We start from the raw sequence: 55,307 nt of genomic DNA on the forward strand, positions 1-55,307 counted from the left end.
CCGGCGCGTCCGGCCTTTATCGTGCCATTGTGAGACGCTTCGCGTCTCACAGGCTCCCAGGTCCTTCGGACGCTGGGAGAGGGCTTTGCGCCGAGCGGTGGCGCTTCGCGCCACCCGAGGCGGAAAACGGTGCTATTGGAAGGTTCTGCTGACCTGTTCGCGGTCCTCGGGCGACTCCCCGGAGTTGAACCGCTCTTCGATCTCGTCGTAGCGCTGGCGGGTCTCCTCGGTGACCGAGGCGCGCACCTCCTCCAGCGCCTGCTCGAAGTGGTCCATCGTGATGCGGACGTTGCCGACCGAACCCTCGATGTTCTCCTTGGTCGCGTCGTCCATCGATGTGATGAACTCGCGGGTGGCGACGAGCGCCGCCTCGCGGGCGACCGCCTCGATGTCCGCGCCGACGTACCCCTCGGTCTGACGAGCCAGCTTGTCGAGGTCGACGTCGTCTGCGAGCGGTTTCCGCTCGGTGTGGACCTGGAAGATGGCCCGGCGGGCGTCCTCGTCCGGGACGGGGACGTGGACGTGGCGGTCCAGTCGCCCGGGGCGCAGCAGCGCCGAGTCGATGAGGTCCGGCCGGTTCGTCGCGGCGACGACCACGACGTCCTCCAGCTCTTCGAGGCCGTCGAGTTCGGTCAGCAGTTGGGAGACGACGCGTTCGCCGACGCCCGAGTCGCTCATGTTGCGACCGCGCTGGCCGGCCATCGAGTCGATCTCGTCGAAGAACACCACGGTGGGTGCGTTCGAGCGAGCCTTCTCGAAGACGTCACGGACGCCCTTCTCGGACTCCCCGACGAACTTGTTGAGCAGTTCGGGCCCCTTGATGGAGATGAAGTTCGAGTTGGCCTCGTTGGCGACCGCTTTCGCGAGCAGCGTCTTCCCGGTCCCCGGCGGGCCGTACAGCAGGACGCCCTTCGCGGCCTCCATATCCATCGCCTCGAACACCTCGGGGAAGTCGAGCGGCCACTGGATGGTCTCGCGGAGGCGTTCTTTCGTGTCCTCCAGCCCACCGACGCGTTCCCAGGTGACGTCGGGCACCTCGACGAACACCTCCCGCAGCGCGCTGGGGGTGATGCCTTTCAGCGCCTCGCGGAAGTCGTTCTCGGTGACCCGTAACGATTCGAGGACTTCGGCGTCGATCTCGTCCTGTTCGAGGTCGAGGTCCGGGCGGATGCGCCGGAGCGCGTTCATCGCGGCCTCCTTGGTCAGCGATTCGAGGTCCGCACCGACGAACCCGTGGGTGTTCTCCGCGTAGGTGCCGAGGTCGATGTCGTCGGCGAGCGGCATGCCGCGGGTGTGGACCTGCATGATCTCCAGGCGACCCTCCTTGTCCGGGACGCCGATCTCGATCTCGCGGTCGAACCGACCGCCACGGCGCAGCGCCGGGTCGAGCGCGTCGACGCGGTTGGTCGCGCCGATGACGGTCACCTGCCCGCGCTCTTCGAGGCCGTCCATGAGCGAGAGGAGCTGGGCGACGACGCGGCGCTCGACGTCGCCGCTGGTCTCGCCACGTTTGGGCGCGATGGAGTCGAGTTCGTCGATGAAGACGATGGCCGGCGCGTTCTCTTCGGCCTCCTCGAACACCTCACGGAGCTGTTCTTCGGACTCGCCGTAGTACTTCGACATGATCTCTGGGCCGGAGATGTCGGTGAAGTACGCGTCTATCTCGTTGGCGACGGCCTTCGCCATGAGCGTCTTCCCGGTGCCGGGTGGGCCGTGGAGCAGGACGCCTTTCGGCGGTTCGATGCCGAGTTGGCGGAACAGTTCGGGGTGGCGCATCGGCAACTCGATCATCTCCCGGACCTGTTCGAGTTCGCCGTCGAGCCCGCCGATGTCCTCGTAGGTCACCGAGGGCGACCCGCTGGTGGCGGTTGCGCTCCCGCCCGTCGATATCTGTTCGGCGGGCTTCTCGCTGACGTTGACCTCGGTGGAGTCGGTGACGACGACCGTGCCGTCGGGATTCGTCTCGGCTATCTTCAGCGGGATGCGCTGGCCGCTCATCGAGGAGAGCGGACCGAGTCCCAGCGAGAAGGGGACGGTCTGCCCCTTCGTGACGGCCTGCCCGCTGAGTTTGTCGCGGATGTGGCTGCCGATGTTCCCGCGGATGCGGAGGTTCTGGGGGAGCGCGACGGTCACCTGCTTTGCGGGTTTGACGTCGGCCTTCTCCACCTCGACACGGTCGTCGATGCCGACGCCGGCCTCCTGGCGGAGGCGGCCGTCGATGCGGATGACGCCGTCGTCCTCGTCCTCGGGGTAGCCCGGCCAGACGCGCGCGACCGCACGCCCGTCGGAACCGCTAATGAGGATGTAGTCCCCGTTCTCGAGGTCGAGGTCGTCCATCGCGGCGCGGTCGATGGCCGCGAGGCCCCGTCCGGCGTCCTTCTGTTTCAGGGGTTTGACGGTGAGTTTCATTGGCTCACTTCGACGGTGACGACGCCGTTTTTGATAAACGCTTGCGCGCGGCCGGCCGGAACCGAGAACTCGTACTGGTCGTCGCCGACGACGACCATCACCGTCCCGTCGACCACGTCAACGTCCGCGTCGACCCCAGCACCCAGGTCCGCAGCGAACACGGTCCGGTCGCTGTAGTCGTACCGGCGAAGCGGTCCATCGCCCTCGGAGATGCGTTGCTGATTGGTCATGTACTAACCACAGGTTAGCGCGTTTAGTATTTAAGGCTGTCGCAGAAGAACCGACCGACGGCACTCGGACGCTCGCGAGCGGTCGTCTCGTGGTTCCGGTGACGACCGGGGGTACATTCAGGCTGGCGGTGGGGGTAACTGTCGCCGATTGGCTACGGAGGTCGCGCCGCGGGCGAGGCGAGTGCGCCACCTGGGTACCCGGGTCGTTCGACCGGGACGGCGTCGGAACGTCGGGGCTTTTCATGGCTCGCTCCCGTGGGGCCGCTATGGAACGGGTCGCCCACGACGGACGGACGACGGCGTATCGACAGACGGCCTTCGGCGAGGGGGTCCCCACGCTGTTCGTTCACGGCAGCGGCGGCGCACACTCGGTCTGGGTCCACCAGTACGGTCGGCAGGGCCCGGACGGCCCCTCCGTCGCCCTCGACCTGAGCGGCCACGGCGAGAGCGAGGACGTCGACACCGACCCGGGACCGGAGACGATGGCGGCGTACGCCGACGACGTGGTCGCCGTCGCCCGGGAGACCGGCGCACGAGTCCTCGTCGGAAACTCACTCGGCGGGGCGGTCGCGCTCACCGTCGCGCTGGACCGCGACCTGGACCTCGACGGACTCGTCGTGACCGGGAGCGGTGCGAAACTCGGCGTTGGCGAGGAGCTACTGGGGATGCTCGACGAGGACTTCGACGCGGCCGTCGAGACGCTCCACGGCCCGGACCTGCTGTTCCACGACGCCGACGAGGAGACGCGGGCCGCGTCGATAGCGTCGCTGGAGGCGAGCGGCCGGGCGGTCACCGAACGCGACTTCCGCACCTGCGACGCGTTCGACGTGCGGGACCGCCTCGACGAGGTGACGGTCCCCGCGCTGGCGCTGACGGGCGAACACGACCGGCTCACTCCGCCGTCGTTCCACGAGTACCTCGCCGCTGAACTCCCGGACTGTACCGCGGCGACGGTCCCCGACGCCGCCCACCTCTCGATGCTCGAACGACCCAGTGACTGGAACGACCTGGTCGGGCCGTTCCTCACGGACCGCTGACCGCTGCGGTCGGTGGCTCCGAACGGCGACGCCGCTCGACAGCTTCACACCGTGGCGTCGCTCGACGACTCGAAAGTGACGCACTCAGAGCGTGGGTGCTTCGTCCCGCCGCGCCGCCCACGTCGTGAGGTAGTGCGCCCAGTAGCCAGAACACCGGCCGTAGCGCTCGCCGAGGCGTTCGAGGTGGTCGTCGGAGGCTTCGGGGAGGCCGTACAGCTCTTCGACGGCCGCCCGCAGGCCGGGGTCGTGGAGCGGCGGGCGGTCCGTGCGGCCGAAACCGTGGACGGCGACGTACTCCGCGGCCCACGCGTCGAACCCCCAGATGGACTCCAGGCGGTCGAGCAGTTCGGGGGTGTCCAGGGTCGAGAGCGCGCTGGTGGCGAACGCCTCGGCCGTCGCGACCAGCGTCCGCGCTTTGTGCTCGGGAAACAGCCTCTCGACGACGGGTGCACCCGTCAACAGGAGTCGCGGCGTCGGGAACAGGAACAGTGAGTCGGTGTGCGTCGACCCACCGTCGGCAGCGACGTCGGAGCCGTCGTAGTCGGGCGGTGGCCGCTCGACGACGCGCCCGACCGACGTGACGAGTTCGCGGCGCTGCTCTCGGACGACGTCGGTCGGCGTGCCGCGCGCGAGCGCGGCCCAGCAGGCCGCCTCGAAGGGCGTGGGGAACCGGACCTGGTGGTAGCCGTCGAGCGTGTCGAGGACGCGACGGAACGGCGGGTCGTCGGCCGCCGCCGCGTACAGCGGTTCGAGGTCGTCCGAGAGCGAGAGGAACGCTCCCAGCCAGTCCGCGACCACGCGGTCGTCACCCGACTCCTCTATCCACTCGACCGTCGCGTCGAGGGTCGTCGTGTCCCGGCCCTCGCGGACCGTGGCGAGGAACGGTCGCTCCTCGGCGAACCCGCCGACGACGACGTCCTCGTCACTGCACACTCGCTCGTCCGCACAGGGGTCGAACCCCGATAATGTCCGCAACGACTGCTCGAAGTCGTACGGTTCGGTCGCGTGCAGTTCCATGGTGGGACCGACACGGGACAGTCAGATAAGTGTCGCCCCCAACCCCACACGATACGGCAACGTAGGTGGGGTGTCGACGGGTACTTTGCCGTGTTTACAGTTCAACGTCGCGGTGGGGTGCGGTCGGGGGCTCCCGCCGCGTTTCGACGGTGAGACGCTCGCCGTCGGGCGTCGGCGACCGGTCAGTAGATGTCGTCGAGTTCTGCCTGGGTGTGGCTGTGTTCGTCGGCGGGGAACTCCCCGGCCTCGACGGCGGCCTTGTAGTCCTCGACGGCGCGTTGCATCTCCCCGCGGACGTCGCCGAACGCCTTCCCGAACGGGGCGACGCGCTCGGAGAGGCCGACGACCTCGTCGACGACGAGCACCTGACCGTCGCAGTCCGGGCCAGCGCCGATGCCGATGGTGGGGATGTCGAGGCGTTCGGTGACGATGCGCCCGAGGTTTGCCGGGATGTGTTCGAGTACGAGCGAGAACGCGCCGGCCTCCTCGTGGGCCTCCGCGAGGTCGACGATGGCTCGGGCGCTCTCCTCGTCGGTCCCCTGGCGGAACAGACCGGTCTCGTTCTCACCCTGTGGCGTCAACCCGAGATGGGCCTGGACGGGGATGCCCAACTGCGTCAGTCGGCGGGTCAGCTCGACGGTGTGCTCGCCACACTCCAGTTTGACCGCGTCGGCGTCGGCCTCCTTCAGCATCCGCCCGCAGTTCTCGATGGAGGTGGCCTCGTCGACGCCGAACGAGAGGAACGGCATGTCGGCGACGACCAGCGCGTTCTCGGTGACGCGACTCACGGCGGCGGTCCTGCTCAGCACGTCCTCGACGGTGACCGGGAGCGTCGACTCGTGACCCAGTCGGAGGTTGCCCATCGAGTCGCCCACGAGGATCATGTCGATACCCGCCTCGTCGACGACGGCGGCGTCGGGCGCGTTGTACGCCGTCAGCATCGTGATAGGCTCCTCGCCGGCCTTCTCGCGGATGTCCTTTGCCCGCATACCTCGCGGTCGGTCGGGGGCCCTGATAAAGCCGGCCACTCCGGGTGGACAACGAACGGTTCATGTCCGCCCCACCGAAACGACGAGGCGTGCCACACGTCGAGCGTACCGACCCCGACGGCGTCGACTACGGGTGGGTGATGCAGACGACGTTCGTCGTCGCCATCGCCGTCGGCGCACCGCTCGTCGCGCTCGCCTCCCTGTTCGTCCCGTCGCTGGGGACGTGGGCGGCCCGCGCGGAGTTCGCCATCCGTGTCGGGGCCGTCCTCTGGGTCGTCATCGCCCTCTCCGTCTTCCTCTACGCCCGTTCGCGGGTCGACGCGACGACGGACTGACCGCCACGCGCTCTACTCCGTCTCGACCCACTCGAACGCCGTGCCAGCGCGCCGAGCGGTCCGCTCGTCCCGTTCGGAGTCGCCGACGAACAGCGTCCGTTCGGGGGTGGCGTCGAGCGCCCGTACCGTCGCCAACAGCGGTTCGGGGTCGGGTTTCTCCGTCGCTACCGAGTCGCGACCGACGACGACGCGGACGTGGTCGTCGAGGCCGTGAGTGTCGAGGGCGATGCGGCAGGCCGCCGCGCAGTTGAGCGAGCAGACGCCGACGGGCACCGAGAGCGGGAGGTCGTCCGCCCGCGGGAGTCGTTCGGAGCGCCGCGCGCCGTCGCGTTCGTGGTCGGCGATGACCGCCTCGACGGCGTCGTGGTGACCGGTCTCCTTGGCGTGCTGGAGCATCGCCCAGAGGTCGTCTGGCGGGGTCGCCCCGCGCTCGCGGAGCGTCGCCGCGACGTCCGTGGCGACGCGAGACCAGTCCACGAGGAGTCTCACGAGCGTCCCGTCGAGGTCGTAGACGACGGCGTCGTAGTGACCCGCCTCGTCCGGTGGAGTCGGGGTCACGAGTGGACGATGTCTTCGACGGCCTCGATGACGGCCGTCGCCGGCGCGTCGGGGGCGAGCGCGAGGAACAGTCCTTCGCCTTCGGCGACGACGCGGACCGCGATGAGGTTCTCCATGTACGTCGTCAGGGCGCGCGTCCGCCCCGAGTCGACGAACAGTTCCTCGAACAGTTCGCGTTCGGTGAAGTCGAGGTAGACGTAGGAGTGCACCCCCGAGAAGTGGTCGTGCATAGCTTCGTCGTCGGGGTACCGGTCGGCGACGACGTCAGCGCAGTACAGCACCTCGAACGCCGCCCGGTCGTACTCCACGACGAGCAGGAGGTCCGCACCGGCGACCGCCAGCGCGCCCTCCACCGCCCGCTTCGCGTCGAAGCTCACGACGGACGGGTCGTTCATCACGGGCATGCGTTCAGGTTCGACCGATTCACGATAAACGTTCTCGTCCGACGCATAGACCCGTCGAACGCGGGTACCGTCGCCGGCCGCTGACGGTCCTCAGTCGAGGAGACTGCGCGCGATGATGGTCTTCTGAATCTGGCTGGTGCCCTCGTAGATGGTGAGGATCTTCGCGTCGCGGTAGAGCCGTTCGACGTCGAACTCGCGAGTGTAGCCGTAGCCGCCGTGAATCTGGACGGCCTCGTTGGTCACGTCCATCGCGGTCTCGCTCGCGGTGTACTTCGCCATGCTCGCCGCCGTCGGGAAGCCGTCGGTCCCCTCGGCCTTCTGCCGGGCGGCGTCGTGGACGAGCAGGCGACTGGCCTGCGTGTTCGTGTGCATGTCGGCGAGTTTGTGGCGAATCGACTGGATGTCCGCGATGGGGCCGTCGAACTGCTCGCGTTCCTGCGCGTAGTCGACCGCCCGGTCGAGGGCGTCCTGTGCGAGACCGACCGACTGGGCGGCGATGCCGATGCGGCCGCCCGTGAGGATGGAGAGCGCCGACGACAGCCCCTCACCCTCCGGGGTGAGGCGGTTCTCCGCGGGGATTCGGACGTCGTCGAAGGTGAGACTCGTCGTGTCGCTCGCTCGCAACCCAAGTTTCTCCTCGGGTTCGCCGACCGAGAGGCCGTCGACGTCGCCGGGGACGACGAACTGGGTTATCTCGCCGGGAGCGGTCTTCGCGAAGACGATGTAGACGCCCGCGCGTCGGCCGTTCGTGATCCACTGCTTGTCGCCGTCGATGACGTACTCGTCGCCCGCGGGTCCGCTGACCCGTTCGGCCGTGGTGGTCATCTGGGCGGGGTTCGACCCCGCGCCGGGTTCGGAGAGACAGAACGCGCCGACGGGTCGGCCCGACACCATCTCGGGGAGCCAGCGCTCTTTCTGCGCTTCGTCGCCGAACTCCGCGATACACGACGTGGCGAGGCAGTGGACCGACAGCGCGGTCGCGACTGCGAGCGTCCCGTAGGCGACCGCCTCGTTGACGACGGCGTAGGTGACGGGGTCGGCGTCGAACCCGCCGTACTCCTCGGGGACGGTCAGGCCGGTCAGGTCTAACTCCGCTAGACCGTCCCACACCTCCTCGGGGAACTCCTCGTTCGCGTCGCACTCTTCGGCGACGGGTTGTATCTCCTCGACCGCGAACTCCCGGACCACGTTCCGGATGGCCTCCTGCTCGGCCGTCAGTTGCATACGAGGGGGTCCGACGGCGGTCCGCAAAAATCGCCCGTTCCGTGGTGGGGTGTATCGGTCGGGTCACGGACAGGACTGGACTCCAGTAACGGAGCCGAAACGCGGGAGAAAGTACATCACGGCGGCGGACTCGCCGTGTCGTATGGCCGACACGACCGACCCCATCGAGGCGTTCGAGGCGCTGAGCGACGAGACGCGACTCGCCATCGTCCGGACGCTCGCGGAACGCCGCCGCGAATCCCCCGACGCGCCGACGCTGTCGTTCTCCGCGCTCCGCGAACGCGTCGGCGTCCGCGACTCGGGGACGTTCAACTACCACCTCGACCGCCTCCAGCAGACGTTCGTTCGCAAACGCGGCGACGGCTACGAACTCGACGCCGACGGGATGCGCCTCATCGACGTGCGCGAGGGGCGAATCGGACCAGGGGTCGCTGACGACGACGCGACCTGCCCGGTCTGTGGCGAGGCCGACTGCGACCGTGTCCACGTCCAGTTCGGGGCGTTCTGAGCCGTCGCCCGTCGCCGACACTCACTCCCCACGCAGGAACGCGACGACCGCCTCGGGGTCCGCCGACAGGCCGCCCCCCTGTGCGGCGGTGGGGGAGCCACCGCCGCCACCGCCGAACTGGTCGGTCACCTCGCTCACGACCTCGTTGGCGTCGGTCCCGCCGCTCGTCGCGACCGCTAGCGAGGAGTCCGCGACGAGCGCGACGACGTCGAGGCCGTCGCCGACGGTCCCGCGAGCACGGTCGGCCAGTGCGTTCGCGTCCAGTCCCTCGACGGTGCCGACGAGCCACGTCTCGCCGTCGCGTTCGACGGTCCGCTCGCGGAGGTCGGCGAGGCGCGCGCCGACGAGTTCCTCCCGGAGCGCGTCGCGTTCGGCGGCCGCCTCGTCGCGAGCGGTCCGTAGTCGCTCGATACCCTCTGGAACGTCCGCGAGCGGGGTGCCGAGGTCCGTCGCCGCGTCGAGCAGGGCGCGTTTCTCCGTCGCCCGACGGTCGATGGCCGTCGGGCCGACCGCGAACTCGACGCGCGTCAACCCCTCACCGGGGTTCGACCGGTCGAGGACGGTCACGGGGCCGACCTCCCGCGTGTTCGAGACGTGCGTCCCGCCGCAGGCCGCGACGTCCCAGTCACCGTCCGTGGTGTCGACGCCCGTCGCGTCGTCGGTCGGCGACTCTCGGACGCTCGTCGTCGCCGGGCCGACGGTGACGACCCGGACCGTCTCGGCGTCGAGACCCTCCTCGGTCTTGGTGTTGAACGCGATGTCCGGGAGCGCGAGCGCCTCCTCTCGTGGTAGCTCCGACCAAGAGACGGGGTGGGCCCCCCAGACGACGCGGTTGACGTGGCGTTCGAGGTCGACGAGCGCCGCGTCGTCGATGTCGGTCGGCGTCGAGAAGTCGACGCGGACCTTCTCGGGCGTGATGCCGAACCCGCCGTAGCCGAGGTCGTCGAACAGTCGTCGGCCCGCCCCGTAGAGCACGTGGCTCGCGGTGTGAGCGCGCATGCAGTACGTCCGGAACGCCTCGTCGACGACACAGTCCACGACGTCGCCCGCAGTGACGTCCGTCCCCTCGGGGTCGACGAGTCGGTGGACGACCTCGTCGTCGCGCGACTCGACGTGTGCGAGGGGGACGCCGTCGAGCGTGCCGCGGTCTGCGGGCTGCCCGCCCCCTTCGGGGTAGAAGTACGTCTCGGAGAGCACCACCTCGTCGTCGTCGCGACGCTCGACGCGCGCCTCGAAGCGAGTCGTGGACGGCTCCGCCGCGGCGAGTGATGACATAGCAAGGGAACCGAACCGGGGCGCAATGGTCGTTGTGGTCGCCCGTCGTCGCCCGGGTCGTCGGTAGAAGTCCACGACCGACCCGTCCGACGACCGCCCGTCGCTCAGTCCTCGGCGAGGTCGACGCCGAGGCGTTCTTCGAGCGCTTCGATGACCGACCCGCCGATACCGGCGCTGGTCGCCCGGCCCTGTTCGACGGCGACGACGTCGGCCTCGCGGACGCCGATGTCGCCGGCCAGGTCCGCCGAGGAGAGCTCCTCGGCCTCCCGCGCCTCGACCACCTTCCGTCCGTACCCTTTCACGAGGTACGGGAGCGGGTCGTCCTCGTAGTCCGCGCCGCCCTCCCAGTGAGAGGCGTCGCCTTTGCGTTTGTCGTCCATCCGGGCCTGTGCGCGGACGGCCTTGAGCTTCCGGTCGCGGGGGTCGTCGCCCGACGACTGGTCGCTCCGCTGGCCACCGCCGCCACCGCTTCGTGATTCACTGCTACCGTGTCGCCGACAGTCCGGACAGACCTGGAGGACGGCCCCCTCGACGTTCACGGCTTCGAGCGACCGTCCTTCGGCACCGCAGAGTTCGCAGGAGTCGGACTCCCGCGACCCGACGCCGCCAGTCGAGTACTTCGCCATACCCTCGTTGTGTCCTGACAGTATTTCAAACGTGCGCCCAGCGACGCGGTTTTCGAGAGCGTCGTCGTCGGGGACATCCGCCCTACCGACCCCGAACGATGGCGTGGGTTGTCGTCCCACTGGCCGAGTCAAACGGAAGGGCTTTTAATACCTGACCGGATACGAGTAAACGCACGACGAAGCGTGCGTGGGTAGCCAAGCCAGGCCAACGGCGCAGCGTTGAGGGCGCTGTCCTGTAGAGGTCCGCCGGTTCAAATCCGGTCCCACGCACTGATGGGACTCACCGTCCCCAAAGTGCACGGTGCTCGTCACAGTGACAGCACCCACGCATCATCCTTACCGAAACCACGCTCACCAGCCGAGAGTGTGCGCTGTCCTGTAGAGGTCCGCCGGTGAGCAGTCGGCTCGCCGACTGCGAACGCTGTCACGAGTGAGCGAGGCGAGCGAGTGACTGACGTTCGAATCCGGTCTCACGCTCCGGGTGACTCACCGTCCCGAAGTGCACGGTAGCACTGTGACAGCACCCACGCACCGTCCGCACCGAAGCGACCCCCCGAGAGCCACCGCTCCGTCGACCGACGGGAAGCGATACGACGATACCCCGGGCGCACCAACGAGGTGACATGGAGTTCCGCGCGAAAGAGCGCGTCCCGGTCCTCACCGGTGTTCTCAGCGTCGTCTCGCTCGCCCTCGTCTTCGCGGCGGTCGGTCGGGTGCTCCCGACCGGTCTCCTGCCGCGGTCGGAGTCGCTCATCGAACTGATCCCGCACCTCAACACCGTCATCAGCCTCACCGCCATCCTCACCATCCTCGCGGGGTGGCGCTGGATTCGACGCGACGACGTCGCGAAACACCGTCTCGCGATGCTGACGAGTTTCGCGCTGTTCGCGACGTTCCTCGTCCTCTACCTCTACCGGGTGAGTCTGGAGGGGCCGAGTGACTTCCCGGCGGCCGCTCCCGAGTCCGTCTACCTGTACGTCTACCTGCCGGTGCTCGCCGTCCACATCCTGCTCGCCATCGTCTGCGTGCCGCTGGTGTACTACGCGCTTCTGCTCGCGGCGACCCACACGCCCGCCGAACTCCGGCGGACGGCCCACAGGCGCGTCGGTCGCGTGGCGGCGTCGCTGTGGCTGGTGTCGTTCACGCTCGGCATCGTCGTCTACGCGATGCTGTACGTCGTCTTCTGAACGGAGCGGGTCGACGGACAGTCCCGGAACCGGTGTGACGACGTGGTTAACGTGAATTCCCACCTACAGGACTCATGAGTGCCACGAGAAGCGTCTCGACGACCGACCTCGAACTGACCGACAACTGGTACGCCGACGACCCGTCGGTCGCGTGGCGGGACAACTTCCCGTTCACGCCCGGTACGCCGGGGACGACCGGTGTCGTCGCCGAGTCGATGCTGGTGGTCTACGCGGAGTTCGACGCCGGAAAGGCGCTCGGCCGGCACACCGACAGCGCCGAAGAACTACTCGTCGTCCTCGACGGGACGCTCGAAGTCCAGGTCGGCGAGGAGCGCCGACGACTCGACGCAGGGGGGATGACACTCGTCCCGGAGACGGTTCCACACGAGGTCCGAAACGTCGGTGAGAGCCTCGCTCGGATGGTCGCCGTCTTCCCGACGACGGCCGTGACTTCGACGTTCGACGCACCGGTCATGCCGTTCGGCGAGACGACGTTCGCGTCCGGTGGCGGTGAGAACTGACCGGACGGCGGAGTGAGAACGTTTTTGCTACGCTTGCCCGACTATCCTGACATGGCAGACACGCAGTGGCCCCACGACCCCGACTCCGACGAGGGGAGCGAGGGCATGCGCAAGTACGGGCAGGCGATCCTCGCCAAGAAGGTGAACGAGGAGGAGGACTTCCCGCTCTCGCGCGAGGACTACGTCGAGCAGTACGGCGACCACCCGGTCCGCATCGACCACGAGACGGTCGTCTCCGTCGCCGACGTGTTCGAGCACGTCGTCCAGGAGGAGTACCAGGACTTCCCCGACTTCCACAAGGCCGTCGGCAGCGGGATGCGCGAGGCCGGCTACTGGTACTTCGACATCGACGACTACTGAGACCCCGTCGGCCGGGTCCCCTCGACACAGACCAGACGAGCGAACGCTCGCGCGATGGCGAGTCAAAGGGCGAGGAGAGCGGGCCCGTCCTCGAACCGACGACCCGTCGGCCGTCGTCACGCGACGTGGGTCCGGGTGGATGGCCCGCGACGACGGTGACGCGGTCCGGGTCGACGGCTCTGGACACGTCGGAACGTCTAGCTCGGGTCCGAGACGGCGTCGTCGACCTCGAAGGTCACCGCGCGGAGTCGCGGATTGTACTCCTCGTTGTCCTCGATGAACGCCCGGAGGTCTTCGAGCGTCAGGGTCGTCGATTCGGTGTCGGTGTTCGCGGGGTCGAGCGTGTATCGCCGACTGTAGTGTTTCACTGCCATCGGGTAGACGAACGTTCCGACTTCTACTTAGTCGCTTCCTGAATCGAACCCCAAAGCCATGAAAGTGTTAATACACCTAGCATCGGTTCGACCACCGGAACGGTTTCGCCACGGAGACGCGGTCGTCGTGAACCAACAGGGGCTTAATCGGTGGTTCTGTACTCACGACCGTGACGAACACGCAGGTCACCCTCGTCCAGATCGACAACTACGGACCGTGGACGGTGACCCCCGAACCCCGCCGGGAGGTCGACCTCCAGACGCTCCAGTCTCGCCTCTACGCCGACCTCTCACAGCTCATCGGCAACCGAGAGGGGTACACCTTCTTCACCCGCTTCGACAACATGGTGACGGTGACCAACGGCATCGACCGCGATGCGCACGCTCTCATCCAGGAGTCCGTCGCCAACCGGTACCCGGTGACTGTGAGTCTCGGCGTCGGCGTCGACCCCTCCCCCGCCGTCGCGCTCGGGGAGGCGACCGCCGCGATACAGGAGGGCGGGAGCGCACAGGACGCCAGTCGCCAGGAGATCCTCTCCGGCGAGTTCCTCTCGGAGTCCGACCGCACCGACGACGACGTCCAGATAGCGCACTTCGACGTCAACGACGCCACGGGGAAGTACACCGACCAGCTCAACGAGTTCGACACGTTCATCCACATCGAACAGGGCTACGCCGCGCTCATGCGCTACATGCGCGAGCAGCACGACTCGCTCTCCTTCTTCGTCGGCGGGGACAACGTCATCGCCGTCTGTCCGTCGCTCGGCGAGGCGGAGTACCAGGACGCCATCGAGGCCGTCCACGAGCGCGTCGAGGTCGAACTGAAGGTCGGCGTCGGTCGCCACCGGACCGCACAGGGCGCGGGCATGGCCGCGAAGCACGCTCTCGAGACCTGCCGCGACGACGGAACGGACGTCGAGTTCGCCTGAGCGACCCTCGGAGCCGTCGCGTCAGCGACATAATTTCCGTCGGGAATCGGTCGCAAGCCGGGTCGTTCTGCTTTTTTCAGTGAAATGCACTTTGTAATTACAGCCACATTTAAGAGGATTGGTTAGAATATTGGGAGAGTATGACACGCAAATTCGACAGGCGGAAGTTCCTCGTCAGTGCGGGTGCGACGGGGTCGCTGTTCCTCGCTGGCTGTCTCGGCGGTGACGACGGTGGCGACGGGACGACGGAAGGAACGGACGGCGGCGGCGGTGGTGCGACCACCGGCACCGGGACCGGCACCGAGTCGATGGGTAACGAGACCGGAACCGACGGCGGCGGCGGCGGCCCCGGCGGGGCCACCGACCGCACGCTCAGCCTCGGCGTCCTGATGCCGACGACGGGTGACCTGGCGAACCTCGGTCAGCCCATCCGCGACGGTGCTATCCTCCCACAGGCACAACTCGACGGGAACACGACGTTCACCATCGACGTCCAGGAGGCCGACACGCAGACCGACGCGAACGCGGGACAGGCCGCCGCGGAGAACCTGGTCAACGCCGGCTACCCGATGGTGACCGGCGCGGCGTCCTCGGCGGTGACCATCCAGGCCGCCCAGAACGTGTTCATCCCGAACAGTGTCGTCGCGTGCTCGCCGGCGAGCACCTCGCCGGCCATCACGGACCTCCAGGACAGCGGTCTCATCTACCGCACGCCACCTTCGGACGCGCTGCAGGGGCCCGTGCTCGCGCAGGTCGCGGCCGACAACCAGGGAGCGTCGTCCGCGTCGACGCTGTTCATCAACAACGACTACGGCCAGGCGCTCTCCGAGGCGTTCGCCGGAGCGTTCGAGGAGAACGGCGGCACCGTCCAACAGCAGGTGTCGTTCACGCCGGGGCAGTCGTCGTACACCTCGCGACTCCAGCAGGCGCTCGGGGACAGCCCCGACCTGATGCTCATCATCGGTTACCCGGAGTCCGGTGTCCAGATCTTCCGGGACTTCTACTCGAGCTTCAACCAGCCCGACCTGCCCATCCTGGTGACCGACGGGCTGCGCAGCGAGTCGCTCCCGGCGGACGTCGGCAACGAGATGGCGAACGTCCAGGGGACCGCACCGCTCGCGAGCGGACCCGGGAACGACTTCTTCACGCAGCTGTACAACGAGGAGTACGGTCGTGCTCCCGGTGTGTTCAACGCCCACGCCTACGACGCGTCGGCCTGCCTGCTCATCGCCAACGCCGCCGCGGGCGCGAACGACGGGGCAGCCATCGCCGAACAGATGCAGCCCATCAGCACCGGTGGCGAGGAGTTCGGCCCGGAGACGCTCGCCGAAGCGCTCGAAGCGGCCGCCAGCGGGACGGACGTCAACTACCAGGGTGCGTCCAGCGCCGTCGAGTTCGACGAGGCTGGTGACCTCGCGGCGGTCACCTACGAACTGTTCGGCTGGACCGAGTCCGGCGACACCGAGAGCGGCTACGCAATCGAGACCCTCGAGGAGATCGAAGCGAGCACCTGAGCCGGCCGACCACCACACTTTCTTCGGCGACCCACACCCCGTAGCGACCGCACCGCCGCAGCGACCGCACTGTCGCGCCGACCGTAGCGACCGACGAGAGAACACGGCACACCGGCGAGCCCCAGTGACGGCGGCGTCGCTCGGCGCGAGGGGAGACGTGACGAACGGCGACGGTAGAGAGCGGCGAGGGCCGGCAGGTTGGTCGAGGTCGAGGTCGAGGTCGAGGTCGAGGTGGTCAGCCGCCGAGGAACTCCTGGCGGACCTCCTCGTCGTTGAGCAACACGTCGCCGTCGTCCTCGAAGCGGTTGCCCCCGTTGACGAGGACGTAGCCGCGGTCACAGCGCCGAAGCGCTTCTTTCGCGTTCTGTTCGACCATCAGGACGGCCGTCCCGCTCTCGTTGATGTCGTCGATACGGTCGAACATCTCGTCGACGAGGTCGGGCGCGAGGCCCGCCGACGGTTCGTCGAGCATCAACAGCTTCGGGTCGAGCATCAGCGCCCGTCCCATCGCGAGCATCTGGCGCTGGCCCCCGGAGAGCGTCCCCGCCTTCTGGCCCTGCCGCTCGCGGAGGATGGGGAACCGGTCGAACACCTCGTCGAGGCGCTCGTCGGGGAACTCGTCGAGGATGTACGCACCCATCTCCAGGTTCTCCCGGACCGACAGCCCCGCGAACACGTTCTCGTTCTGCGGGACGTAGCCGAGACCGTGGTGGATGATGTCCTCGGGGTTCTTCCCCGCGATGTCGTTGCCGTCGAAGTCGATGCTGCCGCCCATGAACGTCGTCAGACCGAAGACGGACTTCATCACGGTCGACTTCCCGGCCCCGTTCGGGCCGACTATGACGACGTACTCGCCGTCGGCGACGTCGAGGTCGATAGCGTCGAGCACCTGGAGGTCGCCGTAGCCCGCGTCGAGGTCGCGGACGGCGAGCAGACCGTCGGCGTCGTGGCGCGTCGTCTCGGTGCTCGCGCTGGCCCGCTCGGCGGTCTCGCGTTCGGCCGCCTGCTGGTCGGGGTCGTCACCGAGCGTCTCCGCTGCGGCCCCCGACTCGACGCTCGACTCGCCGTCGGCGTCCGAGTCGGCGCTCATAGCGTCTCCCCCAGGTAGGCGTCGATGACGCGGTCGTCGTTCCTGATGTCCTCGGCCCCGCCCTCGGCGAGGACCTTCCCCTGGTGCATGACGATGATGTGTTCGCAGTGGTTCATGATGATGTCCATGTCGTGCTCGACGAGCAGGAACGTCAGCCCCTGGTCGCGCAGTTCGTGGACGCGTTCGAGCAGTTTCTTCTCCAGCGTCGGGTTGACACCGGCGAGCGGTTCGTCGAGCAGGACCATCTCGGGGTCGGTCATCAGCACGCGGGCCATCTCCAGCAGTTTGCGCTGGCCGCCCGAGAGCGACCCGGCGTAGTCGCCGGCGAGGTGGTCGATCTCGAAGAACTCCAGGGTCTCCCACGCGCGTTCGCGGAGGTCCTCCTCCTGGGTGACGACCTGATCGCGGAGTCCCGGCAGCACCGAGTATGCGAGCGACTCCCCGACCTGCCCGCGCGGGGCGAGCATCATGTTCTCGAGGACGGTCATGTCCTCCATCTCGCGGGCGATCTGGAACGTCCGGACGAGCCCCTTGTTCGCGACCTGTTCGGGCCGCAGTCCGGTGATGTCCTCGCCCTGGAAGTACACCTTCCCCGCGGTCGGGCGGTGGACGCCGGCGATGCAGTTGAACGTCGTCGACTTCCCGGCCCCGTTCGGGCCGATGAGACCGGTCAGCGACCCGGCCTCGACGTGGAAACTCGCGTCGGCGACGGCGGTGATGCCGCCGAACTCCTTCCGGAGGTTCTGAACGCGCAGCGGGATGCCCCGTGGAGTCGACTTCGCCGCCTCCTCGACGGCGGAGTCCGCGGTTCCCGGTTCCTCGTGGTCGGCGTCGGTGCCGTCGGGAGCGGCCTGTCGCTCCTCGGTGTCACTCATCGCTCTCACCCCCCTGGGACCGCCCGCCGTCGGTGGCGGCGGTCTGGCCTCGCTTGCGGTCGCGTTGCATCAGGTCGACGCTGGAGGCGACCTCCTTGCGGTGGCCGAGCAGGCCGTCGGGGCGGTTCTGCATCAGCCAGACGAGCAGGACCCCGATGATGATGAACCGCATACTGTCGATGTTGGCGACGACGAACCCAACGAGGGGCATCGGGTCGGCCGAGAACAGCGGCGTCACCGCCTCGACGGCGGAGTTCGGTCGCGGCAGCGTGAGGTTGAACGTCGAGACGATGTTCGAGATGTACGTCGGCAACAGGAACAACAGCGCGGCGAACACCGCCCCGCCGAGGACGCTGCCGGTGTTCGACCCCGACCCGCCGACGATGAGCGCGATGAAGATGTAGAACGTCAACACCGGCAGGAAGTTCGTCGTCGGGTTGACCGACTGGTTGCCGAGGCCCTGCCAGAGCGCGCCCGCGAGGCCCATCAGCGCACAGCCGAGCATGAATATCTTGATTTTGAACAGCCGGGTGTCCTTCCCGAGGGACTCGGCGACGAGTTCGTCCTCGCGGATGGCCTTCAGCACGCGCCCGAACGGCGAGTTGCCGGTCCGTCGCGAGAGGACGTAGACGATGCCGACGATGACGAGCAACAGAAGCGCGTACGTGAGGTCGACGACCAGGTTCGTCCGAGCGACGCCCAGCGACTCGAACACGCCGAAGACGGCCTCGCCGATGGCGTTCGGTTCGGACGTGACGTCGCCGGGGTTCTCGTAGTACAGCGTCCGTGCGGGGTTCGACGGGAAGTTCCGGAACCCCTGGCCCGCGCCGGTGATTTCGGCGAAGGGCCGAGCGAGTAGCGTCGTGCGGATGATCTCGGACATCGCGACGGTGGCGATGGCGAGGTAGTCGGCCCGGAGCCTGAGCGCCGGGAACGCCGCGACCAGGCCGACCAGCGCGGCGATGAGCATCGCGCCGAGGATGCCGATGGGCAGCGGAAGCCCGAAGCCGGCGGGGGTGCCACCGGGGTCACCGCTCAGGATGCCGACGGAGTACGCGCCGACGGCCATGAAGCCGGCGACACCGATGTTGAACAGCCCCGCGTACCCCCACTGGAGGTTGAGCGCGAGGACGGCCAGCGCGTACACCGCGACGAGGAACGTCATGTTGACGACGGTCCCGAGCACGCCGGCGGTGTCGTACTGGAGGTACATCCCGACCGCGGCGAACAGCACCCAGAGTGCGAGCATCGTGACGAGTAACAGCGCCGCGTCGTTGACGCCGCCGCCCTGGCTGAACCGCGTGCGAAGCACCGAGAGGCGTTCGCGTGGGGAGTTGCTCATGTCGTCTCCACCCCGCCGTAGATACCCTGCGGACGAACCAGCAGGATGACGATGAGCAGCGCGAACGTCACCGGGAGGGTCATGTCGGACCACGGACCCCTGAGCCAGATGGACGACGCCTGCTGGGCGATACCGATGACGACGCCACCGACCATCGCGCCGTACACCGACCCGATGCCCCCGAGGATGACCGCCGCGAAGATGAGCAACAGGAGGAGCCACCCGATGTTGTATGCGATGGTCCCCTGAGTGAGGACGACGAGGAAGCCGGCCGCCCCCGCGAGACCGCCGCCGAGGATCCACGTCGAGCGGATGACGCGTTCGGTCGGGATGCCCGTGACCCGGGCGAGGTCCTCGTTGTCGGCCATCGCTCGCATCGACTTGCCGAGTTTCGTCCGGGTGAGCAGGAGGTGGACCCCCAGCATCAACCCGAGCGAGGCGACGATGATGGCTATCTGGTGGGAGTCGACGATGAACCGGCCGAGTCCGAGCGTGTCACCGACGAAGAAGCGACGCGTGCCGGCGGTGACCCCTGGCCGGCCGGTGCCGTAGACGAGCGCCAGCAGGTAGCGGACGGCGAACGCGACGCCGATGCTGGCGATGAGGAGTGAGATGCCCTCCGCCCCGCGCATCGGTCGATAGACGATACGGTCGAGCACCAGCGCCATCGCGACGGTGACGACGACGCCGACCACCAACCCCACGACGACCGCGAGCGGGGCCGACGTGATACTCACGCCGACGCGTCCGGCCGGCGGGCGGAGCAAGAACAGGTCCCCGAGCGTCGCGATACTGCCGCCGGCGACGATGTACGCCGTCGACCACCCCGAGAACGCGCCGACGGAGACGTACTCCCCGTGGGCGAAGTTCGCGAAGTTCAGGATGCTGTACGTCAGCGAGAGGCCGATACCCGCCAGACCGTAGATGAGTCCGATGACCAGGCCGGTCCAGAGATACGTCATCAGCGTGGCCGGCCCCAGTGCCCCGGTGACGAGTCGCCGGACCAGGTCCAGCAACAACAGCACTGCGACCGCCCCCGCGACGAACGCCGCGGGATTGTCGAGGAATCGGCCCCCCCATGAAGTTCTGTCGCTTACTGCCATGAGTGTGTGTCACGCACTCATCGGCGGTCGACGGATAAATAACCCACCCTCCTCGGCGGGTCAGAATCGCTCGCTGCCCAACACTTGTTCGGAGATTCGGTCGGCGCGCTGCTCCGGTGACTCGCGTCGTCGGAGCGTCCCCACGAGGTAGGCCACCGTGGCGACGGTCGCGACGAGGAGGGTTCCGAACGACAGGCACGCGACGGCACGGAGCGGGACGCTCGCCCGCACGGGGTCGGTCGGCGTCCCGAACAGGGCGGCGCTCCCGAACAGGAGCGCCCCGGAGAGAGCGGCTACCGCCCCGAAGGCGAACCCTATGCGTTCGCGTTCGGGAACGGGCCGGTGTGCGAGGCGGTGGGCCGTCGCCCCACAGCCACCGGCGGCCGCGACGAGCGACCAGCGTGCGAGCAGCGGGACGTCGCCGGCGAGCGCGCTCGCCGCACCGAACGAACAGGCGACGAGCACGAGCGCCAGCGCGGGGAGGACGAGCGACGCTAGGCGGTGGTTACGGTCGGTCACAGCGGGCGCTCACGGGTTCGGAGGGATAAGAGCTGGGATTAAGAGGGGAACAACTTAGGTCGCCGATGGTGGAGGGTGTCGCATGGTCCGGACGCTCGACGACCTCGACGCCGCAGGTGCGGCCGTCGGAGTGCGCGTCGACATCAACAGTCCAATCGACGACGACGGTTCGCTCGCCGACGACTCCCGCCTGCGCGCGCACGTCGACACGCTCGACGAACTCGCCGGCCGCGACGCCCGTGTCGTCGTCCTCGCCCACCAGGGTCGACCCGGCGGTGACGACTTCACGACGCTCGCCGCCCACGCCGACCGCCTCGACGAGCTGCTCGACGCTCCCGTCGCCTACCACGACACGACGTTCGGCGCGGACGCCCGTGGGGCCGTCGGCGCACTCGACGAGGGACACGTCCTGGTCCTCGAGAACACCCGCTTCTACAGCGAGGAGGTGATGGCGTTCGACCCCGAGGTGGCCGCCGAAACCCACCTCGTCACGGGACTCGCTCCCGCCCTGGACGCGTACGTCAACGACGCGTTCGCCGCCGCCCACCGCTCACAGCCCTCTCTCGTCGGGTTCCCGGCGCGACTGCCGGGGTACGCCGGTCGGGTCATGGAACGGGAACTCGACGCGCTCGGGGACATCGGTTCGACGCCGACGCCACGGGTGTACGTCCTCGGCGGCGCGAAGGTCGACGACTCCATCGACGTGGCGGCGAGCGTCCTCGAATCGGGACTCGCCGACCGGGTGCTCACCGCCGGCGTCGTCGGGAACACGTTCCTCCACGCTCGGGGGGTCGACCTCGGCGTCGAGTCGACAGAAGTGGTCAAAGAGCGCGCCGGCGAGGCGCTGGCCCGTGCCGAACAGCTACTCGAGACCCACGGCGAGCGCATCCACACGCCCGTCGACGTCGCCGTCGAGCGCGGGGGCGAGCGCGTCGAACTACCCGTCGAGGACCTCCCGACGAGCGAGCCCGCGATGGACGTCGGGGCGGAGACGGTCGCGGCGTACGGCGACGTGCTCGCCGATACGGGGACGGCCGTCCTCAACGGGCCTGCCGGCGTGTTCGAGATGGACCTGTTCTCGGCCGGGACCGCCGACCTGTTCGAGGCCGCCCGGGCCGCAGAGTACACCGTCGTCGGTGGGGGTGACACCGCCGCGGCCCTCCGTCGACTCGGCCTCTCCGGGTTCGACCACGTCTCGACCGGCGGAGGGGCGGCGTTGAAGCTCCTCACCGGTCAGTCGCTGCCCGCGGTCGAGGCGCTGTCGTGAGGGTCGACCCCCCCGGAATCGACGAGGCCGACGCCCTCGCGGACGCCTGGGTCTCGCTGGCGGCCGACCAGCAGGCGTACGACTCCCACCTGCTGGCGGAGCCGAACCGGGGGACGGCACGTGAGACCATCTGTCGCTCCATCGTCACCGGGGGGATGCTCGTCGCACGGACGGACGACGACACGGTCGCCGGGTTCGTCCAGTTCAGTGTCGAGTCCGGCGCGTACGAGACGGACGTCCGGAAAGGACTCGTCGAGAACCTGTTCGTCGACCCCGACCACCGCGACGCGGGCGTCGGGTCGACGCTACTCGACGCCGCCGAGTCGGCGCTCGCCGCCGACGGTGCCGACGTCGTCGTCCTCGACGTGATGGCCGGAAACGAGGACGCCCGTCGGTTCTACCGTCGTCACGGCTACGACCCGCACCGAATCACGATGCTCAAGCCTGTCGAAAACGATATACCCGGCGAGGGGGACGGTTGAACAACGCGCCAAGGGAGCTTGGGTGGTTCAAGCACTCGATTTGTAATCGAGAATACGTGGGTTCAAATCCCACCCTTGGCTCTTACCAATTCGTTGACAATTGAATCAACCAGCGGCGGTGCTGGTTGTAAGGCAGCTCCTACTCGCGGGGTGGTCGCGTCATGAGCGACCTCACCGTCCCCGAGGAGTTCGATAACTGGCCGTTCGACGTCAGGTCGTTCGTCCTCGCGGAAGCGAACACGGCGGTCGAGCTACGCGAGCAGATCGACAGCCTCGCCGGTCTGTCAAGTGACGACTGGGAATCCGACAACGCCGGGGCGTTCACGAAGACAGAGTTGGCGACGCTCGTGATGGCGCTGGGCGGGCCACAGGGAGGTGACGCCCAGTGAGTCTCCAGGCCACGAAGGGTATCACTGCCGACTACTGCCCGTGTTGTGGCGCAGCGCTCGTCGACGACGCGCGCGAGTGCCTGCGCTGTCGGAAGGTGGTTTACCGATGAGCCACGGGACGGCCCACATCAAAGACGCCACCGCCGACGGGCAGCTCCGGGCCCAGACGTTCATCCGGAAGCTGCGCGAGGGCTGTGTCGTCCGCATCCGGACGCGCGCCGGCACGTACACCGTCCGACAGAACCCGCGTGCCGAGCGCCGCGGCCGCCGTGAGTTCACCGTCATCCACCACGGCTACGGCGGGGGATTCGTTGGCCGGTTCGGCCAGGACGCCGGCACGATCGAACGGCACGTTGAGCACGCCGAGGGCGAGCGCGCCCTGCGCATCGGCGGACGAGGTGATTGGCCCGACCATCCGCCAGTCCCCGAGGACAGATGGGGTGGAGCGTGATGGCCCGCTACCGACTCTACTGTCCCGACTGTGGTGCGGAGGGGACGACGAGTGACCGCTGGACGCTCGACGAGTTGCTCGTGATGCACGAGGACAACCACCCGCGTCACGCGCCGGACTACGAGACCTTGGAGGTGAGACAATGAGCACCGACGCTCGTCGCGCGGAACTCCAGTCGATGGAGAAAGACGAACTCGTCGACGCGGTGTTCGTCTTAGAGAGTCGTGTCGACTCGCTCACCAGGTCGCTGAACGCACTTCAGGACCTCGTGGTCGGGCCAGAGCAACTCCCGAAGCACATCCAAAGCAGTGAGCCGGTGATCGATCGCCTCGCCAAGCTAGAGGGCACGGTGACGCCCGACCCGACCGCTACGGCCTACGCGGAGAAGAGTCGTGAACAGAAGGTTCGTGAGCTACGCATCGCACTCGGCCGTAAAGGCCGCTCGAACGGTGGGAAGGCGTCGATGGACTACAACGCTGTCCTCGCCGTCTTCGACAACCGCCCCAGTGCTGGCCATTGCTACAAACTCATGGAACTTGCCGGCCACCTCGAGGGCTTCGAGTACGACTCTACGAATGCTGACACGAAGCGGCTTCTCGTGAATCTCGACGCTGTGAAAGACGACGCGGTGCTTCACGCCGTGAACAACCCGACCCACTCGGAGGCCAACTGAGATGCCGATTTTCTATCCCGTAGTTCCACCGCCGTTGTTTTTAACTCTACCCCAGTTGTGTTGTTATGTGTAAGTAAAGTGCGGTTAGCGACGGGTATACCGACTCTACGCCGTCTCCGCCGGCGTGGAGGAAGGTGAACGCCGCCGCGACCGTTGTTCACGCCGTGAAACCCACCCAATGTCCGAACCCAATTTTGCCGAGTCGTCCGGACCGACCAGCCACCGCGTTCTCACCCCCCATGTCGTCCGGGCGGTCATCGAGGAAGCGGTCGCCGCGGACGACCGCGACCTCGCCCGTGGTGGCGTGCATAGCTCGACGATCCAACACCGCCTTGCAGAAGACTACGACCTCTCTCGTGAACCGAAGACGGTCCGTGATTACCTCCGGGAACACCGCGACCAGCTCGATCTCGCCGAGGTGCGGGGGCTCAACCCCGAGACACTCGTACCACGGGTCTCCTGGCTCCCGACGGAGCATCCTGACCTCTCGCCAGTGCATCTGGCCGACGAAGAGTCGTAGGCTAACTTACTGCGGGAGTTCGACGGTGGCGTCTCCGCTCGTGATTTCTGCCACGCGCGATCGCATGTACTCCTGGAGGTCGTCGTCACAGCAGTAGATGTAGCAACCCTTCATGCCGCGGGTCATCAGCGTTCGATAGGTGTTCTTGATGATCTCGTCAGCCAGTTCTCGCGCATCATCCGGCCGCTCCTTGGTCATCTTCTTCATCCCGTGGACCGACCGGTCAGCACTCGCTCGCGCTTCGTGGTCGGTGACCAGTTCGCCATCCTCGTACCGCAGGTCGTCACCGATGATGACGCCGACGTAGTCGAATTCGAGCCCCTGGCTGGTGTGGATACAGCCCACCTGGTCGACCGACCCTTCGGCGATGGCCCACGGGTCGTTCGCCTCGAGATTCCAACTGCGTTCGTAGTCGCCGATTGTGATGTCCATGGACTCGGCATCGGGCTTACTCTCTTTCTCCCAATCCCAGCAGTACCCAGCAACGACCCGGGAGAGCCGGCCGTCCTCGTTTCTCGCTTCGATGGCATCGTGCAACTCCTGAGGTGAGTCGAACACCCGAACGTCGTACTTGACATCCTCCTCCATCGGGACGGCCAATTCCCGGATGTCGAGGACGTCCTCGAGCCAGTCGATGTAGTCCTCGGAGCCGGCACACCGGAGTTGCGACGTCAGCGACCGTTTGGTTACCTCGGCACCCAACTCGGCGGCGTGTTTCTCGATCTCGTCGATGGAGCCGATGTCCTTGATGTGGACGCGCTGGGTCTCGTCGATGAAGAAGACGGAGAACTGGGCCGCGTTGATGATTTCCATGATCTGGTTCTCGCCGTGGCCGAAGAAGTTGGACTTCTCGTTCAGGCGATGGGCTTCGTCGGCGATGAGCGCGTCCAGCGTGTTCGGTTCCTCATCGACGTAGCTGCCAGCGCCGGTGAACAGGTGGTTGATGTCCTTGACGAGCATGTCCCCCCTGAGTTTCTGCTCGTAGACGTCTCGGGGCGCACTGTTCTTCGAGACGTACTGCGCGGTCAGGTCCTGCTGGAGGAGTTCGACGAGGATGTTGATGGCGACGACCGTCTTCCCCGTTCCGGGGCCTCCTTCGACGATGAGGACGCGCTTCTGGTCGTCTTGTTGGGATTGGGCGGCGAGTTCGAGCGCCTTCTCGTAGACGACCTTCTGGGAATCGATGAGCGTGAACTCGTTGTTACCCTCGAGCATCTCGAGGATGGCATCCTGAAGTGACTTGCTGGGCGTTAGCGGGCTGGCGTCGATGTTCTGCAGAATCTCTCCGCCGTCGCCGACCTGGATCTTCGACTCGAGGAACGCACTGAGTTGCGCGACCTCGCCACGGAGGAACAGCGGCACCTCGTCGGTGTACTGCTGATAGGCTTCGTGTTCGAGTTCCTCGCGGGCTTCGGGCTCGTAGTTGTGGAGATACGCAATTGGATGGAGGTCGACGGGCGTCTCCTGGATGTACTGGTTGAAGTCCTCGAGGAACTGCGTGTACGACCACGCCTGATAGCACGGGTGAGTCGTCTCGCGGATATCGTTCCCGAGGTACGTCTCGATGATACCGTCTTTGTGGGCGACGGCCTGGGTGGACTCGCCTTCCCACTGTTTCAGTTCGACGATGATGGCGTTCGCGTTGCCGGCCTCGTCGTACCCGGAGATGATGAGATCGACACGGCGTGAGGTGAGGGGAATCTTGAACTCGACGGCGATACCCGCGTCGTCGGGGATGTCGCTGCTGGCGAGGACCTTGTAGACGTACTGGAAGGAGTTCTCCCAGGAGCGGACCTCGCTGTCGCTCCCAACAGCGAGTCCCTGGTCAGCGTGTCCCTTCTTGATCTCGGCGACGAGCCGATCGTTCAGAACATCGTCCAGCAGCCCGGCCTTCGTATTCTCGTAGACAAGCATTCGCTATTCGTCATATTTCTTGTTGGATGACGCGTATTCATCCTTCGGATAGCGTTCGCGATTGGTGTCAAGTTTATCGGCGAGCGCCTGTTCGAGATCGACGTCGTAGAGGTCGGCGAATCGGAGGGTGAAGAAGAGGACATCGGCGAGTTCGGCTTCGATGGCCTGTCGGGAGCCTGCGTCTTCGAGGAGAGCGGCTTGCTCCTCGGTGTCCTTGAACCGAAACTGTTCGAGGAGTTCGTTGGACTCCGTCGACAGCCCGATGGCAAGATCCTTGGGGGTGTGGAACTGCTCCCAGTCGCGTTCGTCACAGAACTCACGAATCTCCTGATTGAGCGCGTCGAACTGCATGCCTTGGTCTTCACTGCAGGCGACATAAACGCTGGACAGGTGGGGCGCTCCGAGTGACAAGCAGGGCCCGACCACGTCGAATCCGACGGCCAAGGGCTGACGTGGCCAATCTCCGCTCGCACAACGCTTATGGCCGAGACTGGCAGTTGTCAAGGCAAGACGCCTCTGCGTCGCACCCGGCCACCGGACGTCTGGATGATGGTGCCCGCTTCAGCACTCGCTTTCTCATGATTCAACAGCACGCGTTCGATCCCCAGAGCGGCGCTCCTCTCTCGCGTGACCGCCACTACCCCGGTGCGTACCGACACGGCGTTCGGACACCACTCAACCACCCGAACGCAGAGTGGGATGACTCCCGAGAGGGCGCCCTCACGAACGGCGAACTCCGCTCGGCGCAGCAGGGTTTGCTCGGGTACTTTCGGCGGGTCCAGCGCCAGGTCCGCCAACCAGAACCCTCGATCGATCGGCAAGCAGCGCTCGCCCTGAAGCGCCTGAAAGCCGCCACAGACGCCATCGACACGTTCGTCTGGTACGCGCTGGCCGAGTACCTCGCCCGTCAGGGTCACTGGGTAGCGTGGATGCTCGACCACACGCACGCGCGGAGTCCCCACTGTGCCTCCCGCGTCAAGTTCCGCCCAGCCGTTGGGCGTCTCGAGGCAGTGTGTGCCTCCGCTCCGAAAGCCCACGGCGCCGTCGATGAGGCCATCCGCGATCGGGTCGGCGATATCTACACCGCAGCGTTCGATGAGGACCTCCAGGAGTTCCGGGTGCTGTGACTCATGGCCGCAGCTCCAGGCACGCGTACGACCGCCGTCCATCCACTGACCTCCCTCCCCTCGGAGTGTCGTGTCCTCGGGGAGGTGTTCCAGCCACATCTCCGCTCGAGTGAGTCGAACCTGTTCGTCCGCGTCGAGTTCGACACCGGCGGGCGCTACCGAGTTCCCTTCGATGCCGTCGAGAACTATGAATGAAGCTCCTCAGCGCCGACAACTTGCTCGTCGCCGGGCTCTTCGGCCTGCTGGCGTTCGTGGTTGTCAACGACGTCCGGCGCCCCGGCTACCATCCGACCTGGCAGCTGTACGTCGCCCTCCTGGGGGCGATGCTGGTCGTGATGGGCTACTCCGTCGATTCACAGTGGGTCACCATCGGCACGGCGAGCCAGGAGGACGATAGCTCGTGATGCGCTACCCGCTTCCGCCGGACCTGCAACTCGCACTCAAGATCGGCCTCATCGCCGGCCTGTTGCTCATCGGATTAGCGGTCGTGTTGTTCCTCGCGCGCAGCGAGTACGGCTGGTCACCCGTCAAGCTGACCGCCTGGGGAAGTGTCATCCTCCTGCTCTCTGGCGCGCCGTGGTTCGCCGTCGAGGGCGACGCCGCGCTCGCGATTGCGATTGCGTTCATCGGCGCGCTCGGCATCGGCCTCGTCCAGTTCACCCGGTTATGGGACCAGGCCCACCGGCCTGAGTCGTAGATTGGTGAGATTGGTAGTTTATCCCACGCGCAAATCCACTGAGCGGGCCCCAACCCGGCTTGTCAGCGATCATGTAATGGACGCCGGGCTCAGACCGGCATCTATGCGTCATTGTATATGTAATATTAATATAGAAATATTTAATACAAATTATTTCTGCTCTAACATGTGAGCGAGCAAAATTCCAAAAGTGAATCGACAGTTAATAGACGAGAAGTCCTTCGGAAGACGGCGATTTCGCTGAGTGTTGCGGCCACGGGAACCAGTGTAGCCGCAGCCGATCCTGGTTCGAACGAGTCTGGAGATGATTCGACAGGGACAGAAGGCCCAGACGTTGGGACAAACGATGCAATCGATGGGGGATCCGGGGGCGGTGGTTACCCCACACTCTACGTCAACCTGTACAATGTGGACACGATCAGCGACGGACGCAGAGACAGCGTTCAGAGTGCTTTGGAGGGTGTAGCAGGCCAAATCGGGACCGACATCAATGTCAGTCGTACCACCGTTGATGGAAGCGACTATTCCGGGTGCATGGGCTGGTACAACATGTATAACGTCCTCGATTCGACGCAGTACCTCGGCGACGGTACCATTCACTATCTCGTCTTTGACGAGTCCGAAATTTCGGATTGGAGAAAAGGGCAGGGTCATGGTGGCGAGGGAATGCGATCCACGACGACCGCCAGCTGGACTAGCGACTTGATGTTCGGGTATAATCGGCCTGGCATTGCGTTCCTGAACGGTGATATGAACTTTAGCGGTGCAAGAGTCGAAGGAACGATATTCGATAATATCGCCAAAAGCGAGTTCGCACGGACGATAATGGACAAGTCGAACTCGCCGGCGACTCAGTACGGGCACGCTGATGACATCAACTCCTTCGGGACGGTCCACAACGGGTTGGTCCCTGGGGACACAGCATCTCCCCTCATCACCGGGAAGACTGGCTACAACAACCTCGTGACCGGCGGCTCTGATGACGCACTTGCAACTTGTAGCGGAGATGGTACTCCCCCACGAGCAGAGTACACAACCGGTACCCTCTCGGACTGCGCACTTAGTGAGATGCGACGGTATCTCAGTGACGACATGTACTGATTCTCGATAGTTCGAGGGCCTATCCTGCTATCTGGTCGCAAAATACAATCGTCGTCTCAACTACCGCCACATCGTCTCAAGAAGTGCTGCAAAACATGTGGAAGCCCCTGGTCAATGCAGATTCCCATGCCCGAGTTGGAAACGGCCTCTGACAGCCACTCCTAGTCCCGCATCAACAGGTAGTGGTGGCGACAGTATAATTCACCCACCTCGAATGATAGGTTTGGCATTTGCCATCACGTCTCTGACTCCGCTGTAACTCCCTATGTCACGCAAACCACTCCACGGCGACGACTACGTCTTCGACGACCCGCCCGCCTGGCTCCCCACTCCACTCCAGAAGGTAGCTGGAGACCTCATCTACGACGAGGCGCATGCGCTCGAGCTCGGTCTGGTCGGCATCCCGCTGGGCATCGCCCTCACGCTGGGTTACGACCGACTCGCCATCGGCACGCTCATCGCACTCATCACAATCGCGTTCGGCCTTCGGGCGGCCCCAAACTCGTTGCCCATAGCCAGCCGCACCGTCCAGAAGGAACCCTGGTACTTTCTCATCGTCCTGATCGGGTCGATGACGCTCGCGGCTGGTGCGGTCGCGATGGTTCACTGAGTGAAACGCCCCATGGGAGAACGCAACTACGCAGAGGAGTGTGGCGACTACGGCGGGTCGAACCGTGATGGCGAACCGTGTGGTCGGCCGGCCGGGTGGGGAACGGACTTCCCCGACGGCAAGTGCCGCCATCACCGCGGGACGTCCCCCGACGGAACGAGCCACAACGACAACACGAACGCAGTCACGCATGGCCTGTACGCCCAGACGAACGCGACCTACCAACAGGTCCTGACCGACGACGAACGCCAGCTCGTCGACGACATCTTCAGCGACTACCTGGCCGACTACGAAGCACGCCATGGCGAGGCGACGACCGGGACGAGAGCCGAGCTGTTCCGCATCGCCGTCTCCTACGGCAAGCACGTCCACGCCGACCGATGGGCGATCGAGAAACCCGAGAGCCTGGAGTCGGGCAACGCCGCAGTCGACCGCGAGACGCACGTCAGCGACGGTGGCGAGACGTACTACACCTACAAGGAGACGGTCGTCGCGAAGGGCCAGCGGGCACTCTCTCGAGACCGCAGGGCGTGGCTGAAAGACCTCGGTCTCATGGGTGCGTCACCGGACGATCGCCAGGCGAGCGCACTCGAGGCGGGCCTCGACCTGACCCTCTCGACCGACGAGAAAGCTGCCCTCGATGGCACGTTCGACACCGAGCCCCAGACATGAGCCAGACAGACCAGGCGAGTGCCGCGGCCATCGCCGAGCGTAACCCGCTGGCCCACCCGGCAATCGCCTCGGTCCAACTGTTCGAGTATTCACTCCCCCCGGGCGACCATCTCAAGGAGCTGTACAATGCGCTGTGGAAGGCCATCGACGCGGACTTCCCCCACGCCCCGAAGAAGATTGCTCGCCTGCTCCCGCGTGGACACGGCAAAAGCGAGAGTGCGGGCGTCGTGTTTCCGACGTGGGTGTTGCTCACCCACCCGGACGTCCGCGTGGCCATCATCTCGAAGACGGCCAACATCGCGGGCGAGCGCGCCGGCAAGGTCGTCGACGCCATCGAGCGCTGGGCGCCGACGTTCGGCATCGACATCGACAGTGCGGCGGGCCACCAACTGACGACTGCCGCCAACGACCACAAAGAGCCCTCGCTGAGTGCCTACGGCCTCGAGAGCCAGCTGACGGGCAAGCACTTCGACGTCATCATCTGGGACGACATAGCCGACTGGGAGAACCAGCGTACCGAGACCCAGCGCCGGAACGTCCGGGAGTACTTTCGAGACTACACGAAGAACCTCGGCGACCCTGACAGCGTCCTCGACGGCGGGTTCGTTCAGGCGATGATTGGGACGCGAAAACACCCCCAGGACCTCTACGAGACGGACGTTCTCCACTCAGCGACGTGGGATGCGAAGGTCTCGAAGGCTATCCGTGAGACCGACTGGCCGCTCATCGAGCAACGGGCGTGGTCGGTTCGTGGCGACGACGGGGTTGTCTACGACGACGTCGCCGACCTGCCGGCGGCCGTCAACCTCGCGAACAACGGCGTCATCCCGGAGCGCGACCTCACCGTCCTCTGGCCCGAGCACAAACCCCCGGCGTCACTGTTGTACGACATCGTCGACGGCGACGACTCACTGCCCATCTGGCGGCGTGAGAACCAGCAGGACCCCCACGCCCTGAGCGGCGAGGTGTTCAAATCGGAGTGGCTCACATACGTCGACGAGCTCCCCCACCCTGTATCGAGCTATCGTTGGGTGGCGGGGATGGACATCGGCCTCGTCGAGGACCTCCAGCAGGCCGCCGAGAACGACACCGATTACACCGCACTGGCGGTCATCGCCTGGAATCCCTCGGCCAATCGAGGCTACCTCACTCACCTCGCCCACCGCCGGGGCATGTCAGTGAAGGGGGCAGCGGACTGGGCGGTCGAGGAACTCACCGAGTACGACATCGACGCGATGCTCGTCGAGCAGAACGCCAACCGTGGCGTCGCCCAGCGTCTCCGTGATGAGACACCCATCCCCGCCGAGGGTGACACCTCGACGGGCAGCAAAGAAGAGCGGATTCACAACCTGGCCGCAGAGTTCGAGAGTTCCCAACTCCGCGTCGTCGGCGACCCCTCGAACGAGGAGTGGCGAGACTTCGAGACGCGTGAGTGGCTGCAGTTTCCCAACGCCGCTCACGACGACCGCCTCGACGCGATTGAGATTGCAATGCGTAACGTCATGACCGACACAGGATCTACAGCCGGCGCCTTCGGCACGCCAGCGACAGGGAGGTCGAGCAGATGGCGATAGAACACCCTGACGACCCCGACGGGCCGACGCGGGCTGACTTCGGTGGGCTCCGGAACCAGGCGGTCCTCGCCGCTGCGCTCGGCATGGCCTATGGCGGGAAGCGAGACTACTACGACAACTTCGCCTGGGACCGCTCGCCCGATGTCGAGGACTACTACGCGTCGTTCCTCCGCAACCCGCATGCTAACGCAGTCATCTCCATCCCCGCGGAGACGGCCTGGCGGAACGCCCCGGAGTACGTCGACGAGAAGACCTCTGAGGCAGGGGCGGAGACGGACTTCGAGTCCGACATCGCCGACGTCGTCAACAGCACACGACTGTGGCACTACTGTAAGCGCGCGCACCTGCTCTCTCGCATCGGGCAGTTCGGGCTGTTGATGATCGGGTGGGCCGACGGCGAGGACCAGCAGTTCGCCGCGCCCGTCGACCGAACGGCACTCAGCCAGAACGACCCCGGCGACGCAATCGAGTGGCTCCGCCCGCTCTCACAGCTCTCGGTCACGGATATCCGGTGGGCAGACGCCAGCAGCGGCCGGTGGGGGCATCCCGAGTACTATCGCATCGACTTCTCGGACGAGAACGACGCGGGGACAGCGGGTGTCTTCGGCGCTGGCCAGCGCGAGCAGTGGGTCCACCACAGTCGCGTCATCCACATCGCCGGTGGACTGCTCGACGACGAGGTCCGGGGGACGCCTGCGCTCGAACCGATCTACAACACGGTCACCGACCTGCAGAAACTCGAAGGCAGTGCGGCGGAGGCGGCGTACTCCATCGCCCGGCCGGGGATTCACGTCAACATCGACAAGGACGCGAGCCTGCCGGAGGGGGCTGAAGAGCAGATCGATGCGGAGACCGACGCGTACGTCAACGAGTTCCAGCCGATGATGCGGACCCAGGGCGTCGAGGTCAACCGCATCGCGGGTGACCAGATCGACCCGGAACAGATCAAGCAGGCACTCATCGAGACGCTGAGTGAATCGACGAAGATTCCACAGAAGATTCTGAAGGGCAACGAGAGCGGGGAGGTCGCGGGGTCACAGGACCTCCGGGAGTTCTACGGTGCCATCGCCGAGCTCGTCGAACAGGTCTGTGACCCCCAGCTCGTTCGGGAGTTTGCCGACCGGCTCATTCGATACCAGGTCGTCGCCCCACCGGCCGGTGATGATTACGACGTCGAGCGTGAGCCACTCGCCGAGCAGGACGAGTTGGAACAGTCGGAAATTCAGGAGAACCGGTCGACCGTCGTCAAGAACATCGCCTCGTACGCGCCCGGCCTCGACAGCGCAGCCATCGCGCAGTTCATCGAAGACGGCGAGTTCCCCGAGATGGACGACACCGACCAGCCCGCCCCGGTGAACCCTGCGGAGGACGCAGGCGCACCGCCCACCGGCGCGACACCGCCAGCGCTCGCGAATGGTGGGGAGGGCGGGTCGGGCGACGATGGCTAGCGGCCCAACTCGGACGAAGGGGCTCCGCAACGAGTACCGCGTCCGACTCGCCAAACCGTTCCGTCGACTGAAGGGCGCGGTCCGGACGACCGTCATCGACAACGATGCCTTGGGACTCGGCTCGGACGTCGATGCACTCATCGCCGCGGCCGACGACATCCAGCCGGCGGGTCGGTTCTCGTTCAGCACGGATGCCGAGGCACAAGACGAGTTCAACGACTGGCTGGAGCGTCAGGCCAACCGTGGCATCCTCGAGGTGATGCGTCGTCAGCGGATTCGGAATGGCGAGCACTTCACCGCTCGCTACGTTCGGAGCGCCTACTCACGCGGCGTCCAGTACGCCGACGCCCGACTGCGGGACCAGGGCGTCGAGCCGCCGGATGCCAGCCTTCGATCGACGTTCAACCAGCCTGTCCACGCCGACACGCTCGAACAGTTGTACACGCGGTCGTACGACGAACTAGCGACGGTCACCTCGGACATGCAGACCGCAGTGCGGCGGGAGCTGACGACCGGGTTCTCACAGGGGTGGAATCCTCGGAAGACGGCTCGGAATCTCACCGACCGCATCGACAAGATTGGCATCACCGACGCCGAGCGTCTGGCTCGGACAGAGACGATGCACAGCCACAACTCAGCCTCACTCCGGCGGTACGGCCAGGTGGGCGTCGAGAAGGTGCGCGTCATTGGGTACTCACCGTGCCCTGAGATCTGCGCGCCAATCGTCGGAAACGGCCCGTACCCACTCGACGACATCCCGCTGGGCGGACCACCACTGCACCCGAACTGCCGGGGTGCTCTGGCTCCGGTCGTCAACTAACTGGTTCAGCAATTATGACAGACTCAGACACCATCGAGACGTACGTCCGCGACCACGCCGAGGTCCGCGAAACGATTGCGGCGGCCGACCCCGACAACGGGCCGTGGCCCATCCACGGTGTCGCCGTCGCGGATGGCGACGTCCTCCACAACAACAAGGGCGAGCGGATTCTGATGACGGCGGAGCAGCTCGCCACTGCCCAATACTCACAGGCAGCGTCGAAGCTGACGAAAGACCACCCCGACTACGAGGGCTCGCCGCCCGTCGACGCGACGGTCGGGAACAACTCGATGCACTACTCCGCGGAGGGGGAGGCCATCGTCTACGATGCGACCACCCACGACGAGGACATCGCGGCCGGGGTGAACGGCGAGACGTACGGCGTCTCGATTCACGCCAACTTCGAGAAAGGCCCCCGCGACCCCGAGACAGGGGCGTACGTCGCCCAGAACATCGTCCTGCACGACCTCAGCGTGGTGAGCCTGGGCGATTCGCCGAGCAACACCGCCCAGTTCGGCGGGCGCTCGGATCTCGCCGCATGGGCCAACGAAGGCGGGCTCGAGGCCGCCGTCGCCGAGGGGGCGATGGCCGATGGCGATGAGGCGGACGTCGAAGGGTTGGTTCGGCGACTCGCCAACCGACTCGGCCTCATCGAAGGGGCAGCCGACGGCATGGCGGTCGACGCAGACCAGGGCGATAGTCGAGCCGGCGAATCCGGGCGCGACGCGGATGCAGACTCAATGAGTAACAAAGACGACAACATCGAGTTCATCACTGCCAACTCCCACTTCACCGAGGAGCTGCTCGCAGAGATGGACGCCGACGCGGTGGAACAGACACGCGACCTCGTGGACTCGGAAGACGACTCCACGGACGACGAGGACGGCGGCAGCGACACTGACGCCGACGGTACGGACGACACGCCGACCCAGATCGGCGAGATGTCGCCCGAAGAGCTCGGAACGGCGCTGCGCGAACAGGGCTTCGTCACCGAGGACGACGTTGGCGACATCGCCGAGGCGGCGAACGAACACGCCTCGGATGCCGAGAAGGCCGACGAGGTCATCGCGGCCTCTGAGGACTACACCGAAGACGACCGCGAGGAACTCCTCGCCTCGCCGTTCCTCGACCGTATCCACACCAAGGCGACCACGCCCGGTGCAGCGCCGATTCCCGGCGTCGGCGGTGGCCGCGACACTGCTGAAGCGGCGGTCGGTGGGAGTGATGGCGAGTACAACGCAGATGACTTCTCCACGGGGGTCGCCGAATGAGCCTCGATACGCCGAACTCGGTGGTCGCGGAGATCTTCGACAACGAGCCCAAGGAGCGGGAAGGGTTCGCAACGGCCGAACTCCGCCCTGGGATGGGCGTCACGTTCGACACCTCCGGAGAGGCCAACGACGTCTCACCCGCAGGTGTGAACTCACGAACGACGTACGTGGTTCGCGTCCCACCCCAGACCCTGAGCGCTGCGTCGCTGAATTCGATGGACACCAGCCCCATCGACGCGACCATCGACGCGAACGACCATCTCTACACGTTCGGGTTCCTGCGCTTCCAACAGGCCCGGTGTCGCGTCGCGTCGTCCTCGACGGCGAGCGTCGGTGACGACGTGGGCTGGAACAGCAACGGCGAGCTCTCCGACGTCCAGACGGACGGGACGACCGCCCTGACGACGTTCGTCGGGCAGGTCCGAGAACTCGTCTCCGACGCGGATCTCGACAACGACATCGCGGTCGTGGAGTTCTACTAATGAGTTCTGACGCACACACCGTCACACACGACGACTTCCAGGCCGGCGCATCGGACGAGCACATCACGGCGTTCTTCAACCCGATGAAGACCTACCGTGAGCGTGCGCTGAAGCAGATTCGCGCCCAGTCGGGCTGGTCGCCCGACGTGTGGACCAGCCTCGACGCGGCGGCGGGAATCGCGACCACCGACGCGGATGGCGAGATGGTCGAGGCCGCCTCGCCGATGCCCTACCGGATGGGCATCGACTACGAGATGGAAGGCCTCGACGAACAGTTCCGCCGCTCGACGGTCATGGACGTCCTGTCGGGGTCGGGCTTCGGCATCTCGTCTGACCTCTCGAGTTACGTCTACGTCCGGACGCTCACGAACGGGCGGATGGACGCCGACACGGCGATGGACATCCGTGGCGAGACCACCCAGGACCGAGACCGCAACGGCATCGATGGTGTCGCCCAGCCGCTCAACTACGTCACGTACGAACTCGGCGGTCGGGAGATGGAGGTCAAGCGCGCCTACGGCGAAGACCCCGAGGCCCGCCCGGCACGAGAGGCGCGCCGGGCGCTCAACCGCCGCGAACACGAAGTCCTCTACAACGGGTGGGGTGGGACGTTCGAGATCGACGGCCTGAGCTTCACCGTCGGCGGCCTGGACAGCACGAACACGGACAAGGTGCTTCAGGCGCCGAACAGTTCGGGCTGGAGTACGGCCGACAACGTCCTCTCGGACGTCGACGCGCTGCACAGTACCATCGAGCAGCAGACGGACGTCGTTGACGAGAACGACGTCCCGCTGGTGTCGCAGGTGGGTGGGCTGGTGATGGTGCCCTACAAGCTGTGGGGCAGCGTCATGCGCCAGAACTACGAGACGAGTGCGACTGACGAGCCGCTCATCGACCGGCTGAATCGCAAGTACCCCTACCTCACCTGGGTGCCGGCGCCGCGGCTGGACAGCGACACGGCGATCATGCTGCTCAACGACCCGCGGTACTTCGGTGTCGTGAACGCCCAGGGTGTCACGAACACGGCGTGGGATATTTCGGGAGGTGCCGCGCGCAAATTCCGATTGGTGTCGAGTCGCATCCCGTGGGTTCGCACCCAGCCCGACGGGATTAACGGCATCGCTCGCCTGACCGGCATCTCGACGGGGGTCTGAGATGGTCCGCGTTGAGGTCCGCGCCGAGTTCTTCGATGCTGGGGAGGGCGTCTACCATCGGAGTGGCGACGAGATCGACGTCTCCGAGTCGTTCGCCGACGAGCATCCGTATCTCGTTTCGCCTGTCAAGGACGACGAGTCGGAGGTCGTCACCGAGAGCGAGGACCTCGACGAGGCGTTCCAGCCCGAGGCGTTTCTGGACCGGACCCTCGACGAGGGCGTCGTCGACGACATCGAAGACGGTGCGGTCGACGAGTTCCTCGACCAAGTCGAAGCACACGCCGAGCGAGATGGCGTGAAAGAGGCCATCGAGGCCCGCCGCGAGAATCTGGAGGAGTAACTGCACATGGCCATCACCGTCGACGAGTCGAAGATTCGCGGGGCGCTTGACGCCAGCGAGTCGGAGTACCCCGATAGCGAACTCGCCTTCGAGAAGGAGTTGGCCGAGACGCTCGTCAACGACGACCTCGCGCCCCACGCCGCGTCGGGCCAATCCGACCGGCTGGCACTCGTCGGGGCGCTCATCGCCGCGGCGTACGTCGACGACGACGGTGACGTCACGCAACTCCGACAGGGCAACCGGGCCGTCAGCTTCGACAGTGACTCGGCGCTGAGCCACTGGCGGAAAGCACTGCAACTCGATCCAACGGGCCGACTCGGTGACTTGGAGAAGTCGACGGTTCGCTTCTCGACACCAGACGTGAGAGGAGGCGGCGACTGACCGATGCCAGGCGCGAAGATGACGGGCGTGCTCTCGCTGACGGAGACGCTCGACGACATCGCCGAGCGCTGGGGCGTCGGGACGGTCACTTGGACAATCGGCACCGGCGTCGAGTACAGCGTGTTCATAGCGTTCGGGACCTCTCGAATGGCTGCCCGGCCGTATCTCCGTCCGGCGCTCGAAGAGGCATCCCGTAAGCTCGATCAGTTCGCCGCCAGCGCGAACAGCCTGGCTGAACTCGTCAGGAACATCGCCCTGTTCGTCGAGGGGCGTGCGAAAGAGATTCTCACCGAGAAAGACGCGGTCGACACCGGCACGCTGCGGGGGAGCGTCACTGCGCGCCCCGCCTCCGGTGGCACCCCCGCCGCCATGGCATCCATCTCCGTATGACGTCTGGCAACGTGGGTGAGCGCCTCGCTGGCTTCGACGACGCGTTCACGAATTGGGTCGAAGACCCACTGACGGTGCGAAACTTCGTCGAATCCGCCCAGCCCGACAGCCAGGGCGACTACCGCCGAGTAGACCACCCGGACAACCCGATTCAGACAACCGGCCAAGTCGAGCTTCCGACGACACCGGCTGCCGAGCAGGCACCGACGGGCCGCGAAGAGTCCGCCGATGTCGAGATCATCCTCCCCGACGACGTCCTCGTGACCTCGGGCGGGGTGGACGACGACGCGGGCAACTACCTCGCGTGGCCTTCGGAGATTGAGGCGCCCGACGGCCAGGTCTACACCGTCAGCAACGTTTTCGACGAAGGCAACGGCACGGTCCGCTGTGCGGCTGTCCACTCCGGCGAGGTCGATGACCGATGACGGACGCGAAGATGGCCATCATGGTGTTGCTTCGCGACAACTGGGACGCCTCGGCGATGCCGTTCGACGAGACGCAACTCTACCGGCAGAAGTCGAAACTCGTCTTTCAGACGGGCTGGTACGACCGTGATGGCGAGATGCCGGTCGTCACCGTCACGGGGAAGAACGAAGGCCCGTACCAGGGCGGCGCAACCGGCTACTCAGCGCTGCATGGCCCGACCGGTCAGGGGATGCAGCGCATCGACGGCGCGGTCTCGGTCAACCTCGTCGCCGGGACGTGGGAGCACCTACGAGGAGCGGCCGCAGATGGCGATGACGTCAACCCGAAGGTAGCTCGCGAGGCGATGTACCAAGAGGCCGCCCGCATCCTGATGGACGCCCAGCAGACCGACGACACGCTCGTCGTGGCGCCAGGGACGGCCACCGAAATCGAGGACACCGGCGAGGAGACCGAATCGACCGTCTATCGCACCGAGTTGCGAGTGACGTACCAGTACGACCGCGTGCCGACGGCCTGACTCGGCATCAGTCCCGGCCTCGACCCGCTGGGGCTGTCTTTCCTTTCGCATCGCCCGATCGACCACGGACGATGCTTCGCGCATACCAGATGCGACTCACACTCACCCGAACTGATAGCGAGGGCTCGTGCCCGACGAGACGTCTTGGTGGCGTCTTCGAGGGCGAGCGGTTCGACGTCCGCGTCTTCTCGACGGGGACGACCGAGCCGATACCCGAGCCACTCGGCCAGCACCTGCTGGACAACGACCGCTACGCCGTGGCCCCGTACGAGGGCGATGGTGAGAGCGAACCAGCGACTGCAGCCACGGAGGACCACTAAATGTCAACACTAAACGTCGAGGGCGGCTCGCGACGGACGAAGTACTACTTCGCTCGCGAGACCGTCGATTCGAACGGTGACGCACAGACCCCGACCGACCCGGCCTGGACGCTGTACGCCAGTGTCGTCGGGACGCACGAACCGGAGTCGGAAGCGACCCACTCCGAGCGGACCGGCATCGGCAACGTCAACCCCATCGACAAGCAGCGCAATCAGGAGAGCCACGAGGTCACGCTTGGGTATGACCTCGAACGGTTCCCGGTCGACACCAACGGCGACCCCGCCGACGCCCTCGCCGATGGGATGCTCCGGGACATCGACAACCGGCTGCTCAACACCCACTCGTTCCTGGGCGTCGAGCAGCTCTCCGAGATCATCGCGAGCAACACCGTCCACGCGAAGTACTACGCCAGCGCGCGCAACAACTCCCATCCGTCGGGTGACGCGCCGACGGCTGTGTCGCTCGCGACGCGAAAGTACGACTACGCCTACGGCGGTCGTCTCTCCGAGCCGTCGCTCTCGGTCGACCCTGGCGAGGACGCGGTCGCCCAGGTCGAACTGCAGTACACGTTCGACAAGCGCCGGACCTACCAGATCGACCAGCCCGACGCGACGTCGTATCTCGCCATCCGCTCGACGTCCTCGAACGACACGGGCGTCACCATCGACATCGAGGGCGTCGACGCCCAGACCGTCGAGTCCATCACGCTCGACGGGACAGACTCCACAACGTCGGTCGTCACGACCAGCCAGTACGACACGCTCGGCGCGGTCGCGCCCGCCTCGGAACTGGAGGGGACGCTCGAAGTGTTCATCGACGAGTCGAGCGACCAGTCGGGGCAGCCCGGCCAGCTGCTGACGGTCGTCCCCGGGAAGAACGACTACGACGGTATCGAGGGCGACGAGGGCGTTCCGCTGCTTGGCAGTGGCTCGTTCGACGACGGCTCGTCGCTGGGCTCGCCCCAGACCGTGCTCGGGTCGAAGCTGCAGTGGTTCGGCGACCCGGCCGCCGAGCGTGTCCAGTCGACGACGCTCTCGGCGTCGAACGAGGTCGAAGAGGAGAACACGACCGCCGGGCTGGCGATGTCTCATCACGAGGATGGTCAGTCGATCACCGCCGAGTCGACGGTGTTCGGCGAGACCCAGACCCACGACAAGCTTTCGGACCACCTGCAGGGTGCCGAGGGCGAGCTCGTCATCCCGCTCACCGGCGGCGACATCAAACTCCCCCGGGCGTACATCTCCTCGGGCGGCAACGCGACCAAAGAAGAGAACCAGGCGTACATGACGACGGATCTCACGTTCACGGCACTCCAGCAGTCCGACGGGAGCGCCCCGCTCGTGTTCAGTCCGAACTGAGGTGACTGTTCATGGCATCTACACACAGCGACGGCAGTGAGGAACAGCACGACGACCCAACGCCCGACGACGCGGGGATGGTGTCGGTCGACGACGTCATCGTCTCGCGTGATGGTGACGGGAACGTCCTTCCTGAGAAGGTCTACGTCGAGGAGTTGGGCGGGCACATCAAGGCGCGCCGCCTGACGAAGAGCGCTCGCGATGAGTACATCATGCCGCTCCTGAGCGGCGAGGACATCACCGACGGGATGCTCGCCGACCTCTACGAGACTCACCTCGTCGAGCCCGACCTCACGAACGATGAGGGCGAGGTGACTGCGGCGTTCGTCTCCGAGCAACTCGATCCCTCGATGGAAGACGGCCTGCTGTACGGCATCCTGCTCGTCTCCGACCTGGACGAGATCGTCGACCGCCTGCGGCGGTACCCGCGTGGGGACATCTCCGACGAGGAGATGGACCGGCTCAAGCGCCTCGACGAACTGCAGAGTCTGGGTGGTGACGACGAGGGAAAGTAGCCGGCCCGTCGCTCGAAACGGGCGAACTGAGCGACCTCTCGCGATACGAAGACGCCTGTCTGAGTTCGTACTTCCTCCACGCCAAGTGTGGCTACCAGTTCACGGACGGCCCGCTGGGCGACCTGACGCCCGAAGAAGAGAAGATGCTCTGGCGAGGGTTCGAACTGTTCGAGAAGCACTTCGGGCGGGGCGCAAAGAACCGAAAACGCGGATCGAGTGGCCCCAAACCCGGCCAGCATGTGACGTCGGGCGACCAGAAGGCCTGGAAAGAGTTCGTCGAGGAGAAGCGACGAGCCAGCGCAACGCGACCCTGACTTCTCCGGCATCACCGCTCGCCACTGAGCGGCCTCTCTGTCATGGCTATCAACGCAGAACGACTCCAGGTGAGTGTCGAGGGTGGCGGCGGGGCCGACGACCTCGCGGGCGGGCTCGACAATCTCGCCGGCTCGGCACTGAACGCGCGACAGGCCGTCGGCTACCTCGGCATCGGGCTGGCAGCGCTGTCGGCTGGTGGCATCGCGGCGGCGACGAAGTCGGCGTATGACTTCGAAAGCGCCATGGCTGACGTCCAGAAGGTGACGTCGGCGGACACGGCCGCGCAGTTGGAAGGCGAGCTGATGAGCCTCGCCGAGACGATTCCCATCCCGCGACGCGAACTCGTCACGCTCGCTGAGCAGGCGGGGAAGTTCGGCATCGAGGGCTCGGAGAACATCTCGCGGTTCGTCGAGACGGTCGGGAAGATCGGCGCGGCGACTGACCTGGCCGCCGAGGAAGCTGGGACGCGCTTCGCGAAGATTGCAGGCGCGGTCGGCCTGCCCTACTCCGAAATCCAGAAGCTGGGCGATGCGACGAACAAACTCGCCGACTCGTTCAAGACCGACGCCGGGGAGATTTCTGACACCGCGGTCCGGGCGTCGAACGTTCTCTCGCAGCGTCTGGGCCTGGGTGCCGAAGAGACCCTGGCGCTGTCGGCGTCGATGAACGAGGTCAGCGCCTCGAGCCGACTGGCGGCGGGCGACCTCAAACGCGCTGCGGAGGCGATGATGGACCCCAAACGCGTCGGGGACATCGCCGGCGCGCTCGGCATGACGACGAGCGAGTTCAAGACCCTCCGGTCGTCGGACCCCTACGGCCTGATGCAGAAGATCGCGAAGGGTATGGCCGAGGGCGGCCAGAAAGCGACGGACCTCCAGGTCGCGCTGGGGACGCGTGCGGCACGGGGGTTCTCGAAGCTGGGGTCGAACGCCACCCAGACTGAGAAAGCGCTCACAGCGGCGAATAAGCAGTTCGAGGAGGGCGGCTCGCTGGCCCGCGAGATGTCGATTCGGACCGACACCGCGGCGGGAAAATGGCAGCTGTTCAAGAACAAAGTCCAGAACGCCGCGACGACGACCGGCCAGCGCTTCCTCCCCATTCTGAAGGACGTCCTCGGCGCGCTCAACACGGGTATCGGCGTCCTCGGCGACATCAACGAGGCGACCGACGGCTGGCTCGGCACCATCACACTCGTCGGCGGCCTGCTGGGTGGTGCAGTGATGGCCATCGGGGCGTTCGCTGGCGCGCTGAGTACGTCGACCATCGCCGCCGCGGCCGCCTCCGGTGCCGTCGGAGCGCTCGGGACAGCGTTGACTATCCTGACCGGCCCCATCGGCATCGCCATCGCCGCGGCGGTCGCGCTCTACGCCGCGTATCGGACCAACTTCCTGGGTACGAAGGAAATCGTCGACGGGGCGATGGGTCGGATGCGGCAGATAATCGACACGCACATCGGCCCCATGATCAACAAGGTCGTCACGCTGGCGACGACCATCTACAACGCGCTGGCGCCAGTCGGGCAGTGGCTGATTACCAACCTCGGCCCCGCGTTCGCGATGGTCGGCCAGATGATTGGGGCGAGCCTGGACGCGACCATCGGTCAGATAATGTGGTTTGCGGACCTCGGCCTGTCGCTGTTCTCGGCGTTCCTGTCGTTGCTGAACGGTGACGTCGACGGTGCGCTCGCGGTTCTCGAAGGACTCTGGCAGCGGACCCTCGACGGCATCATCAACTGGATCAAGAGCTGGGACATCGTCAAATGGCTCGGCAACAAGATTCTCGACGCCGTCGCCACCGCCGAGAAGTACATCAACAAGATTCCGGGGGTGCAGGTCTCGATGACCGACAAGGTCCGCGAGCAGATCAACAACTCCGGCATTGACGACGCGTACGGGAACACGTTCTCCCGGGCCGAGCAGCTCTCGAAGAACGTACTCAACCAGATTCGGACGAACAACCAGTCGTCGCTCAACAACCAAGAGCGGGACATCATGGCCTCTGGAATGCCGGAGGCGTACAAGCGCCAGCTCCGACAGTCGCGACTGAACGCTCAGAACGAGATGGGAATGATGCAAACGGCCAACGGCCAGTCGTTGTCGTCGATGTACACGCAGACGGGGCAAAGTCAGGTCCCGACGGCGTACAACGACCTGTTCTCCCAGTCGAAGCTGAACGCACAGACGCAACTGGGCGGTATCGAGATGGCCAACGCCCAGGCGCTCTCGGGGATGGAAACCCAGACCCGCCAGTCGAACCTCCCGCAAGCGACTCAGACGGTCTACCAGCAGTCCATCGAGAAACAGCGCGAGAAGCTCAAGCGACTCCGCAAGCGCCACAAACAGAACCTCAAGCTGTCGAAACAGGACACCGAGAAGTCGAAGATGTACGAGGGGTTCGCCACGATGTACGCGAAAGCGGCGAACCGCCAGCAGGTGAAGCTGGACAAGATGGAGTCGAAGCATCACCGGATGCTGACGAACACGGAGTCGAAGACACGCAGCTGGTCGATGCCCACTGTGGTCCAGTCGAAGTACAACAGCGCCCAGAACGGCGCCATCGGAAAGGTTGCTGGGATGGAGCAGACCCACAGTCAGGGTCTCGCCTCGATGGAGACCGACACGCGCAACTGGTCGATGCCGACGGTTCTCGAAAGCAAGTACAACAGCGCCCAGAACGGTGCCGTCGGCAAAATCGCCGGCATCGAACAGGGGCACAGTCAGGGCCTCGGGCAGATGCAGACCGACACGCAGAACTGGGGGATGCCGGGCGACGTCAATTCGAAGTACGCGACGGCCGCGAGTAATCAGTCGACGAAACTCGGGGCGATGTACAGCGAGAACAACCGCCAGTTCACGAATATGATGACGGACACGGCCGCGAAACTCGGGCAGATTCTCACGCAGATCACCACGCAGTTCGGGAACATGCTCAGCGTCATCACCAACCAGATGGGGGCCGCCCGGTCCCGGTTCTCCGGCGAGATGGGGACGATGGAGTCCAACACGCAGTCGGCGACCGGCTCGATGGTCAATATGTTCAGCGCGGCGTTCTCCCGCATCTCCGCGCTGGCGGGGCGCATCGCGTCGGAGGCAGCGTCAGCGGCCGCCCAGGCCGAGTCGTCACTGTCGGATGCGACGTCGGCGCGGTCGAGTGCGCGCTCGGCGGCGCGAGACGCTGCCAGTGCGGCCTCGCGAGCGCGTTCGTACACGTCGGGCGCTGGGCAACGGGCGGTCGTCGGGATGGCCTCGGGCGGCCGGGTGCTGGCTGATGGCATCGTCAAGCTCCACGAGAACGAGCACGTCCTCTCCGAGAGCGACATCAACCGAAGTGCCCGGCCGCCTATCGAGACGGAGGGCAACAGCGGTGGCGGAGGCGGACTCTCGATCGGGCGGGTCGTCGTTCACGCGACCTCCGAGCGTGAGGGTCGGCGGGCTGGTCGCGGGTTCGTCGACGAGCTGCGGGCGGACAACTTCGACAGCGCCTGAGCAGCGTCACTCGCTCACTGCTTCATCATGCCAACAACATCGTTCCACGAGTGGAATCTCCCAATCGTCGGTGGCGACGCCGACGCCTGGGGCGAGAAGCTGAACGCCGTCTTCGACGCGCTCGACGAGGAAGTCATCGAGAAGGGACCGACCGAGGGGTCGCCGCCCAAGCCCGTCCCCGACGCTGGCGATTCTGGTCGCTGGTATCTCGGCACCGACACGGTCGACCCGCGCAGCGGGAACGACACGCCGCTGCCGTTCCTGTTCTACGACGACGGCAATCAGTGGATTATCATCTGGGATGGCGATGCGAAGACGCTCGGCGGGACTGCGGCTGGGTCGTATCTCACGAGTAGCGATGCCATCGATGCGGACACCCTCGATGGGGCCGAGGCGTCGGCGTTCGCCCTCGGCAGCCGATTCCCGCTTCCCAACAGCGACCTCCAGAACTCAACGCTCTCGGTCGCTGGAAACGCGGTGGGTCTCGGTGGGTCGACGGGCGTCGCGCTCCCTGATCTCTCGGATGTGAACACTGGCACGCCCACCAGCGGGCAGGCGCTCACGTACAACGGTGGGGGCTACTGGGAGGCGGCCGACGTCGCCTCGGGGTCGGCCGACACTATCGAGGACATCGTCGACGGGCAGGCGATTCACGCGAGTTACTCGGCCGATGGCACACAGCCGAGTGCGCCCCCGACTGGCGAAGTAACGCTGTGGATCGATGACTCATGAGTGACTACGTCGAGGACCTCGACGATGGCGATGCGAGCGACTGGACGTTCTACGACCCGAACTTCGACGTCCAACAGGAGAGCTACGATGGCGCTCAGCGCTGGCGAGGTACCTACTCGGTCGGGGGCAACACCACCGATGGAGCCCCGGCGGTACTCGCCGAGTGGCACCCCGAAGAGCTCGCGGGCGGCGTTCGCCTCTCGTCGTTCGAGTTCTACTGGAACGAAGACGACATCAGCTACGGCGGTGGCCTCCGCCTGCTCGATTCCTCGGGCAGTGAGGTGCTCACCGTCGGCTCGTCGAATCCGGGCTGGGAGGTCTCCGATGGCACCGGGAACGTGAGCGTCTGGGCCGGCGACGGCTACGACCGCTGGAACCGGTTCTCGCATACGTTCAACTGGTCGGCGGGCACCTACTCGATCGACTACTACGACCCGGTCGCGGACCACACCGAGACCGGCACGTTCGGCCTCCAGTCCACCCTGGATGTCCGGACGGTCGAACTCGTCAACCTCGGGTCGGACACCACGCCGGTCCAGTCGCTCTCGGCGACCTGGTACGACGACTTCACGTTCGGGATGAGCGGCACGGTCGTCGACCTCAAGGCGCTGTGGGAGCGCAACGACCCGAAGCTCGTCTTTCCGGATGGGACCGTCCGCCCGCCGAACTCCGGCGTCTACGTCATCGACGGCACCGGCGCGGTGTCACCACTCTGGGAGGCGGTGACCACCACGACCATCGACGCGCTGAACGGGAGTCTCGATGCGGGGTGGAACGGCGATACCGGTGACTTCTCGTCGAACACCAGCGAGGCAGTCGAGGGCGGCGCGGCAGTCGTCACCGACACGTTCTCCTCGACGATCAACCTCACCAGCTACTCGGGTGACGGCCTGCCCGCCTACCTGCCGAAGGGGAACCGGCTGCGGACGTACCTCACACCCCAGAACATCAACGCGAACGGGCCGAAGGTGAGCATCTACATCGGTCGGGAGGGGCCAGACGAGGGGTACTACGGCCTGCTCGAGTTCCACAACGACGTCGGGCAGCTCACCCGTGCCGACGGCGATGGTACGTTCAACAACCTGCAGGGAAGCACGGCCACCTCCGAGGCGTTCAGTGTCGGCACGACCTACGAAATCTCCTATACGTGGGACGACGGCACCCTCGGCGGGTCGGACGGCGACCTCACGTTCGAAGTGAAGAACGACGATACGGACACGGTCGTCCTCACGCTCACTGGGAACGACTCGACGTGGGACGGCAACGCGGGCTTCCGGGTGTACTTCTGGGGCGATATGAGCAACAACCCGCTCGTCTGGGACTGGATGCATCGGGTGGCCTGAGATGAGTGAGAACCTGTTCCGCAGTAGCGTCCTGCCCGTCCGGGGCGCCCAACTCGCGGTGTTCAAACCCGGCACCGAATCGGACGACCTCGGCGACGCGGACGTCGTCGTGGCCGACGGTGACCTCGAGTCCGTCGATATCACCGAGCGCATCCAGGAACGCAAGGACACCGCGTCGATTACCATCGCGAACGACGCCGGCCAGTACACTGACGCCATCACGTCAGGCGACCGCATCGAGTTCATTGCCGACACGCCCGCGAACCGCAAGCGGGCGTACAGTACCGACGCCTACGGCTCGGGACTGTACGGCGGGTACGGCCCCATCTGGACGGGCGTGGTTCGCTCTCAAACGCCCGAGCGGGCTGGGCCACAGGACGCCATCATCGATATCCAGAGCCAGGACTGGGTGTTCGGGACGTGTTCGTTCCGGCGGGTCTACGACGCGTTCGAGGGCGCACCGATTTGCCTGCCCGACGATGACCCCAACGCCGAGTCGGCCATCGTCAACACGCTGCTTCGCGTCAACGCGCCGGCCATCGACCGGTCGTTGCTGGGGCGTGTCGACACGACCACCGACGAGTTCTCGAACGGGCAGAACTTGCTCGACCTGCTGGGCGACCTCGCGGCCAAAGGCGACGCCGTGATGTACTCACGTGGCCGGTCGCTGGGGTTCGTCTCGCTGGGGGACCTCACGCCCACAACGACCATCGGCCCCGAGCAGGCGACCACCCACAGCGTCCGCATCAACGACGACGACCTGGCGAACGTCATCCGCGTCGACGGGGGGACGGACTTCGCCGTCGACGATGCCCAGGAGACGGTCGACTCCTATCAGACCGTCAGTGACGCGAATCGCATCCTGCACCGCGTCTCGACGCGAAAGTCAGAGCTCGCCCGCATCGAGGTCTGGACGCGGGCCGACCGCTCAGAGGACGCCGACGGCGTGGTCGTCAGGCTCCAGAAAGATGACGGCGGCCAGCCCGTCGCCGTCGACGACACACAGTCGGACATCACCGACCCGAAGCAACTCGGTGCGGAGTTCCTCGACGACGACGGCTGGACGACGTTTCGCTTCTCGAAACACACGCTGCCCGAGCCCAACCCGTGGCTCATCATCGAATCCGAGGGCTCGACAGGCCAGGAGATCGGCGTGAACGCTTCGGGCGTTCCGGCCTACCGGGCGTACTTCCCGTATCCAATCAGCGTGCGTGTCGAGTCGCCCGCCAGTCAACGCGAGTACGGCCGGCGCGTCGACCGCATCAAAGACGACGGGCTCCAGACGTTCCAGGCCGCTCGCGACATCGGCGAGGCGGAGCTGCGCCACCGTGACGAACCACGTCGCGAGCTGTCGTTCGGTGCGCGCGGCCTCGCAGCGCACTCGCTGGCGACCGGCGAGGTGTTCGACGCCCAGTTCCCCCAGGAGGGAGCGACGGGCGACCACATCGTCATCGAGCGCGATATCACGTACGAGCGAGCGACCGTCACGACTGACGTCACGGCTCAGGAGACGCGGACGCTCTGAGCGGCCACCAACTCCAGTCATGAAAGACATATCCAACAGAGAGGCGTCGCGGCTGTTGCGTGACCAGCGCGACCGGCTGCGACGCACCGAGAACGAAGATGACCCGGACAGCGACGTCGGGCTCATCGCGAGCCCGCCGCCAGAAACTGAGCAGACCAGCGACAGCGTGAGCACCGCGACGGCGAGTGCAGGGTCGGGCCAGTGGGACGGTGCTGATTGGTCGTTCGCAGAGTGGGGGGCCTGACGTGACCGTTCACACGAGCGCCGTCGAGACGAACGTCCGTCTCCTCACGCACGACGTCGCCACTATCCGCGAGCACGTCCCCGAGTGGGACGAATTGGACGACCGGGCACGACTCGAAGCACTACGGACCGTCCCCCCCGAGCACGTCGACCGGTCGCGCAACACGACCTGTGTCGGGTTGCACGAGTGGATTGTCAACGGGCTGAGCGGGCAGTCCGTCCCCGAGCTCTCGGAGGTCGCCATCGGCACCGGGACGACGGCCGCCGAGGCCGACACCGCGCTGGCCAGCGAGGTCGCCCGGACGGTCGTCGCGACGGTCGAGCCCAACGCGCCTTCTGTGTTCGTCGCTGCATTCTTCGGCAGCGAGGAAGCCAACGGCGTCGACATCACCGAGGCGGGCGTCTACGCCGGCGACTGGCTCCTCAACCACGCGACGTTCGGTGCGAAGTCCAAAGACAGCCAGAATACGTTAACAATCGAGATTTCCCTCACCTTCAACGCCGCCTAATATGGTCGACATCGTCAATCCCAGCCCCAACCGGCCGATCAGTGCGGAGATTACCGCGGCGACCATCGCCCAAGCCGCCCACGCTCCGGGTGGTGGCTGGGTCGTCCCGCCCGACGAGTCGGTCATCGAGGCCTCGCCACTCGATGCCTTCACGCCGGAGATCTCCAGCAGCGACCTGACGGTCGACATCCAGAGCGGCGAGGCGTTCATCGGCGGCGTCTATCTCGGCCGGGATACCGTCAGCTCGGTCGAACTGGCGCCATCGACGAACGACCAGGACGTCTACGTCGGTGCAGACCTCTCCCAACCCGATACCGTCATTGTCGGCCTCGGCAGTGAGTTCGCGAGTGGTGACCCCCGGATTCGCATCGCACGGTACAACACTGACAGCACGGGCATCGTCAACCCGACGTCGGACTATCGGACAATCGGCCAGGCGGTCGACGTCGAGAACCGCCGCTACGAGGGCGGTCTCGCCGAATCGGTCGCGAAGGCCACCAGCGCGAGCGAACTCGACGGACAGACCCTGACGGACGTCCTTCGGAATGGGCGGACGGTGCCCATCCCGCTGTCGCGCATCCAGGACACCGACGACGCCAGTATCGTCGAGTTCGTCCCAGCCAGTACGACGTTCAAACTCCTCGGCGTCACGCTTATCAGCGAGTCCGGCGGCGTCCCGTCGGGCGTGTCGGCGAGCATCGTCGACGACAGTGGCACCGAGCGCTTCTCAACGACGAATCGAAGCTCGACCGGGACGGTCGATGCGCCGCTCATCCCCATCAGCGGGCAGCAGGCCCCGCTCAGACTCCGCATCGAGAACGACTCCGGCAGTACCCAGCGCGTTGGCGCGGTGTTCGGCTACTACCTCGAGTGATGACCGGGCCATTCTCACTCCAAGACGGTGCATACGTCGTCCAAGACGGCGCGTTCACCGGCAACCTCGCTATCGAACCGTTCAACGACCCCATCGGCGGCGTCGACAACTACGATGGGTCGCAGGGCCCGTGGCGTGGCTCGGCGTCGCTGGTCAGCACGACGACGAACTCGTTCCGTGGCCCGTCGTGTGCCACTCGCGACGACGGCAACATCCTGCGGAAGTGGTCCTATCCTGGTGACGGCCTCGACCAGTACCCCGAGCTGGGGTCGTCGGGGTCACCCGGGTCGACGATCTCGATGGCGGTTCGGCCGACCGACAACTACGTCGCGCTGACGTTCGGCCACGGCTCGGGCAACGAGACCGACGGCTACGACTGTTACTGGCTCGTCCTCGACTTCGACGACTACTACGACACGTTCGGCTTCCGCCGGTCAGACGCCGGCGGTGAGACGCCGTGGCTGGTCGACAGCGGACCGGGCGTCCCCGACGACGTCTGGTATGTCATCGCCGTCATCCTCGATGGTGATGGGGTCGGTCGGCATGTCGGCCAGCTGTGGGCGACGGACGTCCCGTCGCCAGGCTCGGGCGTTCGGACGACGCTCGAACACGAGGTCGTCATGGACGATACGAACTATCGCGGGCGGGGGGTCGGATTCGTGCAGGCGGGGGCGGCCGACTGGGACGAACTCCAGCTCGGGTTGCCGTAGGACGTCGAGATTGGTTGGCCAGGCTGTCTGGTAGAGGGCGTCAGTCGGCCAGTGGCCGTGCGTCCGGGAGGCCACTAGACGAGACCGGCAACTGCACGTGAGCGTGGGATTCTCCTTTGGTCAGTCCGAGGCGGTCGCTCCCGAACTGCCCGAGTCGAACGCACCGACAGACTCCTCTCCACATCTGCAGTTGCCATCAGTCGTCGGCAAGATGAACGATCCGTCGTCGCGTTCTCGAGCCGTATACGCTTGCCCGCACTCGCTACAGAGAACAATCGTCCGCCCGTTCACTGGTGCACTCCTGCCTGCTGACCTCTTCGACACACTTGGTCTCCTGCGATAATCGTATTCATTGTCTATTCGTTACTGCTCCCCGACAGGGCGTATAATCAATCCCCAACTGTTGGGGAATTCGTCATGATTCACAACCCGTACAGTTAGGCAATGACCACTTGTCGCAGACGCGTGTATGTAGTGTTGGTCACATCTTTGACTCTTCACGACGATGTCCTCGACGATTGTTCCCCAACCTGTGAAGCCGTCACGCTGGTATCGGACGACGGAACCGACCCATGCCAAGAGACGGTTGTGGAAGGCGACCAGTACGTTCGCTGTGGCTCCATCGCGACTGGCAGGTACCGGCTCTCTCCGGAGACTGGTGGGGTCGTTGCAAACTGGCTTTGTCGACGCCACAGAGACCAACTCTCGGATGCCATCACGAAGACACTCGATTCGTGCTGAGCGCTGCGTGATACGTTCCGCCGTCACCTGCTGACTTCTGTACACGCGCAACACGTGGCAAACAGCTTGCTAGCTCCGGACCGGGCTGGCAGTAACTTCGATTGGTGATTGTCGGTATTGTTAGACAGAGAGCGTGGGTCTATCAACTGTCGAGTCTGCCCTCTGCGTACGTGTATCGCTAACCTTGGTTGGTGGTTTGGAGAACGACGAGGATGCCAGCGGATAACCGGAGCATCAGGTGTGGGAAATCAGATCAGACAATTACACTACCAAGATTTGTTGTATAAACAATAATAGTCGGGAGAGTAAGATACAATCGAATAGTTCAACCGTCTTCTGATTTGACACCACACAAGTTGGAAAACAGGTCACAACCGAGTAAAATCGGAGAAAGACATTATAAAGTGCCCCCGGTTAGGAAAGAGTAGCACCTTTTGGCTGCTTTCTACGCCATGTGCATCATATCTGGTGCTCAGGAACCAACTATACGTATTCCTCGACCTCCTCGTCACTCATGTCGTCGTTAATCGCCAAATTGTATCGATCTACAAACTCTATCTCCACACCGTGTTTGTCCTCAATAAAGTTGATAGCCTCTATTCCACCGGTTGATATTCCGTCTGAAACTAGATGGCCCTTGTTGAACCCCCCCATGTCCATATACGCGAAAAGTTGGTATGCATCAAGCCCATTCGCTTGGTTTACCTTTATCTCCCACGGTTCCTCGTCATCAGCGAGGACATCAATGAATCCTGAGAGCCCCTGTACGGCGTATTCTGTTGCAGTATGGCTGCAAGGGTCTGGTGGTTCTAGTAGCAGGTCTGCTAGTCGATCTCTGAGACATGCCTCTGGGATTGCATCGGGTACATTTTGACTTTCCAAATAGTCTCCGCTGTGCAAAAATTTTCGTACTTGGCTTATCATAGCATCAAATTCTTGCCCTCCCACAATCCGGTTTTTTGTTATAGCAGTCGAGAATCCCTCCAGGAGGTCTATTTCCCCCCTGATTTTATTGTACTGGTTATGGGTAGAGCTTACCAAACCAATCTCTTCAAGTTGAGCGAACTGGATGACCCTGTCATTTTGAATCAAGTCCAGGCCCTGTTTTGACAACGCCTTGTAATACGGCTCATACTTCTTCGGCTGGGAGAGGCCCAAACTATTGTATTTGGCTTCGGTTTCTGGGGCGTACCCGAATGTAAGTTGAATCTTCCAGCCGTCACCTTCGCTCCCGGAGAACTCCTCTTTGTGTAGGACTGGGTCATTAATCCGCTTATTCGGATGGAAATATATCGGCCGGACGTCATCGGGTACGATTTTCCGTGTTTCCCCAGTGTCGAGGTTTTCCCATCTGAGACTAATATCTAAGTTATTGTTGGGATTCCCAAGCAACCTGCGGTATCTTGCACCAATATACGCTTGAATCCTGCATTCGTAAATTTGTGCGGATTTTCGAAGAATTTCGTTTAAGTTCTTAATTCTAATCTCGGTGCCGTGTTCCCAATCAACATCTTCCGTTGTATGATCTACCTCTCCAAAAGAGAACTCATTGATTACGGTGGCTGTGCTTTCACTTGCGGGCTTTGTCTTGAGATAATCGAGATTCCCTGCAGCAGATACTGCCTGCTTCATCCCCAGACCGTGTTCATTTAAGGGGTGGCCGGAATTTGATGTTGTTCCCGCTGGCGATATTGCGTCTGGAAGGTCAGAAAACGTTATCCCAGATGCATTATCTCGAATCAAGAAATAAGAGTCTCCCGAGTCGTCCGACAACCCGATATCAATATCTACTTGTAAATCTTTGTCATCAGGACGTGCTGCGACCGCATTATCAATGAGTTCTGATATTAAGTCTATATCGTCGTAATCGTTGTTCCCCAGTACGTCAAATACTCTTTCAGATGGATCGACCTCCAGTTTACCTTTAGAAGTCATAACCCAATACTAGTAACGAAGTGTCATAAATACTTGCGTTTGTGCGTAGTGTCTAATTGGGATTGTGGATGTTAGACTCGCGGCACGTGTCTAACAGCTGAGTCAGTCAGAGAGGACGTGAAAATAAGCTGGTTGACGGCGGGTCTATCGGAGCGGTCTCACGGCCGGGATTCTTCAACTGTGGCCACGTCTGCTGGCCCAACCACGCGAAGCGCAGCGACAGCGCCGAGATTTTCCATGGAAGGACACGACATCGCCTTCGACAGCACCGTTCACGCGACCGACGACCTCGGCTGGGACCCCGACGGCGAGGAGCCAATCGACGTCCCGACCGACGACGGCCTACTCATCCTGGTCCCCCCTGGCGAGTACGCCTTCCCGCTCGACACGGGCGACGAACCGGCCTGCGTTCGCGGGGACCTCACCGACTGGGGTATCCGAGGCCTCGGCAACGACCCTCGGGACGTCACCTTCCGCACCGCCAGCGGTGAGTCGGGGTATTTCATCCGGTCGGGCTACAACTCCGAGGGCATCCTTCTGGAGAACCTCGCGTTCGACAACACCGATGCTCGCCAGGGTGGGGACATCGGCAACTTTCTGCAGGCCCAAGACGCCGTCGAGGTCCACGACGTCGACCACGTCGGTTTCTCGGGACGCGAACCGTACTGTCGGTGGTCGATCCTCCCGGCAATCAAGTCTGACGACGGCGAAGCGAACGTCGTCAACTACACCAAAACGGGGCCGTCCGTCTTTGCGGGCCACGGGGCGAGTGACGGCGGTGGCGGCGTGTTCGACCACGAGGGCCACGTCACCTTCCGTGATTGCGAAATCGCGAACCAGGGCGGTGACGGCGGCCTCTACACCGGCAAGCACAACGGGAGCATCGTCTTCGAGGACTGCGAGTTCCGGAACAACGACATGGCGGCCATCCGCACGGCCGCGGGCTCGGAACTCCGCAACTGTGAGATCGTCATCGACTGGGAGAACGCCCACCCCGAGAACGTCATCGACGACGCCACACCGCCGACGGGGACGATGGGCATCTACTTCTCGAGCGCGCAGTACGGCAAGTCCGGCGGAGGCATCTACGACAGTACAGTTCGTCTGTTGTCGACGTACGACACCGCCATGGCGGGCATCCTAATCAACCCCTCCGACGGAGCCATCGACCTGCACGACACCACCGTCGAGACGCATCTCGACCAGCGGCCGGTGTGGTTCATGGACCCACGCGAGCAACGCTTCGACAGCCACACGACGCCCGCCGAGCCATGGGGTGTTGACATACGCAACCTCACGGTGGCCGGTTCGGGTGAGTGTCATGGGCAGGCCGCGGTCATCCTGGAGGGGCGCCACGGCTCGACGATCGACGGGCTGACCATCGACATGCCCAATGCGCCGGCTGGCCTCAACGTCCGGGCGAGCGAGGACGTCGAACTCGGCACCCACGACATCAGCGTCGATGGGGCAGCGATACGGGGTGACGTCCGGACCGATGGTGGTGGCAATCGCGATTCGGACGCTCCACCGAAGACGCTCCAGTTCACCAACGAGGGCGCCCAGCGGGCG

The 55,307-nt window shown here is 65.2% G+C and carries 63 protein-coding genes and 2 tRNA genes (1 of these 65 running past the window's edge); 46 read left to right on the forward strand and 19 right to left on the reverse strand.

What is annotated here, in order from left to right; genetic code table 11:
- Positions 1–132: 132 nt before the first annotated feature.
- Entirely contained in the window at positions 133–2,409 is a 2,277-nt protein-coding gene (locus M1L36_RS17310) for a CDC48 family AAA ATPase (RefSeq protein ID WP_250874988.1), read from the reverse strand.
- Positions 2,406–2,639, reverse strand: a complete 234-nt coding sequence (locus tag M1L36_RS17315) for a DUF7127 family protein (RefSeq protein ID WP_250874989.1) — start codon at positions 2,637–2,639, stop codon at positions 2,406–2,408. Before M1L36_RS17315 ends, M1L36_RS17310 begins: the two co-directional genes overlap by 4 nt.
- A gap of 266 nt (positions 2,640–2,905) precedes the next feature.
- Here M1L36_RS17315 and M1L36_RS17320 point away from each other — a divergent pair, with 266 nt between their 5' ends.
- Positions 2,906–3,676, forward strand: a complete 771-nt coding sequence (locus M1L36_RS17320) for an alpha/beta fold hydrolase (protein WP_250874990.1) — start codon at positions 2,906–2,908, stop codon at positions 3,674–3,676.
- A gap of 84 nt (positions 3,677–3,760) precedes the next feature.
- Here M1L36_RS17320 and M1L36_RS17325 read toward each other — a convergent pair whose 3' ends face one another.
- Both M1L36_RS17325 and panB read right to left on the reverse strand, forming a co-directional pair.
- Positions 3,761–4,693 (reverse strand): DNA-3-methyladenine glycosylase family protein, encoded by a 933-nt coding sequence (locus M1L36_RS17325; protein WP_250874991.1) that lies wholly within the window; start codon positions 4,691–4,693, stop codon positions 3,761–3,763.
- Positions 4,694–4,875: 182 nt separating this feature from the next.
- Positions 4,876–5,682, reverse strand: coding sequence for a 3-methyl-2-oxobutanoate hydroxymethyltransferase (gene panB / locus M1L36_RS17330; protein ID WP_250874992.1), 807 nt, complete (start codon positions 5,680–5,682; stop codon positions 4,876–4,878).
- Between the two features lie 140 nt (positions 5,683–5,822).
- Here panB and M1L36_RS17335 point away from each other — a divergent pair, with 140 nt between their 5' ends.
- Positions 5,823–6,017: a DUF5822 domain-containing protein gene (locus tag M1L36_RS17335; RefSeq protein ID WP_305794596.1), complete on the forward strand. Its 195-nt coding sequence runs from the start codon at positions 5,823–5,825 to the stop codon at positions 6,015–6,017.
- Between the two features lie 12 nt (positions 6,018–6,029).
- Here the strand turns inward: M1L36_RS17335 and M1L36_RS17340 are convergent, their stop codons facing one another.
- From M1L36_RS17340 to M1L36_RS17350, 3 genes are all read right to left on the reverse strand, one after another.
- The gene (locus M1L36_RS17340) at positions 6,030–6,575 is read right to left on the reverse strand and encodes an HAD family hydrolase (RefSeq protein ID WP_250874994.1); all 546 of its coding nucleotides are present in this window, start codon (positions 6,573–6,575) and stop codon (positions 6,030–6,032) included.
- Positions 6,572–6,979, reverse strand: a complete 408-nt coding sequence (locus tag M1L36_RS17345) for a DUF7522 family protein (protein ID WP_250874995.1) — start codon at positions 6,977–6,979, stop codon at positions 6,572–6,574. The genes M1L36_RS17340 and M1L36_RS17345 overlap by 4 nt, the downstream gene beginning before the upstream one ends.
- Positions 6,980–7,069: 90 nt before the next feature.
- Positions 7,070–8,203, reverse strand: coding sequence for an acyl-CoA dehydrogenase family protein (locus M1L36_RS17350; RefSeq protein ID WP_250874996.1), 1,134 nt, complete (start codon positions 8,201–8,203; stop codon positions 7,070–7,072).
- Between the two features lie 142 nt (positions 8,204–8,345).
- Between M1L36_RS17350 and M1L36_RS17355 the strand changes: the two genes are divergently transcribed.
- Positions 8,346–8,711, forward strand: a complete 366-nt coding sequence (locus tag M1L36_RS17355; protein ID WP_250874997.1) for an ArsR/SmtB family transcription factor — start codon at positions 8,346–8,348, stop codon at positions 8,709–8,711.
- 21 nt (positions 8,712–8,732) lie between these two features.
- Here the strand turns inward: M1L36_RS17355 and M1L36_RS17360 are convergent, their stop codons facing one another.
- Both M1L36_RS17360 and M1L36_RS17365 read right to left on the reverse strand, forming a co-directional pair.
- Positions 8,733–9,986: an alanyl-tRNA editing protein gene (locus tag M1L36_RS17360; protein ID WP_250874998.1), complete on the reverse strand. Its 1,254-nt coding sequence runs from the start codon at positions 9,984–9,986 to the stop codon at positions 8,733–8,735.
- Between the two features lie 104 nt (positions 9,987–10,090).
- A complete protein-coding gene (locus M1L36_RS17365; protein ID WP_250874999.1) occupies positions 10,091–10,612 on the reverse strand; it encodes a helix-turn-helix domain-containing protein in 522 nt (173 codons plus the stop codon).
- A gap of 185 nt (positions 10,613–10,797) precedes the next feature.
- Here M1L36_RS17365 and M1L36_RS17370 point away from each other — a divergent pair.
- The 4 genes from M1L36_RS17370 to M1L36_RS17385 all read left to right on the forward strand — a co-directional run bounded on the left by M1L36_RS17370 (position 10,798) and on the right by M1L36_RS17385 (position 12,680).
- Positions 10,798–10,882: transfer RNA gene (locus M1L36_RS17370), tRNA-Leu, on the forward strand.
- Positions 10,883–11,235: 353 nt separating this feature from the next.
- Positions 11,236–11,799 (forward strand): DUF420 domain-containing protein, encoded by a 564-nt coding sequence (locus M1L36_RS17375; protein WP_250875000.1) that lies wholly within the window; start codon positions 11,236–11,238, stop codon positions 11,797–11,799.
- A gap of 74 nt (positions 11,800–11,873) precedes the next feature.
- Complete coding sequence (locus tag M1L36_RS17380) at positions 11,874–12,320, forward strand: cupin domain-containing protein (RefSeq protein ID WP_250875001.1); 447 nt, start codon at positions 11,874–11,876, stop codon at positions 12,318–12,320.
- Between the two features lie 51 nt (positions 12,321–12,371).
- On the forward strand, positions 12,372–12,680 hold the full coding sequence (locus M1L36_RS17385; RefSeq protein WP_250875002.1) for a DUF5785 family protein: 309 nt from the start codon (positions 12,372–12,374) through the stop codon (positions 12,678–12,680).
- Between the two features lie 197 nt (positions 12,681–12,877).
- On the opposite strand, the gene M1L36_RS17390 is transcribed toward M1L36_RS17385, so the two are convergent.
- Positions 12,878–13,054 (reverse strand): hypothetical protein, encoded by a 177-nt coding sequence (locus tag M1L36_RS17390; protein WP_250875003.1) that lies wholly within the window; start codon positions 13,052–13,054, stop codon positions 12,878–12,880.
- Positions 13,055–13,224: 170 nt separating this feature from the next.
- Between M1L36_RS17390 and M1L36_RS17395 the strand changes: the two genes are divergently transcribed.
- Together M1L36_RS17395 and M1L36_RS17400 are read left to right on the forward strand one after the other, a co-directional pair.
- Entirely contained in the window at positions 13,225–13,983 is a 759-nt protein-coding gene (locus M1L36_RS17395) for a GTP cyclohydrolase III (protein ID WP_250875004.1), read from the forward strand.
- Positions 13,984–14,123: 140 nt separating this feature from the next.
- Positions 14,124–15,497, forward strand: a complete 1,374-nt coding sequence (locus M1L36_RS17400) for an ABC transporter substrate-binding protein (RefSeq protein WP_250875005.1) — start codon at positions 14,124–14,126, stop codon at positions 15,495–15,497.
- Positions 15,498–15,732: 235 nt separating this feature from the next.
- On the opposite strand, the gene M1L36_RS17405 is transcribed toward M1L36_RS17400, so the two are convergent.
- The 5 genes from M1L36_RS17405 to M1L36_RS17425 are packed head-to-tail and all read right to left on the reverse strand — an operon-like array spanning position 15,733 to position 20,426.
- Complete coding sequence (locus M1L36_RS17405; RefSeq protein WP_250875006.1) at positions 15,733–16,587, reverse strand: ABC transporter ATP-binding protein; 855 nt, start codon at positions 16,585–16,587, stop codon at positions 15,733–15,735.
- On the reverse strand, positions 16,584–17,462 hold the full coding sequence (locus M1L36_RS17410) for an ABC transporter ATP-binding protein (RefSeq protein ID WP_250875007.1): 879 nt from the start codon (positions 17,460–17,462) through the stop codon (positions 16,584–16,586). The genes M1L36_RS17405 and M1L36_RS17410 overlap by 4 nt, the downstream gene beginning before the upstream one ends.
- Positions 17,455–18,804: a branched-chain amino acid ABC transporter permease gene (locus M1L36_RS17415; RefSeq protein WP_250875008.1), complete on the reverse strand. Its 1,350-nt coding sequence runs from the start codon at positions 18,802–18,804 to the stop codon at positions 17,455–17,457. Before M1L36_RS17415 ends, M1L36_RS17410 begins: the two co-directional genes overlap by 8 nt.
- Complete coding sequence (locus M1L36_RS17420; RefSeq protein WP_250875009.1) at positions 18,801–19,907, reverse strand: branched-chain amino acid ABC transporter permease; 1,107 nt, start codon at positions 19,905–19,907, stop codon at positions 18,801–18,803. The genes M1L36_RS17415 and M1L36_RS17420 overlap by 4 nt, the downstream gene beginning before the upstream one ends.
- A 60-nt stretch (positions 19,908–19,967) precedes the next feature.
- Positions 19,968–20,426: a hypothetical protein gene (locus M1L36_RS17425; protein WP_250875010.1), complete on the reverse strand. Its 459-nt coding sequence runs from the start codon at positions 20,424–20,426 to the stop codon at positions 19,968–19,970.
- A gap of 82 nt (positions 20,427–20,508) precedes the next feature.
- On the opposite strand from M1L36_RS17425, the gene M1L36_RS17430 reads away from it, so the two are divergent.
- The 7 genes from M1L36_RS17430 (at position 20,509) to M1L36_RS17460 (ending at position 23,688) form a co-directional block, all read left to right on the forward strand.
- Positions 20,509–21,693 (forward strand): phosphoglycerate kinase, encoded by a 1,185-nt coding sequence (locus tag M1L36_RS17430; RefSeq protein ID WP_250875011.1) that lies wholly within the window; start codon positions 20,509–20,511, stop codon positions 21,691–21,693.
- Entirely contained in the window at positions 21,690–22,175 is a 486-nt protein-coding gene (locus M1L36_RS17435; RefSeq protein ID WP_250875012.1) for a GNAT family N-acetyltransferase, read from the forward strand. The genes M1L36_RS17430 and M1L36_RS17435 overlap by 4 nt, the downstream gene beginning before the upstream one ends.
- 7 nt (positions 22,176–22,182) lie before the next feature.
- Positions 22,183–22,256, forward strand: a tRNA-Thr gene (locus tag M1L36_RS17440).
- An 80-nt stretch (positions 22,257–22,336) separates the two neighbouring features.
- Positions 22,337–22,564: a hypothetical protein gene (locus M1L36_RS17445; protein ID WP_250875013.1), complete on the forward strand. Its 228-nt coding sequence runs from the start codon at positions 22,337–22,339 to the stop codon at positions 22,562–22,564.
- A gap of 106 nt (positions 22,565–22,670) precedes the next feature.
- A complete protein-coding gene (locus M1L36_RS17450; protein ID WP_250875014.1) occupies positions 22,671–23,015 on the forward strand; it encodes a hypothetical protein in 345 nt (114 codons plus the stop codon).
- Positions 23,000–23,161: a hypothetical protein gene (locus M1L36_RS17455; protein WP_250875015.1), complete on the forward strand. Its 162-nt coding sequence runs from the start codon at positions 23,000–23,002 to the stop codon at positions 23,159–23,161. Before M1L36_RS17450 ends, M1L36_RS17455 begins: the two co-directional genes overlap by 16 nt.
- A 32-nt stretch (positions 23,162–23,193) precedes the next feature.
- The gene (locus M1L36_RS17460; protein ID WP_250875016.1) at positions 23,194–23,688 is read left to right on the forward strand and encodes a hypothetical protein; all 495 of its coding nucleotides are present in this window, start codon (positions 23,194–23,196) and stop codon (positions 23,686–23,688) included.
- 157 nt (positions 23,689–23,845) lie between these two features.
- Here M1L36_RS17460 and M1L36_RS17465 read toward each other — a convergent pair whose 3' ends face one another.
- From M1L36_RS17465 to M1L36_RS17475, 3 genes are read right to left on the reverse strand one after another with little or no spacing between them, the layout of a single operon-like run.
- Complete coding sequence (locus tag M1L36_RS17465) at positions 23,846–24,187, reverse strand: hypothetical protein (protein WP_250875017.1); 342 nt, start codon at positions 24,185–24,187, stop codon at positions 23,846–23,848.
- A gap of 27 nt (positions 24,188–24,214) precedes the next feature.
- Positions 24,215–26,122 (reverse strand): DNA/RNA helicase domain-containing protein, encoded by a 1,908-nt coding sequence (locus M1L36_RS17470; RefSeq protein ID WP_250875018.1) that lies wholly within the window; start codon positions 26,120–26,122, stop codon positions 24,215–24,217.
- 3 nt (positions 26,123–26,125) lie between these two features.
- The gene (locus M1L36_RS17475; RefSeq protein WP_250875019.1) at positions 26,126–26,473 is read right to left on the reverse strand and encodes a nucleotide pyrophosphohydrolase; all 348 of its coding nucleotides are present in this window, start codon (positions 26,471–26,473) and stop codon (positions 26,126–26,128) included.
- Positions 26,474–26,700: 227 nt separating this feature from the next.
- On the opposite strand from M1L36_RS17475, the gene M1L36_RS17480 reads away from it, so the two are divergent.
- The 29 genes from M1L36_RS17480 (at position 26,701) to M1L36_RS17620 (ending at position 51,062) form a co-directional block, all read left to right on the forward strand.
- Positions 26,701–27,249 (forward strand): hypothetical protein, encoded by a 549-nt coding sequence (locus M1L36_RS17480; protein ID WP_250875020.1) that lies wholly within the window; start codon positions 26,701–26,703, stop codon positions 27,247–27,249.
- Between the two features lie 3 nt (positions 27,250–27,252).
- A complete protein-coding gene (locus M1L36_RS17485) occupies positions 27,253–27,444 on the forward strand; it encodes a hypothetical protein (protein WP_250875021.1) in 192 nt (63 codons plus the stop codon).
- Entirely contained in the window at positions 27,441–27,653 is a 213-nt protein-coding gene (locus M1L36_RS17490) for a hypothetical protein (protein WP_250875022.1), read from the forward strand. The genes M1L36_RS17485 and M1L36_RS17490 overlap by 4 nt, the downstream gene beginning before the upstream one ends.
- Positions 27,653–27,946 (forward strand): hypothetical protein, encoded by a 294-nt coding sequence (locus M1L36_RS17495; RefSeq protein WP_250875023.1) that lies wholly within the window; start codon positions 27,653–27,655, stop codon positions 27,944–27,946. The genes M1L36_RS17490 and M1L36_RS17495 overlap by 1 nt, the downstream gene beginning before the upstream one ends.
- 168 nt (positions 27,947–28,114) lie before the next feature.
- Positions 28,115–29,047, forward strand: a complete 933-nt coding sequence (locus M1L36_RS17500) for a hypothetical protein (protein ID WP_250875024.1) — start codon at positions 28,115–28,117, stop codon at positions 29,045–29,047.
- A 265-nt stretch (positions 29,048–29,312) separates the two neighbouring features.
- Positions 29,313–29,657 (forward strand): hypothetical protein, encoded by a 345-nt coding sequence (locus tag M1L36_RS17505; protein ID WP_250875025.1) that lies wholly within the window; start codon positions 29,313–29,315, stop codon positions 29,655–29,657.
- Positions 29,658–29,669: 12 nt separating this feature from the next.
- Entirely contained in the window at positions 29,670–30,329 is a 660-nt protein-coding gene (locus M1L36_RS17510) for a hypothetical protein (RefSeq protein WP_250875026.1), read from the forward strand.
- On the forward strand, positions 30,326–31,903 hold the full coding sequence (locus tag M1L36_RS17515) for a phage terminase large subunit family protein (RefSeq protein WP_250875027.1): 1,578 nt from the start codon (positions 30,326–30,328) through the stop codon (positions 31,901–31,903). Before M1L36_RS17510 ends, M1L36_RS17515 begins: the two co-directional genes overlap by 4 nt.
- Positions 31,894–33,351, forward strand: coding sequence for an anti-CBASS protein Acb1 family protein (locus tag M1L36_RS17520; protein ID WP_250875028.1), 1,458 nt, complete (start codon positions 31,894–31,896; stop codon positions 33,349–33,351). Before M1L36_RS17515 ends, M1L36_RS17520 begins: the two co-directional genes overlap by 10 nt.
- Positions 33,344–34,171: a structural protein gene (locus tag M1L36_RS17525; RefSeq protein WP_250875029.1), complete on the forward strand. Its 828-nt coding sequence runs from the start codon at positions 33,344–33,346 to the stop codon at positions 34,169–34,171. The genes M1L36_RS17520 and M1L36_RS17525 overlap by 8 nt, the downstream gene beginning before the upstream one ends.
- Before the next feature lie 14 nt (positions 34,172–34,185).
- Complete coding sequence (locus tag M1L36_RS17530; protein WP_250875030.1) at positions 34,186–35,442, forward strand: hypothetical protein; 1,257 nt, start codon at positions 34,186–34,188, stop codon at positions 35,440–35,442.
- The gene (locus tag M1L36_RS17535) at positions 35,439–35,924 is read left to right on the forward strand and encodes a hypothetical protein (RefSeq protein ID WP_250875031.1); all 486 of its coding nucleotides are present in this window, start codon (positions 35,439–35,441) and stop codon (positions 35,922–35,924) included. Before M1L36_RS17530 ends, M1L36_RS17535 begins: the two co-directional genes overlap by 4 nt.
- Entirely contained in the window at positions 35,924–37,078 is a 1,155-nt protein-coding gene (locus M1L36_RS17540) for a hypothetical protein (protein WP_250875032.1), read from the forward strand. The genes M1L36_RS17535 and M1L36_RS17540 overlap by 1 nt, the downstream gene beginning before the upstream one ends.
- 1 nt (position 37,079) lies before the next feature.
- On the forward strand, positions 37,080–37,418 hold the full coding sequence (locus M1L36_RS17545) for a hypothetical protein (RefSeq protein ID WP_250875033.1): 339 nt from the start codon (positions 37,080–37,082) through the stop codon (positions 37,416–37,418).
- Between the two features lie 6 nt (positions 37,419–37,424).
- On the forward strand, positions 37,425–37,799 hold the full coding sequence (locus M1L36_RS17550; RefSeq protein WP_250875034.1) for a hypothetical protein: 375 nt from the start codon (positions 37,425–37,427) through the stop codon (positions 37,797–37,799).
- 3 nt (positions 37,800–37,802) lie between these two features.
- A complete protein-coding gene (locus M1L36_RS17555; RefSeq protein ID WP_250875035.1) occupies positions 37,803–38,189 on the forward strand; it encodes a hypothetical protein in 387 nt (128 codons plus the stop codon).
- 11 nt (positions 38,190–38,200) lie between these two features.
- Entirely contained in the window at positions 38,201–38,614 is a 414-nt protein-coding gene (locus M1L36_RS17560) for a DUF2057 domain-containing protein (protein WP_250875036.1), read from the forward strand.
- Positions 38,611–39,132 (forward strand): hypothetical protein, encoded by a 522-nt coding sequence (locus M1L36_RS17565; RefSeq protein WP_250875037.1) that lies wholly within the window; start codon positions 38,611–38,613, stop codon positions 39,130–39,132. Before M1L36_RS17560 ends, M1L36_RS17565 begins: the two co-directional genes overlap by 4 nt.
- Before the next feature lie 71 nt (positions 39,133–39,203).
- Complete coding sequence (locus M1L36_RS17570; RefSeq protein WP_250875038.1) at positions 39,204–39,452, forward strand: hypothetical protein; 249 nt, start codon at positions 39,204–39,206, stop codon at positions 39,450–39,452.
- Complete coding sequence (locus tag M1L36_RS17575) at positions 39,453–40,811, forward strand: hypothetical protein (protein WP_250875039.1); 1,359 nt, start codon at positions 39,453–39,455, stop codon at positions 40,809–40,811.
- 11 nt (positions 40,812–40,822) lie between these two features.
- Positions 40,823–41,326, forward strand: a complete 504-nt coding sequence (locus tag M1L36_RS17580) for a hypothetical protein (RefSeq protein ID WP_250875040.1) — start codon at positions 40,823–40,825, stop codon at positions 41,324–41,326.
- A gap of 356 nt (positions 41,327–41,682) precedes the next feature.
- On the forward strand, positions 41,683–45,126 hold the full coding sequence (locus tag M1L36_RS17585; protein WP_250875041.1) for a phage tail tape measure protein: 3,444 nt from the start codon (positions 41,683–41,685) through the stop codon (positions 45,124–45,126).
- 27 nt (positions 45,127–45,153) lie between these two features.
- Positions 45,154–45,858, forward strand: coding sequence for a hypothetical protein (locus M1L36_RS17590; RefSeq protein ID WP_250875042.1), 705 nt, complete (start codon positions 45,154–45,156; stop codon positions 45,856–45,858).
- Positions 45,855–47,201: a hypothetical protein gene (locus M1L36_RS17595; RefSeq protein WP_250875043.1), complete on the forward strand. Its 1,347-nt coding sequence runs from the start codon at positions 45,855–45,857 to the stop codon at positions 47,199–47,201. The genes M1L36_RS17590 and M1L36_RS17595 overlap by 4 nt, the downstream gene beginning before the upstream one ends.
- 1 nt (position 47,202) lies before the next feature.
- A complete protein-coding gene (locus tag M1L36_RS17600) occupies positions 47,203–48,726 on the forward strand; it encodes a hypothetical protein (RefSeq protein WP_250875044.1) in 1,524 nt (507 codons plus the stop codon).
- Between the two features lie 19 nt (positions 48,727–48,745).
- Positions 48,746–48,970 (forward strand): hypothetical protein, encoded by a 225-nt coding sequence (locus M1L36_RS17605; protein WP_250875045.1) that lies wholly within the window; start codon positions 48,746–48,748, stop codon positions 48,968–48,970.
- A 1-nt stretch (position 48,971) separates the two neighbouring features.
- On the forward strand, positions 48,972–49,478 hold the full coding sequence (locus M1L36_RS17610; RefSeq protein ID WP_250875046.1) for a hypothetical protein: 507 nt from the start codon (positions 48,972–48,974) through the stop codon (positions 49,476–49,478).
- Between the two features lies 1 nt (position 49,479).
- Positions 49,480–50,352 carry a hypothetical protein gene (locus M1L36_RS17615; RefSeq protein WP_250875047.1) on the forward strand — a complete coding sequence of 291 codons (873 nt, stop codon included), beginning with the start codon at positions 49,480–49,482 and terminating at the stop codon, positions 50,350–50,352.
- Positions 50,352–51,062 carry a hypothetical protein gene (locus M1L36_RS17620; RefSeq protein WP_250875048.1) on the forward strand — a complete coding sequence of 237 codons (711 nt, stop codon included), beginning with the start codon at positions 50,352–50,354 and terminating at the stop codon, positions 51,060–51,062. The genes M1L36_RS17615 and M1L36_RS17620 overlap by 1 nt, the downstream gene beginning before the upstream one ends.
- A gap of 1,224 nt (positions 51,063–52,286) precedes the next feature.
- On the opposite strand, the gene M1L36_RS17625 is transcribed toward M1L36_RS17620, so the two are convergent.
- On the reverse strand, positions 52,287–53,738 hold the full coding sequence (locus M1L36_RS17625) for an ATP-binding protein (RefSeq protein WP_250875049.1): 1,452 nt from the start codon (positions 53,736–53,738) through the stop codon (positions 52,287–52,289).
- Between the two features lie 237 nt (positions 53,739–53,975).
- Here M1L36_RS17625 and M1L36_RS17630 point away from each other — a divergent pair, with 237 nt between their 5' ends.
- Positions 53,976–55,307: the 5' portion of a right-handed parallel beta-helix repeat-containing protein gene (locus tag M1L36_RS17630; RefSeq protein ID WP_250875050.1), read on the forward strand. The gene runs 432 nt beyond the window's last position; only the first 1,332 of its 1,764 coding nucleotides appear in the window; the start codon lies at positions 53,976–53,978; the stop codon falls past the right edge of the window.

The sequence above is a fragment of the Halomarina rubra genome (genome assembly GCF_023699475.1).
GTDB lineage: Archaea > Halobacteriota > Halobacteria > Halobacteriales > Haloarculaceae > Halomarina > Halomarina rubra.

Coding starts and splice junctions, on each gene's coding strand:
- M1L36_RS17310 (WP_250874988.1), bottom strand. CDS start 2,409: ATGAAACTCACCGTCAAACCCCTGAAACAGAAGGACGCCGGACGGGGC.
- M1L36_RS17315 (WP_250874989.1), bottom strand. CDS start 2,639: ATGACCAATCAGCAACGCATCTCCGAGGGCGATGGACCGCTTCGCCGG.
- M1L36_RS17320 (WP_250874990.1), top strand. CDS start 2,906: ATGGAACGGGTCGCCCACGACGGACGGACGACGGCGTATCGACAGACG.
- M1L36_RS17325 (WP_250874991.1), bottom strand. CDS start 4,693: ATGGAACTGCACGCGACCGAACCGTACGACTTCGAGCAGTCGTTGCGG.
- panB (WP_250874992.1), bottom strand. CDS start 5,682: ATGCGGGCAAAGGACATCCGCGAGAAGGCCGGCGAGGAGCCTATCACG.
- M1L36_RS17335 (WP_305794596.1), top strand. CDS start 5,823: ATGCAGACGACGTTCGTCGTCGCCATCGCCGTCGGCGCACCGCTCGTC.
- M1L36_RS17345 (WP_250874995.1), bottom strand. CDS start 6,979: ATGCCCGTGATGAACGACCCGTCCGTCGTGAGCTTCGACGCGAAGCGG.
- M1L36_RS17350 (WP_250874996.1), bottom strand. CDS start 8,203: ATGCAACTGACGGCCGAGCAGGAGGCCATCCGGAACGTGGTCCGGGAG.
- M1L36_RS17355 (WP_250874997.1), top strand. CDS start 8,346: ATGGCCGACACGACCGACCCCATCGAGGCGTTCGAGGCGCTGAGCGAC.
- M1L36_RS17360 (WP_250874998.1), bottom strand. CDS start 9,986: ATGTCATCACTCGCCGCGGCGGAGCCGTCCACGACTCGCTTCGAGGCG.
- M1L36_RS17365 (WP_250874999.1), bottom strand. CDS start 10,612: ATGGCGAAGTACTCGACTGGCGGCGTCGGGTCGCGGGAGTCCGACTCC.
- M1L36_RS17375 (WP_250875000.1), top strand. CDS start 11,236: ATGGAGTTCCGCGCGAAAGAGCGCGTCCCGGTCCTCACCGGTGTTCTC.
- M1L36_RS17380 (WP_250875001.1), top strand. CDS start 11,874: ATGAGTGCCACGAGAAGCGTCTCGACGACCGACCTCGAACTGACCGAC.
- M1L36_RS17385 (WP_250875002.1), top strand. CDS start 12,372: ATGGCAGACACGCAGTGGCCCCACGACCCCGACTCCGACGAGGGGAGC.
- M1L36_RS17390 (WP_250875003.1), bottom strand. CDS start 13,054: ATGGCAGTGAAACACTACAGTCGGCGATACACGCTCGACCCCGCGAAC.
- M1L36_RS17400 (WP_250875005.1), top strand. CDS start 14,124: ATGACACGCAAATTCGACAGGCGGAAGTTCCTCGTCAGTGCGGGTGCG.
- M1L36_RS17405 (WP_250875006.1), bottom strand. CDS start 16,587: ATGAGCGCCGACTCGGACGCCGACGGCGAGTCGAGCGTCGAGTCGGGG.
- M1L36_RS17410 (WP_250875007.1), bottom strand. CDS start 17,462: ATGAGTGACACCGAGGAGCGACAGGCCGCTCCCGACGGCACCGACGCC.
- M1L36_RS17415 (WP_250875008.1), bottom strand. CDS start 18,804: ATGAGCAACTCCCCACGCGAACGCCTCTCGGTGCTTCGCACGCGGTTC.
- M1L36_RS17420 (WP_250875009.1), bottom strand. CDS start 19,907: ATGGCAGTAAGCGACAGAACTTCATGGGGGGGCCGATTCCTCGACAAT.
- M1L36_RS17430 (WP_250875011.1), top strand. CDS start 20,509: ATGGTCCGGACGCTCGACGACCTCGACGCCGCAGGTGCGGCCGTCGGA.
- M1L36_RS17445 (WP_250875013.1), top strand. CDS start 22,337: ATGAGCGACCTCACCGTCCCCGAGGAGTTCGATAACTGGCCGTTCGAC.
- M1L36_RS17450 (WP_250875014.1), top strand. CDS start 22,671: ATGAGCCACGGGACGGCCCACATCAAAGACGCCACCGCCGACGGGCAG.
- M1L36_RS17455 (WP_250875015.1), top strand. CDS start 23,000: ATGGGGTGGAGCGTGATGGCCCGCTACCGACTCTACTGTCCCGACTGT.
- M1L36_RS17460 (WP_250875016.1), top strand. CDS start 23,194: ATGGAGAAAGACGAACTCGTCGACGCGGTGTTCGTCTTAGAGAGTCGT.
- M1L36_RS17465 (WP_250875017.1), bottom strand. CDS start 24,187: ATGCACTGGCGAGAGGTCAGGATGCTCCGTCGGGAGCCAGGAGACCCG.
- M1L36_RS17470 (WP_250875018.1), bottom strand. CDS start 26,122: ATGCTTGTCTACGAGAATACGAAGGCCGGGCTGCTGGACGATGTTCTG.
- M1L36_RS17475 (WP_250875019.1), bottom strand. CDS start 26,473: ATGCAGTTCGACGCGCTCAATCAGGAGATTCGTGAGTTCTGTGACGAA.
- M1L36_RS17480 (WP_250875020.1), top strand. CDS start 26,701: ATGATTCAACAGCACGCGTTCGATCCCCAGAGCGGCGCTCCTCTCTCG.
- M1L36_RS17485 (WP_250875021.1), top strand. CDS start 27,253: ATGGCCGCAGCTCCAGGCACGCGTACGACCGCCGTCCATCCACTGACC.
- M1L36_RS17490 (WP_250875022.1), top strand. CDS start 27,441: ATGAAGCTCCTCAGCGCCGACAACTTGCTCGTCGCCGGGCTCTTCGGC.
- M1L36_RS17495 (WP_250875023.1), top strand. CDS start 27,653: ATGCGCTACCCGCTTCCGCCGGACCTGCAACTCGCACTCAAGATCGGC.
- M1L36_RS17505 (WP_250875025.1), top strand. CDS start 29,313: ATGTCACGCAAACCACTCCACGGCGACGACTACGTCTTCGACGACCCG.
- M1L36_RS17510 (WP_250875026.1), top strand. CDS start 29,670: ATGGGAGAACGCAACTACGCAGAGGAGTGTGGCGACTACGGCGGGTCG.
- M1L36_RS17515 (WP_250875027.1), top strand. CDS start 30,326: ATGAGCCAGACAGACCAGGCGAGTGCCGCGGCCATCGCCGAGCGTAAC.
- M1L36_RS17520 (WP_250875028.1), top strand. CDS start 31,894: ATGGCGATAGAACACCCTGACGACCCCGACGGGCCGACGCGGGCTGAC.
- M1L36_RS17525 (WP_250875029.1), top strand. CDS start 33,344: ATGGCTAGCGGCCCAACTCGGACGAAGGGGCTCCGCAACGAGTACCGC.
- M1L36_RS17530 (WP_250875030.1), top strand. CDS start 34,186: ATGACAGACTCAGACACCATCGAGACGTACGTCCGCGACCACGCCGAG.
- M1L36_RS17535 (WP_250875031.1), top strand. CDS start 35,439: ATGAGCCTCGATACGCCGAACTCGGTGGTCGCGGAGATCTTCGACAAC.
- M1L36_RS17540 (WP_250875032.1), top strand. CDS start 35,924: ATGAGTTCTGACGCACACACCGTCACACACGACGACTTCCAGGCCGGC.
- M1L36_RS17545 (WP_250875033.1), top strand. CDS start 37,080: ATGGTCCGCGTTGAGGTCCGCGCCGAGTTCTTCGATGCTGGGGAGGGC.
- M1L36_RS17550 (WP_250875034.1), top strand. CDS start 37,425: ATGGCCATCACCGTCGACGAGTCGAAGATTCGCGGGGCGCTTGACGCC.
- M1L36_RS17555 (WP_250875035.1), top strand. CDS start 37,803: ATGCCAGGCGCGAAGATGACGGGCGTGCTCTCGCTGACGGAGACGCTC.
- M1L36_RS17565 (WP_250875037.1), top strand. CDS start 38,611: ATGACGGACGCGAAGATGGCCATCATGGTGTTGCTTCGCGACAACTGG.
- M1L36_RS17570 (WP_250875038.1), top strand. CDS start 39,204: ATGCTTCGCGCATACCAGATGCGACTCACACTCACCCGAACTGATAGC.
- M1L36_RS17575 (WP_250875039.1), top strand. CDS start 39,453: ATGTCAACACTAAACGTCGAGGGCGGCTCGCGACGGACGAAGTACTAC.
- M1L36_RS17580 (WP_250875040.1), top strand. CDS start 40,823: ATGGCATCTACACACAGCGACGGCAGTGAGGAACAGCACGACGACCCA.
- M1L36_RS17585 (WP_250875041.1), top strand. CDS start 41,683: ATGGCTATCAACGCAGAACGACTCCAGGTGAGTGTCGAGGGTGGCGGC.
- M1L36_RS17590 (WP_250875042.1), top strand. CDS start 45,154: ATGCCAACAACATCGTTCCACGAGTGGAATCTCCCAATCGTCGGTGGC.
- M1L36_RS17595 (WP_250875043.1), top strand. CDS start 45,855: ATGAGTGACTACGTCGAGGACCTCGACGATGGCGATGCGAGCGACTGG.
- M1L36_RS17600 (WP_250875044.1), top strand. CDS start 47,203: ATGAGTGAGAACCTGTTCCGCAGTAGCGTCCTGCCCGTCCGGGGCGCC.
- M1L36_RS17605 (WP_250875045.1), top strand. CDS start 48,746: ATGAAAGACATATCCAACAGAGAGGCGTCGCGGCTGTTGCGTGACCAG.
- M1L36_RS17615 (WP_250875047.1), top strand. CDS start 49,480: ATGGTCGACATCGTCAATCCCAGCCCCAACCGGCCGATCAGTGCGGAG.
- M1L36_RS17620 (WP_250875048.1), top strand. CDS start 50,352: ATGACCGGGCCATTCTCACTCCAAGACGGTGCATACGTCGTCCAAGAC.
- M1L36_RS17625 (WP_250875049.1), bottom strand. CDS start 53,738: ATGACTTCTAAAGGTAAACTGGAGGTCGATCCATCTGAAAGAGTATTT.